Here is a 54,946-nt window from a genome sequence, read left to right on the forward strand (position 1 = left end):
TCAAGGGCTGGATGGCGCGTTCCGGATGACATGGCCGGAATGGCCGCCGGCCTTCCGTCGGCGTCAGTCGTGCTGCCGGGACAGGAAGTCGAGGATGTGGTTGTCGGCGCCGTGATCCCACAGATCGTTGTGATGGGCGTCGGGCAGGAAGACGCCGTGCTTGATGGTGTCGGCCGCCTTCAGCAGGGCGCGTCCCTGGGCGACCGGAATGGTCTCGTCCCTGTCGCCGTGAACGATCAGCAGCGGCGCCTTCAGGTCCCTGATCTTGGCGAGATTGTCGTAGCGATCCGCCATCAGCATATGGGCCAGGCCGGGAATGACGTAGGACGGCGCCAGGTCGGGCAGGCTGGTGAACGGGCATTCCAGCACCACCATCATCGGCTCGATCAGCCGGGTCATCTCCATGGCGACGCCCGATCCCAGCGATTCGCCGTAAAGGACGATGCGGGAGGCGGGAATGCCCCGGGCGGTCAGCCACGAGACAACCGCACGGCCGTCGGCGTACAGCCCCGTCTCGCTGGGACTGCCGGGACTGCCGCCATAGCCGCGGTACTCGGCCAGGAACACGCCGTAGCCGGCATCCAGCAGAACCCGGGCCTTGAAGGCGCGCGACGCGATGGTTCCCGAATTGCCGTGAAAGAACACCACGGTCGGCTTGCCGGGAATGCGCGGCGGGGCGTACCAGCCCGCCACCGGCCAGCCGTCGTCGGCGCGCAGCGGAACCGGCACCATTTCGGGCACGCCGGCCTCGGCCGGATCGCCCCGTTTGGGATCGGGGTGATAGATCATGCCCCGCTGGAACAGGGCCATCAAGACCAGCAGCAGCAGATAAAGCCCCCCCAGGGCCAGCAGGACCAGTCCCAGCACCTTCAGCATGCGCCTCCCCCCATAACGAACGGGGCCCGTGGATCACTCCACGGGCCCCGCGCGCACGATTGCACGGACTAGCCGCGATTCATGCGGTTATCCACCAGGTCGTCGACCACGCCGGGATCGGCCAGCGTCGAGGTGTCGCCGAGCGAGCCGTAATCGTTCTCGGCGATCTTGCGCAGGATGCGGCGCATGATCTTGCCGGAACGGGTCTTGGGCAGACCGGGCGACCACTGGATCAGGTCGGGGCTGGCGATGGGGCCGATTTCCTTGCGGACCCAGGCGACCAGTTCCTTGCGCAGGTCCTCGGTGGGCTCCTCGCCGCCGATCAGGGTGACATAGGCGTAGATGCCCTGGCCCTTGATCTCGTGCGGGTAGCCGACCACGGCGGCCTCGGCCACCTTGGGATGGGCGACCAGGGCCGATTCGACCTCGGCGGTGCCCATGCGGTGGCCGGACACGTTGATGACGTCGTCGACGCGGCCGGTGATCCAGTAATAGCCGTCCTCGTCGCGCCTGGCGCCGTCGCCGGTGAAGTAACGGCCGGGATAGGTGGTGAAGTAGGATTGCTTGAAGCGCTCGTGATCGCCCCACAGGGTGCGCATCTGGCCCGGCCACGAATCGGCGATGCACAGATTGCCGTCGGTGGCGCCCAGCAATTCCTTGCCCTCGGCGTCGACCATCAGCGGCACGATGCCGAAGAACGGACGGGTGGCCGAGCCGGGCTTCAGCGGGGTGGCGCCCGGCAGCGGGGTGATCAGGATGCCGCCGGTCTCGGTCTGCCACCAGGTGTCGACGATGGGGCAGCGGTTGTCGCCGACCACGCGGTGATACCAGGTCCAGGCCTCGGGGTTGATGGGCTCGCCCACCGATCCCAGCAGGCGCAAGGACTTGCGGCTGGTCTTCTTCACCGGGTCCTCGCCTTCGCGCATCAGCGAGCGGATGGCGGTGGGCGCGGTGTAGAAGATGTTGACCTTGTGCTTGTCGACCACCTCCCAGAACCGCGACACGGTCGGGTAGTTGGGAATGCCCTCGAACATCAGGGTGGTGGCGCCGTTGGCCAGCGGCCCATAGACGATGTAGGAATGCCCGGTGACCCAGCCCACGTCGGCGGTGCACCAGTAGATGTCGCCCTCGTGGTAGTCGAAGACGTACTGGTGCGTCATCGAGGCATAGACCAGATAGCCGCCGGTGGTGTGCAGCACGCCCTTGGGCTTGCCGGTGGAGCCGGAGGTGTAGAGCAGGAACAGCGGCGCCTCGGCGTCCATCTCGACCGGCTTGTGGTCCGGCGACGCCTTGGCCACCAGATCCTCGTACCAGCTGTCGCGGCCGGTCACCATGTGGATGTTGCCGCCGGTGCGCTTGACCACGATGACGTTCTTGACCGACCAGCAGGTCTCCAGCGCCTTGTCGACATTGGCCTTCAGCGGCACCTTGCGGCCGCCGCGCAGGCCCTCGTCGGCGGTGATCACCAGATTGGAATCGCAATCCTGGATGCGGCCGGCCAGCGCGTCGGGCGAGAAGCCGCCGAACACGATGGAATGCACCGCGCCGATGCGGGCGCAGGCCAGCATGGCCACCGCCGCCTCGGGAATCATGGGCAGGTAGATGGTGACGCGATCGCCGGCCTTGATCCCCATGTCGGTCATGGCGTTGGACAGGCGGCAGACGCGCTCGTGCAGGTCGCGATAGGTGATGTGGGCGGATTCGTTGGGATCGTCGCCTTCCCAGATGATGGCGGTCTGGTCGCCACGCTTGGCCAGATGGCGGTCGAGGCAATTGGCGGCGACGTTCAGGGTGCCGTCGTGGAACCACTTGATATGGACGTCACCGGTATAGGAGGTGTCCTTCACCTTGGTGAACGGCTTGATCCAATCGACACGCTTGCCATGCTCGGCCCAGAACCCTTCCGGGTCCTTGATCGAGCGCTCATACCATTCGTTATAGGTCTTCTCGTCGATAAGGGCGTTCTTGGCGATATCGGCGGGAATCGGATAGACATCGGACATTCGGGGGTGTCTCCCTTTTCTGATTGACCCGCGTCGGCGATCAACCGCGCGGGGTGTTTCCCCATATGCGTATGGCGGCGATTATGTTCGACTCCAGCGGGGGAAACAAGCCCGCTCGAAGGGGTGGGACCGTGGCCAAACCGCCCGGCGGCGGGCCTCCGTCATCGCCGCCACGATCCGAACGGCACCACCTTGTTGGCGGCGTCGTGGCCGATGTCGGCGCGGCCCAGATAGGCGATGCCGGAGCGGGCGCACCAGTGCCGGGCGATATCCTCCTCGGTCTGGCCGAAGGCGGGATCGTTGTCGGGAATGTCGCCGCACCGGCCCAGCCTGACCCCCGCCACCCGGCGGATGGCGGGATTGGCGGTGAGCTGGCAGAAATCACGGTCGATGCGATAGAGGTGCTCGGACACCTCCTCCAGCATCAGGACATGCCCCGACAGGTCGGGCTGCCACGGCGTTCCCAGCAGGTGGCACAGAATGGTCAGGTTGAACGCCGCCGCCGCCTGTCCCGCGGCCAGGCCGGGCTCCAGGCTCGCCGGGTCGCCCTCCACCAGGAAAGCCAGGGCGCGGGCCACCGCCGCCTCGCCGCCGGCGCGGGTGATGTCGGTGGCCATGGGGCCGTGGGCGATCGCGGGAAAGCCGGCGCCGTACAGCGCCCCCAGCAGCGAGCCGGCATCGCTGTAGCCCAGATAGGCCTTGCGCCGCGCCGCCTTGTCCAGGGCCGGCAGCAGGCGTTCGATCAGGCGGCAGGCGCCGTAGCCGCCGCGCCCGAACCACAGGGCGTCGAAGCGCCGGTCGTTGGCGACGTCGAGAAAGGCCCGGACGCGGATGTCGTCGGCGCCGGCGAAGTGTCCCGACGATTCGAAGCATTGAGGATGGAACCACAGTTCCAGCCGGCCGTCCGGATAAAGCCTGCGCGCCAGACCGGCCACCCGGTCGGCCACCGCCGGGTCCATGCGCGAGCCGGGGGCGACGACGCCGATTCTGAACCCTGTCATTGCGAATTCCTTGCCTCGCCACGGGGTGGATTGTAGCTTCCGGCCATGGACCGAGACAGCCTCTATTTCTTCTGCGGCATCGGCGGCAGCGGCATGCTGCCGCTGGCCCTGATCGTCCAGGCGCGCGGCCTTGCCGTGGCCGGTTCGGACCGCTCGCTCGACCAGGGCCGCACCGCCCCGAAATTCGACTTCCTGCGGGCGCGCGGCATCGCGCTTCATCCCCAGGACGGCAGCGGAATCGCCGGGCCGCATGTGGTGCTGGTGACCTCGGCGGCGGTGGAGGAAAGCGTTCCCGACGTCCAGGCGGCGCGGCGCGCCGGCGCCCGGCTGATGACGCGGGCCGAAGTGCTGGCCCAACTGTTCAACGCCGCCCCGCTGGCAATCGGCGTCGCCGGCACCAGCGGCAAGTCCACCACCACCGGCATGATCGGCTGGCTGCTGCACCAGGCCGGGCGCGACCCCACCGTGATGAACGGGGCGGTGATGCGGAATTTCATCACCGCCGACACCCCGTTCGCCAGCGCCCTGGTGGGTGGCGGCGACGCCTTCGTCGCCGAGGTGGACGAAAGCGACGGCTCCATCGCCCGCTACCGGCCCACGGTGGCGGTCCTCAACAATATCGCGCTCGACCACAAATCCATGGACGAGTTGCGGACCCTGTTCGGCGATTTCGTCGCCAAGGCCAGCATGGCGGTGCTGAACCTGGACAACGCCGAGACCCGCGCCCTGGCCGGCCGGGTGGCGTCCGGACAGCGGATCACCTACAGCCTGGACGATCCCTCGGCCGACCTGCTGGCCCAGGATATCGTCCCGGCCGCCGACGGCGTCGCGTTCGCCGTGGCCGAGGGCGGGAATCGGGCCGGCCTGCGCCTGGGGGTGCCCGGCCGCCACAATGTCGCCAATGCCCTGGCGGCGGTTGGAGCCGCCCGCGCCCTTGGGCTGACACTGGCCGAGGCCGTCCACGCCCTGGACGGCTTCGCCGGCATCCGCCGCCGCCTGGAGGTGGTGGGCAGCATCGGCGGCGTGACGGTGATCGACGATTTCGCCCACAATCCCGACAAGCTGGCCGCCAGCTTCGACACCCTGCACGCCTTTCCCGGCCGCCTGCTGGTGATGTTCCAGCCCCACGGATTCGGGCCACTGAAGCTGATGAAGGACGAGTTCATCGCCACCTTCGCCGCCCGGCTTGGCCCCGACGACCTGCTGCTGCTGCCCGATCCGGTCTATTTCGGCGGCACGGTGGATCGGGCCGTCACCAGCGCCGACATCGCCGAGGGCGTGCGGGCGCGGGGACGCGACGCCCTGGCCCTGGGCGACCGCGCCCGGTGCGGCGACGTCCTGGTGGAGCGGGCGCGTCCCGGCGACCGCGTCGTGGTGATGGGCGCGCGCGACGACACCTTGTCCACCTTCGCCGCCGAGATTCTGGCGCGAATCGGCAATGCGGCGGCGGTCAGGTGAACAGGCTGAGGATGCTCGGGGCCGGAGTCGCGGACGCGCCGAAGCCGCCGGAACTGCCGTAGCTGGTGGCGTTGGCGGCAGCCTGGTTGGCCAGGGCCTTTTCCAGCGACGCCGCCGCCGAGCCCGGCTCCGGCGTCGCGGCCAAGCTAGCCGCGATCTTCTCGTAGGCGGAAACGCCCGGACCGGACGGCGCCGGGGCGCCGGTGGCGCCGTCGGCGGTTTGCAGGCGGAAGACCGCCAGCTGGGTCTGTCCCACCGCCTGGGCGACCCTGCCGGTGGCCTTGCGCAGCGAATCGGCGTCGGTGACGTCGATGTCGTCCAGCCCCAGCGCCTTGCTGTCCAGCGACTGGGTGGCGATGTTGACCTTGAGGCCGGAAGCGGTGGCGACGCTGACGCTGCGCTGGCTGTCGGACAACAGGTTGGCCTCGCCCACCTTGGCGTCGGCGGCCAGTTTGTCGACCTTGGCCTTGACCTCCTTGATCCTGTCGTTAAGCGCCTGCGCCTCTTCCTTGCCGAGGGTGGCGCCGGGCCGGGTCGCCGCCTTGATCTGCTCCTGCAATCCCGACAGGGCGGCGAAGGCCTCGGTGGCGTTGCCGAGCGCCTTGCCCACGGCCTCGGCCCCCTGCTTGGCGGTCAGGGTCTTGGCGGCGGACGCCGTGCTTGGCGGCGTGCCGGGCGCGGCCGGACGCAGGCCGATATTCAGCGTGTCGCCGACGCGAATTGGAAGATTGGAGCCGGACAGGGGGGATACAGCGACCATGGCAAGCCCTTCTGACAAAGCCAATGATCCACTATGCACCGTTCCGGCGAGAGATTCAACGCCGGGTTAGGGGGCAAATCGGGGAGCCACACCGTCACGGAAGTATCATTTTCCTGTTTGGCTAATTGATGATATCATTCCGCCATGATCGAGACATTCGAAACCGTATCCAAGGCCGTCGCCGATCCCTCGCGGGTCCGCATCCTCAAGCTGCTGGAACCGGGCGAGTTGTGCGTCTGCCAGATCACCGCCGTCCTCGGCCTGGCGACCGCCACCATCTCCAAGCATCTGGCCGCCCTCAAGGTCGCCGGACTGCTTCAGCAGCGCCGGGACGGCAAATGGGTCTATTACCGGCTGGCCGACCGGGCGTTCAACCCCTATGCCCCGCGTTTCCTGGCCATGGTGGCCGCCTCGCTGGAGGATGATCCCACCATCGCCGAGGATCGCCGGTTGCTGTCCCTGGTCGATCAGGTTCCGGTTCAGGTGCTGTGCGATCAGGGGCGCGCCGCCCTGCCCGCCGGCTTGGTTTCCGACACCCCGGGCGCCTCTTGCTGCGAGGGACCGCGATGAACGAGAAGACCTACAACGTTCTGTTCCTGTGCACCGGCAATTCGGCGCGCAGCATCATGGCCGAGTGCATCCTGAACCGCGACCTCAGCGGCAAGTTCAAGGCGTTCAGCGCCGGCAGCCACCCCAAGGGGCATATCGATCCCACCGTACTGAGCCTGCTGAAAAAGACCAATTATCCCACCGAGTCCTTGCGCTCCAAATCCTGGGAAGAGTTCGCCATGCCCGGCGCGCCGGAGCTGGATTTCGTCTTCACCGTCTGCGACAACGCCGCCGGCGAGGTCTGTCCGGCATGGCCGGGCCAGCCCATGACCGCCCATTGGGGCGTCCCCGATCCGGTGGGCTTCAAGGGCAGCGATGTCGAGAGGGCCGCATTCGCCGCCGAGGTGATGCGCATGCTGAACAACCGGATCAGCATCTTTTCCGCCTTGCCGATCGCCTCCCTGAATCGTCTTTCGCTTCAGAAACACCTCGACGACATCGGCAAGCCCCGCGCCTGACTTCCCCCGCGCCTGACTTCCAAGGAACCGACGAAATGACCGACACTCCCATCAACGTCCTGGTTCTCTGCACCGGCAATTCGGCGCGCAGCGTGCTTGGCGAATGCCTGATCAACGCCCTGGGCGGCGGCCGCTGGAAGGCCTACAGCGCCGGTTCCAGGCCGGTCGGTCGCGTCAATCCGCTGTCCCTCGAAATCCTGGCCGAGAAAGGACATTCCACCGAGGGGTATCGCTCCAAGTCCTGGGACGAGTTCGCCCGGCCCGACGCCCCCAGAATGGATCTGGTGATCACCGTCTGCGACAACGCGGCGGGCGAGGTCTGCCCCATCTGGCCGGGTCATCCGGCCAAGGTTCATCTGGGCTTTCCCGACCCGGCCGACGCCAAGGGCAGCCACGAGGAGCAACTTGCAGAATTCCGCAAGGTCTACGCCATGATCGAGGCCAAGGTCCGCCGCCTGATCGAGCTTGGTCCCGACCGCGCCGCCGAGGTCTGAGATGAACCTGTTCGAACGCTATCTGACCTTGTGGGTGGCCCTGTGCATCGTCGCCGGCGTGGCGCTGGGCCATATCCTGCCCGGCCCGTTCCAGGCCATCGGGCGCATGGAACTGGCGCAGGTCAACCTGCCGGTCGCCGTCCTGATCTGGCTGATGATCGTTCCCATGCTGCTCAAGATCGATTTCGGGGCGCTGCATCAGGTCAGGGAGCATTGGAAGGGCATCGGCGTCACCCTGTTCATCAATTGGGGAGTGAAGCCGTTCTCGATGGCGCTGCTGGGCTGGGTGTTCATCAGCACCTTGTTCCGGCCCTATCTGCCCGCCGACCAGATCGAGTCCTATATCGCCGGGCTGATCCTGCTGGCCGCCGCGCCCTGCACCGCCATGGTGTTCGTGTGGTCGAACCTGTGCGATGGCGAGCCCCATTTCACCTTGTCGCAGGTGGCGCTCAACGACCTGATCATGGTTGTCGCCTTCGCCCCCATCGTGGCGCTGCTGCTGGGGTTGTCCTCCATCACCGTCCCGTGGGAGACCCTGCTGCTGTCGGTGGCGCTTTACATCGTGGTGCCGGTGATCGCCGCCCAGGCGTGGCGCAAGGCGCTGCTGGCCCGTGGGCCGGAGGCGCTGGCGTCCACCCTTTCCAGGCTCGGCCCGCTGTCGCTGGCGGCGCTGCTGACCACCCTGGTGCTGCTGTTCGGCTTCCAGGGAGAGCAGATCATCAACCAGCCGCTGGTGATCCTCATGCTGGCGGTTCCCATCACCATCCAGGTCTACTTCAATTCCGGCCTGGCCTACTGGCTCAACCGGCGGCTGGGCGTCACCCATTGCGTCGCCGGGCCGTCGGCCCTGATCGGCGCCTCCAACTTCTTTGAACTGGCGGTCGCGGCCGCCATCAGCTTGTTCGGATTCCAGTCGGGCGCCGCCCTGGCCACCGTGGTCGGCGTGCTGATCGAGGTGCCGGTGATGCTGTCGGTGGTCAGGATCGTCAACGCCAGCAAGGGCTGGTACGAGAGGAGATCATCATGAAGACGCTCGAAGTCTATGACCCCGCCATGTGCTGCGCCACCGGCGTCTGCGGCCCCGAGGTCGATCCGGCGCTGGTCGCCTTCGCCGCCGACCTGAAATGGGTGGCCGAGCAGGGCATCACCGTCCGGCGCTACAATCTGGGGCAGGAACCGCAGGCCTTCGCCGCCAATCCGGCGGTGGTCCGCGAGATGGAGGCCGGCATGGACCGCCTGCCCATCATCGCGGTGGACGGGCATATCGTCTCGACCGGAATCCATCTGTCGCGCGACCAGCTGGCGGCCAAACTGGGCCTTGCCGGCGGCGGCGCGGCGGCACCCGCCGCCGGGTCGTGCTGCCCGCCCAAGCAGGGATGCTGCTGATGCGCCATACCCGCACGCTGTTCTTCACCGGCAAGGGCGGCGTCGGCAAGACCTCGCTGTCCTGCGCCACCGGCCTCGCCCTGGCGAATTCCGGCCGGCGGGTCCTGATCGTCAGCACCGATCCGGCCTCCAACCTGGACGAGGTGCTGGGAACCGTGCTGGGCCAGACCCCCACCGCGATTACCGGCGCCCCCGGCCTGTTCGCCCTGAATATCGACCCGGAGGCGGCCGCCCACGCCTATCGGGAACACATGGTCGCTCCCTATCGCGGCGTCCTGCCGGCGGCGGCCATCGCCAGCATGGAGGAACAGTTCTCCGGCGCCTGCACCGTCGAGATCGCCGCCTTCGACGAATTCGCCAAGCTGCTGGGCGATCCCGGCGCCACCGCCGGCTTCGATCACGTCATCTTCGACACCGCGCCCACCGGCCATACCCTGCGGCTGCTGAGCCTGCCCTCGGCCTGGACCGACTTCATCGCCTCCAGCACCGGCGGCGCCTCCTGCCTGGGGCCGCTGGCCGGGCTGGAAAAGCAGAAGGCTCTCTACGCCGCCACGGTGGCGCGGTTGTCCGACCCCGCCGCCACCACCATCGTGCTGGTGGCCCGTCCCGAGGCGTCGGCACTGCGCGAGGCGGAACGCACCCGCGCCGAACTGGCCGAACTGGGGATCGGCAATCTGCGCCTGGCCCTGAACGGCATGTTCTCGGCGGGCGAGACCGCCGACGCCATCGCCCTGGCCATGGACGGCCGCGGCCGCGCCGCCCTGGCCGGAATGCCGGCGGAACTGGCGCGCCTGCCCAGGGACGAGACGCCGTTGCTGCCGGAAGGAACCGTCGGCCTGGATTCGCTCGGCGCCATGTTCGCCCCCGTCACGGCGCCGCTCCGGCCGGATGGCGGGGCCGTCGCCGCCGGACCGCCGCCCGCCGCCAACCTGCCCGCCACCCTGACGTCGCTGGTCGATGATCTGGAACGCGCCGGCCACGGCGTGATCATGACCATGGGCAAGGGCGGCGTCGGCAAGACCACCATGGCCGCCGCCATCGCCGTGGCCCTGGCGACACGCGGCCACAAGGTGACGCTGTCCACCACCGATCCGGCGGCCCATGTGGACGCGACCATGGCCGGTGACGGTCTGAATCCGACCATTGCCCGCATCGACCCCGGGCTGGAGGTCGGGCGCTATCGCGACGAGGTGCTGGCCAAGGCCGGTTCCGGGCTGGACGCCGCCGGCCAAGCCATGCTGGAAGAGGATCTGCGCTCGCCCTGCACCGAGGAGATCGCCGTCTTCCGCGCCTTCGCCCGCACCGTCGACGAGGGACGCGACGGGTTCGTGGTGCTGGACACCGCGCCGACCGGCCACACCATCTTGCTGCTGGACGCCGCCGAGGCCTATCACCGCGAGGTGCTGCGCACCCAGGCCGACATGCCCGACGCGGTGCGCCACCTGCTGCCGCGCCTGCGTGATCCCGCCTTCACCCGCATCATCATCGTCACCCTGGCCGAGCCGACGCCGGTTCACGAGGCGGAGCGCCTGGCCCAGGACCTCGGCCGCGCCGGCATCGTCCCCCATGCCTGGATCATCAATCAGAGCCTGCTGGCCAGCGGCACCACCCATCCGCTGCTGGCCGGCCGGGGCCGCCGCGAGATCCCCTTCATCCGCAAGGTGGCCGACGAACTGGCGGCACGCTCGGTTCTGGTGCCCTGGCAGGCGGAGGCTCCGGTGGGAGAGAAGGGGTTGCGGCAACTGACGCGGTGAGTGATCCTGTTCCGAGCGCCGGGATCAGGATTGGGATTGAACGATGCCGAACCAGCCGGAACCGATCGATGACCGGACCCCGATCCCCATTGCCGAGATCGACGCCGCCGGGCTCGCCCTGGCCGGAGCGGTGGTGCGCACCCCCCTGGTCGAGGCCGCCGCCCTTTCCGCCGACACCGGCATCCGCCTTTTTCTGAAACTGGAGAACCTCCAGGTCACCGGCTCGTTCAAGGCGCGCGGCGCCCTGATCCGGCTGCTGGCCCTGGACCGGGCGGCCAGGACGGCGGGAGTGGTCGCCATGTCGGCGGGAAACCACGCCCAGGGGGTGGCCTGGCACGCCCGGCGCCTGGGAATTCCCGCCACCATCGTCATGCCGGTCACGACTCCGTTCACCAAGGTGGAGAGGACCGAAAGCCTGGGAGCGAGCGTGGTGCTGGTCGGCGACGGCCTCGCCGAGGCCCAGGCCCAGGCCGAACGTCTGGTGGGCGAGCGGGGACTGACCCTGATTCATCCCTACGACGACCACCGCGTCATGGCCGGCCAGGGAACCGTCGCGGCCGAGATGCTGGCCGACGCCCCCGACCTGGACACCCTGGTGGTGCCGGTGGGCGGTGGCGGCCTGATCGCCGGAATCGCCTCCTTCGTCCGGGCCAGGCATCCCACCGTGACCCTGATCGGCGTCCAGGTCCAGGGCTTCTCCCCCCTGGCCCGCAAGCCGGCGGCGGACAATGGCGGGCGCGCCCAGACCCTGGCCGAGGGCATCGCGGTCAAGCATCCCGGCCGCCGCACCCGGGCCATCATCGAGGCATTGGTGGACGACGTGGTGACGGTGGAGGAAACGGCGGTCGAACAGGCGGTCGAGAGCCTGCTGGAACGGCAGAAGCAGGTGGCCGAGGGGGCGGGGGCGACGCCGCTGGCGGCGGTGACGAGCGATCCCGGCCGCTTCGCCGGACGCAAGGTCGGCCTGGTGATCTCGGGCGGCAACATCGACAACCGCCTGCTGTCGTCGCTGCTGATGCGCGGACTGGTGCGCGATGGCCGCCTGGCGCGGCTGCGCATCGAGATATCGGACGCTCCCGGCACCCTGGCCAAGGTCGGCGCCCTGATCGGCGCGGGCGGCGGCAACATCCTGGAAGTCCACCACCAGCGCCTGTTCCAGGACGTTCCGGTCAAATACGCCGAACTGGACGTGGCGGTGGAAACCGTCGACGCCGCCCATCTTCACGCCATGCTCGAAACCCTTCGCGGCGCCGGCTTCCCCACCCGTCTGCTGGGAACCAGCGCCGTCGGCGACTGAGCGGGCGGGAAAACTACCCGACCATCCGCCACCAGCGCCGGGCATCCCTGGCGCTCCAGTCCGGACCGTGGCCGCTGTAGAGCATGGCGTCCTCGCTCACCATGCCGAGCAGGCGGGTGATGGAGGTCCACAACTGCTGTTCGCTGCCGCCCGGCAGGTCGGTGCGGCCGACGCCGTTGCGAAACAAGGTGTCGCCGGTCAGGACGAAGGCGCCGAAATCGAAGCAGACGCCGCCGGGAGTGTGGCCGGGGGTATGGATCACCCGCAGCGGCGCGCCGCCCAGGGTCAAGGTGGGCTCTCCGTCGAAGGTCTCCAGGCTGGCCGGCCCCATCTGCGGCTGGCCGGTGAACTCGCGGTTCAACTCGCTGGAACTGGCGATCACCGACGCCTCGTCGGCATGGGCGCGGGTGGGAACACCCAGTGCCGTCTCCAGCTGGTGCGCCGCGCCGAGGTGATCAGGATGGCCGTGGGTCAGCAAGATGACCTCGGCCTTGCCGTCCAGGGCCTTGACGGCGTCGAGCAGGCTGTCGCCGTCGCCGCCGGGGTCGACCACCGCCAGGGCGCGGCTGGGCTTGTGCAGCACGAGGAAGCAGTTCTCGTACCAGGGCGGGCTGGTGACCACCACCGAAAGCGAGAAGTCGCCGAAATCGCCGAGGTGCTGATGTGTCATGACAGGAAATTCCTTGAGGGCCGTTCGCACCCTAATAGCGAAGGCCGCGCCGCTTTCCAAGTCATGCTTTCGCCTTTACCCCCTGGTAAGACTGCATGGCCGACACTCGGAACCGGCGCCCCCCCGCATCCCCGGCGCCCCAGGAGTCCTCCGTTCGATGACCAAGATCCCGAGACGCGGTCCGCTTCCCTCCGCCCGGCACGAAGCGGCCAAGCAGGCGCCGCCCCCCAGGGAGACGCCCCAAACCCTGTCGCCGTCCTATCGCCTGGCCTTCGAGGACGTGGATTTCCTGCTGCGCCAGGACCTGCGGCCGGTGCGCCTGCAACTGGAACTGCTGAAGCCGGAGCTGCTGCAACAGCAGCATGGCATCAAGTCGACGGTGGCGGTGTTCGGTTCGGCCCGCGTGCCGGCCCCCGAGCAAGCGGGCGCGCTGGTCGCCGCCGCGGAGGAGGAGGCCCGCCGCGTCCCCGACGACGCCAAGGCCGCCGCCCACCTGGGCGTCGCCCGCCGCATGGCCGCCAACACCCGTTACTACGAGGAGGCCCGCCGCTTCGCCCAGATCGTCACCACCGCCTGCGCCAACAGGGAACTGTGCGATTTCGTGGTCAAGACCGGCGGCGGCCCCGGCATCATGGAGGCGGCCAATCGCGGCGCCGCCGAGGCCGGCGGCAAGTCCATCGGCCTCAACATCGTGCTGTCGACCGAACAGGAACCCAACGCCTACATCACGCCGGAGCTGTGCTTCCGCTTCCACTATTTCGCCATCCGCAAGATGCACTTCCTCACCCGTTCCAAGGCGCTGGTGGTGTTTCCCGGCGGCTTCGGCACCCTGGACGAACTGTTCGAGGCGGCGACCCTGATCCAGACCGGCAAGATCGACCCCATCCCGATCCTGCTGTTCGGCCGCGATTACTGGGAGCGGGTATTCAACATCGACGTGCTGATCGACGAAGGCATGGCCAGCCCCGGCGACAAGGATCTGTTCACCTTCGTGGAAACCGCCGAGGAGGCGTGGGCCGCCATCGTCGATTTCTACCGACTGGACACGAACGGCGGCCCGGGCCGCCCCTCGCGCCCATGAACCGGTTCCGGAACGCCGGGGCCTAAGGTTGTGCATCCGTCCGATCCGTGGTACCCCCCTGATCCATGACAAATCAGCCCGCGCGGGCGTTCCGATCAGTCAGGAGAAGCACTATGAACGATACCCCGGCGCCGCAGGCCGACCTGCCGCAGCTGCAAATCAACGGCCAGTACATCAAGGACCTGTCCTTCGAGATTCCGGCCGCGCCGCAGGTTTTCATGGAGATGCAGAGCGAACAGCCCGACATCCCCATTCATGTGGACGTCAACGTCAACGGTGTCGGCCCGAATCTGTTCGAGGTGGTGCTGCATCTCCGGGTCGAGGCCAAGCTGCCGTCCAAGTCGCTGTTCATCCTGGAACTGGATTACGGCGGGCTGTTCACCGTCAATCTGCCGGAAGAGCAGGTCTATCCGGTGCTGATGATCGAATGTCCGCGCCTGCTGTTCCCGTTCGCCCGCAACGTCGTCGCCGACATGACCCGCGACGGCGGCTTCCCGCCGCTGATGCTGCAACCGCTGGACTTCGTCGCCCTCTACCGTTCGCGGCTGGAGGAGATGCAGGCCGGGGCGACGTCCCAGGCATAGCGCGCCCGCGCGGCGCTTCCGCCCGCCGGAGCGCCGCGCCCCCCCTAGGGAGTCCCCCATTCGCGCAGGGGAACCAGGCGCAGGCCGGCCGGCAGCACCGCCCGGCCGGTCTCCAGGTCGGAGACGGTCACCGGCACGCGCACCGGTCCGGCGGCCAGCGGCAATTCGATCACCCGCCCGCCCATCGCTTCATCGGTGTACGAAACCAGCCGGGTCGAGGTCATGGTGGCGCGCAGCGTCGCCGCCCTCATGGGATCGTCGGCCACCAGGACCAGCCGCCGCAGCACCCTGGCCGGCGCGGCATAGGTGATGACCGCCACCCCGCCCCGCTCGGCGTATTCCTCGTCGGCCAGGGCCAGGGCGGCCATGCGGCGGGAATCCGGCTCGAAGGCGAACTGGACCAGGGGCAGGTCGGCATCGAACAGCCGGAAGCCATCGGTCAGGGAATAGGCGGTGCGGCGGCCGGCGTGTTCGGTCCAGAACATGCCGTCGTCACCCAGGCTGGCGCCGGAAGCGATGGCCCGCACCGAATAGAGCGGCGCCTTGCGAAGCTCGGCCACCGACCCCATCGGCCAGGCGTCGAGGCTGGCGCGGCCGAGGCCATCCTCGCCCAGCACGACATGCTGACGCACCAGCAGCCGGCGCGGCCGGGGCTCGCCCACCACGGGCACGCTCGCGATGCTGTAGCCGGTATTGACCATCCGGATGGACAGACGGCCGCCGTCTTCGCGGAGCATGACGCTGGATTCGCCTTGCAGCATGGCGGCGGCGCCGTCCAGGGAGCGGACATACATCATGCCCAGCGCCGTCGCCGCCATGATCGGCAGGTTGAACGCCGTCACCAGGGCGGCAACGATGACTCCCGCGACGAATGGCCAAGTACTGCGCATGCCCTCTCCCCGAACCGGGCCGCACGGCCCAGGCCCCGCCACACCTTACGACGCCGGACTGTTCGCTGCAACCGGCCCGGATCGTTCCACCGGACGGACGTCGGTTGGAATCGGCATCTCGGGGCGTCTCAGGGCACTAGGCAGACTCGGCGGCTTGGGTCACAATCAGAGGCCCAGGCGATGACGAGGAGCACATCATGACCCCCCAGACCCAACCCCGCACCGCCGCCCTGCGCGAAGTGGTCGGCACCTTCGCCGACCGCGGCCACTTCGAGGCCGCCGTCAGCGCCCTGATGCAATCCGGCTTCGACCGCAGCCGCCTGTCGGTGCTGTCGTCCCATGACTCCCTGGACGTGGCCGGCGACAAGGCGGAGAAATGGCGCGACGCCCTGGTCGCCACGGTGGGCGAGATGAAATACGAAGGCCCGCTGGTCGCCGCCGGCCTGATCGCCCTGGCCGCCGGCCCGGTGGGCGCGGTCATCGCCGGACTGGTGGCCGCCGGCGTCGGCGGCGTCGCCCTCAAGGGGGTGCTGGACGAGGTCGCCGCCATTCCCGATTCCGACGACTTCGTCCGGGCCCTGGCCGCCGGCAGCGTCATCTTGTGGGTCAGCGTCGAGACCGCCTCGGAGGAGGAACGGATCAAGACGCTGCTGGAAAGCAACGGCGGCACCAACATCCACATTTTCGAACGCGCCAGGGGCAAGCGGCACTGACCCGCCACGATCCGAGGAAGACACGTCATGGCAGCCATATTCAATACTCCGGCCAACGGTTCCGAGGACAAGGGCGTCAGCGCACTTGAACGCGACACCTTGCTGATGCACGCCTCGGGCCGGCCCGGCAAGATCGAGATCGTGCCGACCAAGCCGCTGGCCACCCAGCGCGACCTGTCGCTGGCCTATTCGCCGGGCGTCGCCTTTCCCTGCCTGCACATCGCCCGCGATCCGTCGCTGGCCTACGACTACACCGCCAAGGGCAATCTGGTGGCGGTGATCTCCAACGGCACCGCCGTGCTGGGGCTGGGCGACCTGGGCGCCCTGGCCGGCAAGCCGGTGATGGAGGGCAAGGCGGTTCTGTTCAAGCGCTTCGCCGACGTGGATTCCATCGACCTGGAGGTGGACACCCGGGACGTCGAGGAATTCGTCGGCGCGGTCCGCTATCTGGGGCCGAGCTTCGGCGGCATCAACCTGGAGGACATCAAGGCGCCGGAATGCTTCATCATCGAGCAGCGCCTGCGCGAACTGATGCCGATTCCGGTATTCCACGACGACCAGCACGGCACCGCCATCATCGCGGCGGCCGGCCTGATCAATTCGTGCGACCTCACCGGCCGCGACATGGCCAAAACCAGGGTGGTGGTCAATGGCGCCGGCGCCGCCGGCATCGCCTGCCTGGAACTGATCAAGGCCATGGGCGTCCGTCACGAGAACGTGATCCTGTGCGACACCAAGGGCGTCATCTACCAGGGCCGCACCGAGGGCATGAACCAGTGGAAGTCGGCCCACGCGGTTCCCACCGACGCCCGCACCCTGGCCGAGGCCCTGGACGGCGCCGACGTGTTCCTCGGCCTGTCGGTCAAGGGGGCGGTGACGCCCGAGATGGTCGCCGCCATGGCCGCCCGGCCCATCATCTTCGCCATGGCCAATCCCGATCCCGAGATCACGCCGGAAGAGGTCAAGGCGGTCAGGCCCGATGCCATCGTCGCCACCGGCCGCTCGGACTATCCCAACCAGATCAACAACGTGCTGGGCTTCCCCTATATCTTCCGGGGCGCGCTCGACGTCAGGGCGTCCACCATCAACGAGGCCATGAAGATCGCCGCCGCCAGGGCCATCGCCTCGCTGGCCCGCGAGGACGTGCCCGACGAGGTCGACGCCGCCTATTCCGGACGCCGCCTGCGCTACGGCCCCGACTACATCATTCCGGTGCCGTTCGACCCCAGGCTGATCTCCACCATTCCGCCCGCCGTCGCCAAGGCGGCCATGGACAGCGGCGTGGCCAGGAAGCCCATCATCGACATGGCGGCCTACAAGCGTGAACTGTCCGCCCGCCTCGATCCGGCCTCGGCCAGCATGCAGGCCATCACCGAGGCGGTTCGCGCCCACCCCAAGCGGGTCGTGTTCGCCGAGGGCGAGGAGGAGAAGCAGATCCGGGCCGCCGTCGCCTTCAGCAACGCCGGACTCGGCCACCCCATCCTGATCGGCCGCGAGGAGCGCATCCGCGAAACCATGAAGGCGATCGGCCTGCCGGCGGCGGAATCGCTCGAGATCGTCAATTCCCGCCTGTCGCCGCGCACCCGCGACTACACCGACATGCTGTACCGGCGCATGCAGCGCAAGGGGGCGCTGTACCGCGACGCCCAGCGGCTGGTCAACCAGGAGCGCAACATCTTCGGCGCCCTGATGGTGGACGCCGGCGACGCCGACGCCATGGTCACCGGCCTGACCCGCAATTACTGGCAGGCCTTCGAGGAGATCAAGAAGGTCATCGACCCGATTCCGGGCGAGCTGATGTTCGGCATGACCGTTTTCATCGCCAAGGGCCGGGTGGTGTTCGTCGCCGACACCACGGTGGTCGAGACGCCGACGCCGGAGCAACTGGCCGACATCGCGGTGCAGACCGCCCACAAGGCCCGTCAGATGGGGCATGAGCCCCGCGTCGCCATGATCAGCTATTCCACCTTCGGCAATCCCAGCAACGAGCGCGCCGACCGGGTGCGCCAGGCGGTGGAGATTCTCGACAGCCGCCGGGTCGATTTCGCCTATGACGGCGAGATGGGCGCCGACGTGGCGCTGGACCCGGAACTGCTGGGACACTACCCGTTCTCGCGCCTGAAGGAACCGGCCAACGTGTTGGTGATGCCGGGGCTCTATTCCGCCACCATCAGCTCGAAGCTGCTGCAAAAGCTGGGTGGCGCCAGCGTCATCGGCCCGATCCTGGTGGGGCTGTCCCGGCCGGTGCAGATCACCTCCATGGACGCCAGCGCCAACGACATCGTCAACATGGCGGTCCTGGCCTGCCATGACGCGCTGAAGTGACATGACCGGACGCCTTGTCCCGCTGGCGCTGCTGCTGTCGGCCCCCGCCGGAATGGTGCTGGCGGGGCTGGTGGTCCTTGGCCGGCTGGGCGGCGGCATCGCCTTCGCCGGCTGGGCGGCGGTGGCCGTCGCCATGGGGCTGATGGCGCGAAGCCATCTCGCCAAGCTCGACGCCCTGGCGCGCTGGATACGATCGCTGTCGCTGAACGACGAATCCGGACCGCCGCCGGGCCGCGACGACGCCGCCCTGGCCGAGACGGTGGCCGCCTTCGGCAGCCTGAAGCGCGAATGGCGGCAGCGCTCGGCCGAACTGGCGGAATCGGCCCGGCGCAACGAAAGCCTGCTGGACAACCTGCCCGATCCGCTGCTGCTGCTGGACGGCTCGCGCCGGGTGGTGCGGGCCAATCAGGCCGCCACCCGGCTGTTCGGCCGCGACCTGTCCGGCCGGGACATGGTCGCCGTGCTGCGCGATCCCCACCTGCTGGACGCCACCGAGGCGGTGCTGTCCGGCCGCGAGGTCATGCGGGAGTGCGAATTCTCGCAGCTGGCGCCGCTGGAGCGGGTGTTCCAGGCCCGCATCGAGCGCCTGGACGGCCACCCCGCCGATGGCGGGACCGCCATCCTGACGCTGCACGACCTGACCAGCATCAAGCGCATGGAGCGCATGCGGGCGGATTTCGTCGCCAATGCCAGCCACGAATTGCGGACGCCGCTGGCCGCCCTGTCGGGCTTCATCGAGACGCTGCAAGGCCCCGCCCGCGACGACGCCGAGGCGCGCGAGAGCTTCCTCGCCATCATGGCCGAACAGGCCGGCCGCATGAGCCGGCTGGTGGCCGACCTGCTGTCGCTGTCGCGCATCGAGCTGAACGAGCACACGCCCCCCGGCGAACGGGTCGACCCCGGCCACCTGCTGAACAGCGCCGCCCAGGCGCTGGCGCCGCTGGCCGCGGCCAAGGCCATCCGCATCGATCTCGACATCGCGCCCGATCTGGCGGCGGTGCCGGGGCAACCCGACGAACTGGCGCAGTTGTTCCAGAACCTGCTGGACAACGCCGTCAAGTACGGCCGCGACGGAACCGCGGTCGAGGTCGCCGCCGCCATGGCCGACGGCCTGCCGGCCGCCGCCGGCGTCCCCCTGCGCGCCGGCGGCGCCGTCAGGATCTCGGTCAGGGACCACGGCGAGGGCATCGCCCGCGAGCACCTGCCGCGCCTGACCGAGCGCTTCTACCGGGTCGACACCGCGCGGTCGCGCAAGCTGGGCGGCACCGGTCTCGGCCTCGCCATCGTCAAGCACATCGTCAACCGCCATCGGGGCCTGCTGGTGATCGACAGCGTCGTCGGCGAGGGCAGCACCTTCACCGTGTATCTGCCGGCGGCCTGAGCCACGCCGCGATCTCCGCCGCCCTGGCCCCGGCATCGCCATAGGGCACCGGCGGGGCCAGCCCCCAGACCGGCCTGGGCCACGCGGCGTCGGCGGCGAAGCGGGCGATGACGTGGACATGCAGCTGCTCGACCACGTTGCCGAGGGCGGCGACGTTGATGCGGTCGGGCGAAAGCATGGCGCGCAGGCCGGACGAGGCCGCCGCGATCTCCTCGGCCAGCACCGCCCGGTCGGCGGCGTCCAGGTCGGCGATCTCGGAAACGCCGGCGCGGCGCGGCACCAGGATCAGCCAGGGATAGGCGGACTCGTTCATCAGGACCACCCGGCACAGCGGCCAGTCGGCCACCGGGACGGTATCGGCCAGCAGCCGGGGATGGAGCGCGAACATGCCTGATTACTCCTCATTGCGTCGGCGCGGGTATTCGCGCTATCAAAACCACGAACCCTCGTAAGGTATTGCCCCAGATGCGCAGGAACCAATCGAATCCGCTGAGCCGCCTGTTTTCCGGCGTGGCGGTCACGTTGCTCTGCACCCTTATCCTGCTGGCCATCGCCGAATACGCTTCCGGCCTGGCCCTGAAGGCCATCCGCGACAAGCGGCCGTCCTTCTCGATCGCCTATACCGCCGAGGACATCCGCAAGCTCTACGACACCGACGATCCCACCCGCTACGCCCAGATCCTGTCGGAAAGCTGGCGCCAGTCCGACACCTTGTACAGCCCGTTCGTCGAGTACCGGATGACGCCCTATGCCGGCAAGCATTTCAACATCGTCGAGGACGGCTATCGCGCCAACGGCGCCGGCCCCCAGGACCTGAGGGCGGAAGGCCGCAAGGTCTTCGTCTATGGCGGCTCGACCGCCATGGGCATCGGCGTCGCCGACGACGAGACCATTCCCGCCTATGTGGAACAGGCGCTGAGGGCCGCCGGCCGCGACGACATCCAGGTGTTCAATTTCGGCGTGGTCTCGTACTATTCGACCCAGGAGCGCATCGCGCTCGAACGCCACCTGACCGCCGGGGTCAAGCCCGACGTGGCGGTGTTCATCGACGGCGTCAACGACTTCTACTACTGCACCATCCCCGACGTCAGCGCCTGGAACGAGCGGCTGATCCAGCTGACCCGGGCGCGTTCGCGCATGCCGCTGGCGCTGGAGCTGTCGCACCGCTCCAACGTGGTGCAGCTGGCCCGCCACCTGGGCGGCGACAGGTCGGTGTCGGTGCGCGAATGGGGCAGCTTCTGCGAGACCGAGGCCGATGTGGACAAGGTGGTCCACCGCCTGGACGCCAACCGCCGCATGATCGACGCCATCGCCGACCGCATGGGCTTCAAGGCGCTGTTCGTGCAGCAGCCGGTGCCGACCTATTCCTACGACAACCGCAAGCGCCCCTTCCCGGTCAAGGAGGAGATGCTGGGCTATCACATCAATTCGGCGCGCGGCTATCCCAAGATGGCGCAGATGCGGGCCGAAGGGCAGCTGTGGGACCGGAACCTGCTGTGGCTGGCGGAACTGGAGCCGGCCGACGGCAACGCCTATATCGACACCATCCATTACTCGCCGCGCTTCAACAAGGCCATCGGCGGACGCATCGCCGCCGCCATCCTGGAAAGCGGGCTGTAGCAGCGCCGTGGGGGCGTGGTGAAACGGTAAACACAGACGACTTAAAATCGTCCGGCCTCGGCCCTGCGGGTTCAAGTCCCGCCGCCCCCACCAATACGCAATCGGCCAGACCGCGGACGTTTCAACGCCTGCGCAATCCCGCCGCACTCGCGCGCCGCTCGTCGGCCTGGTCCCGTTGCCGTGGGTCCATAGCTTCTCCCCATTGCGCCGAAGCCGGCCCGTGCTATAAACCAGCCATGGCGAACGAGCGGGAGACGGGGGACGTGACGTGAGCGCCACCCCTATCATCAGCATCCTCAACGGCCCCAACCTCAACATGTTGGGAACGCGGCAACCCGAATTGTACGGGCGCGAAAGCCTTGCCGACATCGAGGCCCTGTGCCGCGGCCATGCCGCCGCCCTGGGCCTCGGCGTCGAATTCCGCCAGAGCAACCACGAGGGCGACCTTGTGACCTGGATACAGGACTGCCGGGGACGGGCGGCGGGCATCGTCATCAACGCCGGCGCCTATACCCACACCTCGGTGGCCATCCTCGACGCCTTGCTGGCGGCCGAAGTGCCGGCGGTCGAGGTGCACCTGTCCAACATCCACCAGCGGGATTCGTTCCGCCATCACTCTTACGTGGCCAAGGCGGCCAGGGGCATGATCTGCGGCTTCGGCAGCCACGGCTACGTCCTCGCGCTCGATGCGCTGGCCCGCCTGATCAAGGGAAGTTCACAGACATAATGGGCAACACGACTCCCATCGACAGCGAGATGGTGCGCACCCTTGCCGCCTTGCTCGACGAAACCAACCTCACCGAGATCGAATACGGCGTCGGCGACGTCAGGATCAGGGTGGCGCGGACCGCCGCCCCGGTCTCCGTCCATCATGGCCCGGCCATGGGGCATGTCGCCTCGCCGATGTCGCAGCAGGGCCAGGTCGCGGCCGCCAGCGACGCCGACCATCCCGGCGCGGTGACCTCGCCCATGGTGGGCGTCGCCTATCTGTCGCCCGAGCCCGGCGCCGCCAAGTTCATCAATCCCGGCGACATGGTGGCCGAGGGCCAGACGGTGATGCTGATCGAGGCCATGAAGACCTTCAATCCCATCCGGGCGCCCCGTGGCGGCAAGGTCATCCGCATCCTGGTCACCGACAGCCAGCCGGTGGAATTCGGCGAACCCCTGATGATCATCGAATAACGATGATGTTCGAAAAGGTCCTCATCGCCAATCGGGGCGAGATCGCACTGCGCATCCACCGCGCCTGCCGCGAGATGGGCATCCGCACCGTCGCGGTGCATTCCACCGCCGACAACGACGCCATGCATGTGCGCCTCGCCGACGAGGCCGTGTGCATCGGCCCGCCCCCGGCCCGCGAGTCCTACCTGAACAAGGCGGCGATTCTGTCGGCGGCCACCATCACCGGGGCCGACGCCATCCATCCCGGCTACGGCTTCCTGTCCGAGAACGCCGATTTCGCCCAGATGGTCGAGGAACACGGCTTCGTCTTCATCGGCCCGACGGCGGACCATATCCGCATGATGGGCGACAAGATCACCGCCAAGCAGGCGGCCCGGGATGCCGGCATTCCGGTGGTGCCCGGTTCGGCCGGCTCCATCGATTCCGAGGAACAGGCGCTGAGCGTCGCCGAGACGATCGGCTATCCGGTCCTGATCAAGGCCACCGCCGGCGGCGGCGGCAAGGGCATGAAGGTCGCCCGCAATCCGGACGAACTGATCGAATCCTGGAAGATGGCCCGCAACGAGGCCAAGGCCGCCTTCGGCAACGCCGACGTCTACATGGAAAAGTATCTCGGCAAGCCGCGCCATATCGAGATGCAGATCCTGGCCGACAATTACGGCGCCGTGGTGCATCTGGGCGAGCGCGACTGCTCGTTGCAACGCAAGCACCAGAAGGTGCTGGAAGAGGCGCCGTCGCCGGCGCTCAACACCGACCAGCGCGAACGCATCGGCAAGATCGCCTGTGACGCCATCGCCAAGCTGGGCTATCGCAACGCCGGCACCATCGAATTCCTGTTCGAGAACGGCGAGTTCTACTTCATCGAGATGAACACCCGCCTCCAGGTGGAGCACCCCATCACCGAGGCCATCACCGGCATCGATCTGGTGCGCGAGCAGATCCGCATCGCCGCCGGCGCGCCCCTGGGCTACACCCAGGCCGATGTCCGCTTTTCCGGCCACGCCCTGGAATGCCGGGTCAACGCCGAGGACCCGCAGACCTTCACCCCGTGCCCCGGCCGCATCGAGGGCTATCACGCCCCCGGCGGGCTGGGGGTGCGGGTCGATTCCGGACTTTATGCCGGCTATCGCATCCCGCCGCATTACGACAGCATGATCGCCAAGCTGATCGTCCACGGCAATTCCCGCAACGAGGCGCTGATGCGCCTGCGCCGGGCGCTGGGCGAATACGTGATCGAGGGGATCAAGACCACCTTGCCGCTGCACAACCGGCTGGTCCAGGATTCCGACTTCGTCAACGGCGATTACGACATCCACTGGCTGGAAAAGTGGGTGGAGCGGAATGCTCCATGAGATCGGTGGCGACCGCCATCGATCCCGTGGACCACTCCAGCCCGGCCGCGTCCGTGGCGGTTCATGCCGATTTCCACGCCGACGCGACGGGGCTTCCGGCCGGAACCGGGGCCTATGTGCTGTTGATCCGGCTTTCGGACCGCCTGCCCCTGACGCTGGCGGGACGTTCCGGGGTCATCACCCTGCCTCCGGGAAACTATCTGTATTGCGGCAGCGCCCATGGCCCCGGCGGCATCAAGGCCCGCGTGGGCCGGCACATGCGGCCGGACAAGGCCATCCGCTGGCATGTCGACCGGCTGACCACCGGGGGAACGGTGGCCGGAGCCTGGGTGTTTCCCGACGGGGATGAATGCGGGCTGGTGACCCTGCTGGCCGGCATGCCGGTGCCGGTGCCAGGATTCGGGTCCAGCGACTGCGGGACCTGCCCCAGCCACCTGCTGTCCTGGCCCGACGGCATGCCATTGCCGTTCAGCGACCCGCTCGTCCCGGCATCGACGCACCGGTAGTGAAAACTCGTGGAACGGAGCACCCGCCCATTGCCCGCGCCGTCCGACATCAGCGAAATCCAATGGTCGTGGGGACCGGGCCAGTCGGTGCTGGCCCTGCTGGCCGGCGGGCGGATCGTCGAACTGGCGATCGAACGTCCCGACCGCCTGCTGGGAACCGTCTGCCTGGGGCGGGTCTCGGCCGTTGACCGCTCGCTCGACGCCGCCTTCATCCAGTTGGGGCTGGGCGAGACGCCCGGTTTCCTGCCCGGCGCCAAGGCGAGGGGGCTGAACGACGGCCAGTCCCTGGTGGTCCGAGTCATCGCCGAGGCCAGGGCGGGCAAGGGGCCGAAATTGTCGACCGATCCCGGTGGGTGCCCGGCATCCATTCTCGAAGCCGCCGCGTCGGCCAGGATTCCGTCGCCGCTGTGGCGGCCGCATGTGCTGGAAACGCTGCTGGCCGCCCATCCCGGCGCCCGGCGGGTGGTTGTAAACGACGCCGCCGCCCTGGCCGAGGCCCGCCGTTTCTTTCCCGATGCCGCCCAGGCGCCGCTGTCCGACCTGGACGAAGCCGTCGAGGCCGCGCTGAATCCGGTGGTGGCGCTGCCCTCGGGGGGGCGGCTGGTGATCGAATCGACGGCGGCGCTGACCGCCATCGACGTGGATTCCGGGGCCGGCCGGCCGGCCGACGCCAACCGCGAGGCAGTGGCCGAAATCGCCCGACAGAGCCGGTTGCGGGGACTGGGCGGCCAGATCGTGGTGGATTTCGTCTCCGGCCCCAAGGGAACCCCCTACCGGATGGCGGCGGCGCTGAAAAAGGCGGTTGCCGCCGATCCGACTCCCACCCATGTCTTCGGGGTGTCGCCGCTGGGGCTGGTGGAAATGTCGCGGGAACGCCGGGGAATTCCCCTGGCCGACGTGCTGTGCCGGCGCTCACTGGTGGCTTCGGCCGACAGCCTGGCGCTGACGGCCCTGCGCCGGGTCCTGGCCGAGGCCGGATTGCGCCCGGCGGCGCGGCTGGGACTGGTGCTGGCGCCCGAGGTGTTCGCCGCCCTGGCCCGCCAGGGCGAGGCGCTGGCCGAGACCGAGCGGCGGCTGGGCCGCCCGCTGGCGCTGCGCCAGGATGCCGCCCGCGACCGTGACGACATCGTGATCGAGGATGCGCGAACATGACCACGGCCCCCGCCGCCGCCAAGCCCTGCCCCATCTGCGGCAAGCCCGCCGCCGAACCCCGTTACCGGCCGTTCTGCTCGGGCCGCTGCGCCGACGTGGACCTGAACCGCTGGCTGAGCGGGGTCTACAAGGTGGAAACCGACGAGGCCGCCGACGGCGAGGCGACCGACGGCGCCTGATCACCCACCCTTGCGCCGCTGTTCCAGCGCGGCGCGGACCTGCCCCAGTTCACGGCCCATCTTGCGGATGTCGTGCAGCAAGGTCTCCAGCACCAATATCACCAGGTCGGGGGTCTTGCCGATCTGAGCCTTCAGCGCCGCCATGGGAATGACCAGGCAGGTGGTGGCCTCGACCGCCATGGCCGAGGCCATGCGCGGTTCGTTGTCGATCAGCGCCATTTCGCCGAACACGCCGTTGGTCTTGATGGTTCCCAGCACCACCCGGGCGCCGTCGACGGTCTTGAAGATGGCGACGGTGCCGCTTTCCACCACATAGGCGACGTCGCCGCGGTCGCCTTCGGAAAAGATGACCTGGCCGGCGGCGAAGGTCTTGTGGCTGGTGCGTTCGGCGGTGGTCGGCCGGGGCGGCGGCGGAGGGGGCGCGGCGGCGGAGGGGGGAAGCTCGACCCCGATGGGAACCACCAGCGGCGGCGGCCTGGGCAGGGGCGGCGCCACCCGGCGTTCGGCGATTCCCGGCGGCGGCCTGGACAGCCCCCGACGGTCGGGGCCGATGAAGTCGGCGGTCCGGATGAACGGCTTGGGGTTGACCAGGACGTTGCGCACCCGCCGGAACAGGGACTCGGCGGAAACCGGCTTGACCAGAAACTCGTTGACCCCGGCGCCCCTGGCCTCGACCACCACCTCCTTGGCGGCGTCCCCCGATACCATCAAGATGGCCACGTCGACACAGGCCACCATGTCGCCGCTGCGGACATAGCGGACGAAATCGATCCCGTTCATGGGCGACATGTCCTGATCGACGATGACCAGGTGGACCGGGGTATGACCGAGAATCTCCAGGCCGGCCGGGCCGTCGGCCGCTTCCAGGACGGTCTTGACGCCAAACGATTGCAGCCCTGTCCGGATGAACGAGCGGGCATAGCGGCTGTCGTCGATGATGAGCGCGGTGATCGGACTCAGGTCGACGTCGATTCGCATGCCGGTCAGCCTATTCCTGGAATTCGATCTTTCCGCCGGGCAGCAGGTAGAGCACCAGGGCGCGCCCCCCCTTGACGGTGGGACGGTGGGCCGAGCCGGGGCCGTAGACGCACCAGCCACGGCTCTTGCCGTCGAATTTGGCGGTCTCGTCCACCGGCATCACCAGGCAGACCTCGCCATCGGGATGACGGTGCAGCGGTCCGACCACCTCGGTCAGGTCGACCACGTCGACGCTGAGATCGCGGGTGTCGGGGGTGGCCTCGATCACCCGGCCGAAGCGGCGGCCGGCGCCGCCCTGCGAACACATCCAGCCGGCGGCGATGGCGTCATGGCAGGCCCGCTCGATGGTCCTTATCTCGGGGCTGGCTCCGGGGAAGCGCTGGTTGAGGGCGTCGGCCAGGGCGCGGTCGACCGGCTTGCCGGCGGTGAAGTCGATGACCGGGGCCATCAGGACGGCGAAGTCTTGCTGATTCATTCAGAACCCTCCAGCCTGGGCGCGCAGGCGCAGCAGGTGATCCGCCAAGGTGCAGGCCATCATGGCCTCGGCCACCGGCACCGCCCGAATGGCGACACAGGGATCATGGCGGCCCTTGGTGGAGACGTCCACCTCGTTGCCGTGAACGTCGATGCTTTTCTTCGGCGTCAGGATCGAACTGGTGGGCTTGACCGCCAGACGCACCACCACGTCCTGGCCGGTGGAGATGCCGCCCAGGATGCCGCCGGCATGATTGGACAGGAAGCGGACCCGGCCATCGCCGCCGATGCGCATCTCGTCGGCATTGTCCTCGCCGGACAGGGTGGCGGCCTCGAAACCGGCGCCGATCTCGACGCCCTTGACGGCGTTGATGCTCATCATCGCCTTGGCCAGATCGGCGTCGAGCTTGTCGTAGACCGGCGAGCCCAGGCCGACCGGAACGCCGCTTGCCACCACCTCGACCACGCCGCCGATGGACGATCCCGACTTGCGGATGGTGTCCAGGTAATCTTCCCAGTCCCGGGCCGCCTTGGCGTCGGGGCACCAGAACGGGTTGGCCGTGGTTTCCGCCCAATTCCAGGCGGCGCGGTCGATGGCGTGGCGACCCATGGCGACCATGGCGCCGCGAATGGAGATTCCGCCCGGCGCCAGGGCGTCCAGCACCTTGCGCGCCACCGCGCCGGCGGCCACCCGCATGGCGGTTTCCCGCGCCGAGGAGCGCCCGCCGCCGCGATAGTCGCGGATGCCGTATTTCTGCTGATAGACCCAGTCGGCGTGGCCGGGACGATAGGTGTCCCGGATCTCGCCGTAATCCTTGGAACGCTGGTCGGTGTTCTCGATCAGAAGGCCGATGGGAGTGCCGGTGGTCATCCCCTCGAACACGCCCGACAGTATCCTGACCGCGTCGGCTTCCTGCCGCTGGGTGGTGAAGCGGTTCTGGCCGGGCTTGCGCCGGTCCAGCCAGACCTGGATGTCGGCCTCGGCCAGCGGGATGCGCGACGGCACGCCGTCGACCACGCATCCGATCGCCGGCCCGTGGCTCTCGCCGAAGGTGGTGAAGCGGAACAGGTGGCCGAAGGCGTTGCCGGTCATGGTGGCCTTACACCACCGCGATGTCGGGGGCGTCCACCGCCTTCATGCCGACGACGTGATAGCCGCAATCGACGTGATGGGTCTCGCCCGACACACCGGACGACAGGTTGGACAGCAGATAGAGACCGGCGCCGCCGATGTCTTCCAGGGTGACGTTGCGTTTCAGCGGGCTGTTGTACTGGTTCCACTTCAAGATGTAGCGGAAATCGCCGATGCCCGACGCCGCCAGGGTCTTGATCGGGCCGGCCGACAGCGAGTTGACGCGGATGTTCTGGCCGCCCAGGTCGACGGCGAGATAGCGCACGCTGGCCTCCAGTGCCGCCTTGGCGACACCCATGACGTTGTAGTGCGGCATCACCCGCTCGGCGCCGTAATAGGTGAGCGTCAGCAGCGAGCCGCCGTCGGGCATCAGGGCCGAGGCGCGCCGCGCCACCGAGGTGAACGAGAACACCGAGATGTGCATCGAGGTCAGGAAGTTCTGGAGGCTGGTGTCGGCGTAGCGGCCGCGCAGTTCCTCCTTGTCGGAATAGCCGATGGCGTGGACGACGAAGTCCAGCTTGCCCCATTCCTTCTCGATGGCGGCGAACACCGCGTCGATGGAGGCTTCGTCCGCCACGTCACAGGGCAGCACCAGCTTGGAGCCGACACTTTCCGCCAGCGGCCGCACCCGCTTTTCCAGCGCCTCGCCCTGATAGGTGAAGGCGATCTCGGCCCCCTGGGCACAGGCGGCCTGGGCGATGCCCCAGGCGATGGAGCGATCGTTGGCGACGCCCATGACAAGGCCTCTCTTGCCGGCCATCAAGGGTGCGGGAGCGGTCATGAAAGTCCTCATTCGACGGAAGTGATCGGAATCGACGCCGCACGGAACGGCACCGGCTCCTACATACACGAAACAAGGGGAAGGGCAAAGCTGGATGCTGCCGCCGATCAGGCGGGGCGGCAGGGGCGAAAGTTAGACATTGACGTATTTGGTAAAAAGTTTTATCCATTTCGTGTTTTTGGGCAAAGGCGTTGTGCCGCGCCCTCAGCTGGTGGCCCTAATACCTGACGCAAGCCCAGGACAGGGGATCGCCCGCCACCAACCGCGTTCACGTAATGGGAGGATCAGTCTCATGTCTTGGAAGTCCATGCGCCGCGGCGCCCTTCGCACCCTGGCCGCCTCGGCCGCCACCCTGGCCCTGGCCACCGCCCTCGCCAATCCCGCCGACGCCAAGAGCGACCGGGTCCGCTGGTCGGTTCCCATCGCCTTCGGAACGAACCTGACCGCGCTTGGCGACACCCTGCCGTGGGTGGCCAACAGCCTGACCCAGATGTCCGACGGCAAGATCAAGTTCGAGATCTTCGAACCCGGCAAGCTGGTTTCCGGCATCGAGATCTTCGATGCGGTGTCGTCGGGCAAGGTGGACGCCGGCTATTCCTGGATGGGCTACGAGCAGGGCAAGGTCCCGGCCTCGGTGCTGTTCGGCGCGGTGCCATTCGGCATGGAGCCGTGGGAATTCATGGCGTGGATGTACAACGGCGGCGGCGACGCCCTGCTGAAGGAAGTCTACGCGCCGCACAACGTGGTGCCGGTGTTCTGCGGCATCATCAGCCCGGAAACCGCCGGCTGGTTCCGTTTCGAGATCAAGTCGCTGGACCAGATCAAGGGGCTGAAGATGCGGGCCGCCGGCCTGGGCGGCAAGGTGCTTCAGAAGGTGGGCGCCTCGGTCACCGTGCTGCCGGGCGGCGAACTGTTCCAAGCGCTGGAAAAGGGCGTGCTGGACGCCACCGAGTTCTCGCTGCCGTCAGTGGATCAGCAGCTTGGCTTCTACAAGGTCGCCAAGTTCAATTACTTCCCCGGCTGGCACCAGCCCTACACCGCCCAGTACCTCTACGTGAAGAAGGCTGCGTGGGATGATCTGGCCCCCAACGCCCGCGCCCAGATCGAGACCGCCTGCACCGCCGGCGTCACCATCTCGCTGGCCAAGGCCGAGGCCCTTCAGGGCGGGGTGATCAAGCAGTTCGAGAAGGAAGGCGTCAAGGCGGTCAAGCTGAACGACGACATCCTGCACGCGCTGAAGAAGGCTTCCGACGAGGTCATGGCCGAGGAATCCGGCAAGAGCGCCGAGTTCAAGAAGGTGCTGGAGTCGCAAAAGGCGTTCTCCGCCGTCTACGCCACCTGGAAGGACCTGGGCTACCTGCCCCGCGACTGGAAGTAATCCTCCCCGGCCTCCGCGCCCGAAGGCTCCCACGGCCTTCGGGCGCGGCATCTTGGAGACACACGTCATGAGTTCCGCATCCAAGGGACATGCCGAATCCTTGCCCGAGACCGCCATTTCGCGGGCCATCGGCCGCCTCATCACCGTCATCGGGGAAAGTTCTTCCTGGCTTTGGCTGGTCCTGGTCCTGGTGATCATCGGCCAGGTCCTGCTGCGCTACGTATTCGGCCAGGGATCGATCCTGCTGGAAGAGTTGCAGTGGCACATCTACGGAATCGGCTTCCTGCTGGGAGTCGGCTACTGCCTGCAAGCGGACCGCCATGTGCGCATCGACGTGGTCGCCGAGAAATTCAGCCCCCGCACCCGCGCCGGCATCGAGATCGCCGGCATCGCGATCTTCCTGCTGCCCTTCGCCATCGGCGTGATGATCGAGGGCGGCAAGCTGGCCTATACCGCCTGGCACCTGAACGAGATCTCGGCTGCTCCGGGCGGCCTGTCCCATCGCTGGGTGATCAAGTCGTTCATTCCCCTGGGGTTCGGCCTGATCGCGCTGGCCGCCTTCGCCCGCCTGACCCGCTGCGCCGCCCTGCTGTTCGGCTTCCCCAAGCCGATATCCCGCGATTGAGGGGAGCCGTCATGGAACCGTTTCAGATTCTCGTCACCCTTTATCTGGTGACCTTCATCGCCCTGCTGTTCACCGGCTTTCCCATCGCCTGGATCCTGGGCGGCCTGTCCATCGCCTTCACCGGCATCGGCATCGTGCTGGCCCATTCCTTCGACGTCGACACCTTCCTGCTGAACGACTGGTCCGACTTCGCCATCATCTCGGACCGCATCTGGGCCCAGGTCGGCAACTGGGTGCTGGTGGCCCTGCCCATGTTCATCTTCATGGGCCAGATGCTGGACCGCTCCGGCATCGCCGAGATCATGATGAACAATTTCGTCCGCGCCTTCGGCCGCGTGCGGGGCGGGCTGGCGCTGACCGTGGTGCTGATCGGCGTGCTGCTGGCAGCCTCGACCGGCATCGTCGGCGCCTCGGTGGTGCTGCTGGCCATGATGTCGATCCCGATCATGGAGCAGCACCGTTATTCCAAGGAGCTGGCCACCGGCGTGGTCGCCGCCTCCGGCACGCTGGGCATCCTGATCCCGCCCTCGATCATGCTGGTGCTGATGGCCGACCAGCTGTCGCTGTCGGTGGGCGACCTGTTCATGGGCGCCATGATCCCCGGCGTCGGACTGGGCCTGTTCTACGCCGCCTACGTGGTGGTGCTGGCCAATCTGAAGCCCAAGATGGCCCCCATTCCCACCGACATCCCGCCGATGGACATCAAGGCGGTGCTGGCGGTGATCTGGGCGATCGTGCCGGCCGCCGGCCTGATCCTGGCGGTGCTGGGCACCATCTTCTTCGGCGTCGCCACGCCGACCGAGGCATCGGGGGTCGGAGCCTTCGGCGCCCTGCTGCTGGCCGCCGCCAACCGCAAACTGAACCTGAAGGTGCTGCGGGAAGCCTGCATCGAGACCATGCACACCACCTGCTTCATCTTCGGCATCTTCATCGGCGCCACCGCCTTCTCGCTGGTGATGCGCTCTCTGGGCGGCGACGAGTTCATCGGTGAATTGCTGAAGTCGCTGCCGTTCGGCCCTTCCGGCGTGGTTGTGTTCATCCTGCTGGTCGCCTTCCTGCTGGGCTTCTTCCTCGACTGGCTGGAAATCACCCTGATCATGCTGCCGCTGGTGGCGCCGGTGGTGAAGTCGCTGGGCTTCGATCTGACCTGGTTCGTGGTCATCTTCGCGGTGACGCTGCAAACCTCGTTCCTGACGCCGCCGGTGGGCTTCTCGCTGTTCTACCTGAAGGGCGTCTGTCCCCCATCCATCACCATCGGCCACATCTATCGCGGCGTCATCCCCTTCGTCCTGCTGCAACTGTCCATGATCGTCGCCTGCTTCTACTGGCAGGATCTGATCCTGTGGCTGCCCAAGCAGGTCTATGGCGGCGGCTGAGATCCATCCGGAGTACGAATCATGCCCTATCTCGACATCATGGTGCATCTCGACCGCGGCCGGCATTCCGAGACCCGCCTCGACCTGGCCGCCGGCCTGGCCGCCGGCCTGGGGGCGGGGCTGATCGGATTGCGGGTCGAAAGCCACCCCCACGTTCCCGAGACCTTCCGCGCCGCCATCCGGCCGGAGGCGCTGAAGATGCAGGCCGACGCCATCGCCGCCGATTCCCGGCGGATCGAGGATGGCTTCCGCGCCGCCGCCGCCGCCCGCGGTCTGAAGGTGGAATGGTGGCTGGAGCAGACCGAGACCGAACTGGCCATCGAGCGGGTGTGCCGCCGCGCCCGTCACGCCTCGCTCGCCGTGCTCGGCCAGCAGGCCAGGGACGGCGAGGAGGAACTGCCGGGCGGCGACCTGCTGCACGCCGTGCTGCTGGGCAGCGGCCGGCCGGTGCTGGTGGTGCCGGATGCCGCGACGGCCCCGGTGCCGGGGCGGCGGGTGGCGGCGGCCTGGAACGGCACCCGTGAATCCGCCCGCGCCCTGGCCGACGCCATGCCCTTGCTGGCGGCGGCCGAGGCGGTGCTGGTGGTCCAGGTCGGCGGCGGCGATTCCGAAAGCCTGTCGGAGATCAAGCGCCATCTGGTCCGCAACGGCGTCAACGCCGAGGCCAGGGCGGCGACGCCCGCCGGCCACGACGTGGGCGGGGCCATCCTGGCCGCCGCCGCCGAATTCTCGGCTGATCTGCTGGTCATGGGCGGCTACGGCCATTCCCGCATGCGGGAAGTGGTGCTGGGCGGCGCCACCGCCCATGTGCTACGTCATGCGAACATCTGCCTGCTGATGTCGCATTGACGCCAAGCCCCGGGAGTCGTCGCCATGCCTGCCATCCTGATCATCGGAGCCAGCCGCGGGCTGGGCCTGGAATTCGTCCGCCAGTACGCCGCCGACGGCTGGCGGGTGCTGGCGACGGTGCGCGACCCGCTCAAGGGCCGCGCCGTTTCCGACGCGGGGGCCGAGGTCTATGTCTGCGATGTCGGCGATTGCGCCTCCATCGCCCGGCTGGCGGCGGCGCTTGTCGATATCCGCCTGGACGTGGTCTTGCACAACGCCGGCATCTACGGTGAAAATCAGGGTCTGGGGCAGGTGGAGGCCGAGGCCTTCATGACGGTGATGCGCATCGACGCCCTGGCGCCACTTCTGACCGCCCAGGCCCTGGCCGGCCGGCTGGGCGAAGGGGGGATCTTCGCCGCCGTGTCGTCCAACATGGGCTCCATGGCCGACAATTCGTCGGGCGGCTCCTACGCCTACCGGGCCGCCAAGGCGGCGCTGAACATGGTCGTCCGCAACCTGTCCATCGACCTGGCGCCAAAGGGCGCGCGGGCGGTGGCGCTGTCGCCGGGCTGGGTGCGGACCGACATGGGCGGCCCCGACGCGCCGCTGGAGGCGCCCGAGGCGGTGGCCGGACTGCGCAAGGTTCTGGCCGGGCTGTCGGAACGCGACAACGGCCGCATGATCCATTACGATGGACGCATCCTGGAGTGGTAGGGAGGCGCCAGATGAGCGACGACGTTGAATTCTACTTCGACTTCTCGTCCCCATACGGCTATTTCGCCTGCCTGCGGGTGGACAAGGCGCTGTCCCGGTTCGGCCGGAAGGTGGCGTGGAAACCGATCATGATCGGATCGGCCTTCAAGGCGTCGGGCAACCTGCCGCTGGTGGACCAGCCGCTGAAGGGCATCTATTCCCGCCATGACTGGGACCGCATGGGCCGCCTGCTGAAGGTCCCCTACCGCATGCCCGACCGGTTTCCGGTGGCGTCGCTGCCGCCGTCCCGGGCCTTCTGGTGGCTGGACGGGCGGGACCCGGCCCTGGCCCGGCGGTTCGCCCTGGCGGTCTATCACGCCTATTTCGCCGAGAACCGCGATATTTCCGAAACCGCCATTACCCTGGACATCGCCGGATCGCTGGGCGTCGACACCGCGGCGCTGCAGGCGGCGCTGCAAGACCCCGCCTGCAAGCGACGCCTGAAGGACGAGACCGAGGCCGCCATCGACAAGGGGGTGTTCGGCTCGCCGTTCTTCATCGTCGACGGCGAGGGGTTCTGGGGCGCCGATCGGCTGGACATGGTGGCCGAATGGCTGGAACGGGGCGGCTGGTAGGAACCGGCCGCACGGGCGCGGCCCCCCGCCCCGTCCGGGGCGTCAGTGAGCGAAGATGTCCTCTTCCTCCCAGCCGGCCAGGTCGAGCTCGGCCCGGTCGGGCAGGAAGGCGAAGCAGGCCTCGGCCAGGGCGCGGCGGCCCTCGCGGTCCAGCAGGGTCTCGAACCGTTCCTTCAGCTGATGCAGATAGAGAACGTCCGAGGCGGCATAGGCCAGCTGATCCTGGCTGAGGGAGGCGGCCCCCCAATCCGAGCTTTGCTGCACCTTGGACAGATCGATCCCCAGGAATTCCTTGCACAGGGTCTTGAGGCTGTGGCTGTCGGTATTGGTCCGGGTCAGCTTGGAGGCGACCTTGGTGCAGAACACCGGGGCGCAGCGCACGCCGAGATGGCGGCGGATCATCGCCAGATCGAAGCGGGCGAAGTGGAACAGCTTCACCACCTTGGGATCGGCGAACAGCCGGACCAGATTGGGCGCGTTCCAGCTGGGCCCGGGGAAGTGGACCACATGGGCGTCGCCGTTGCCGTCCGACAACTGGATCACGCACAGGCGGTCGCGATGAAGCTTGAGCCCCATGGTCTCGGAATCGATGGCGACCACCGGGCCGAGGGCCACATCCGCGGGAAGGTCGTTGACATGGTAGAATACGGTCACGGTCCGCTCCGTTGCTATCCCAGGGGGGAGAGTGGCTCCGCGTCCGTCATCTCCATCGCTCCCACCCCGTCGTCATCGAAAGGGTGGGAGGGAGATGGTGCCCAGGAGAAGACTCGAACTTCCACGACATCACTGCCACACGGACCTGAACCGTGCGCGTCTACCAATTCCGCCACCTGGGCAGGTAGCCTCTCGAACAGCCAAGCCGTCCGAGGCGCGAAGAAATATGCGACCCGGCCCGCCGTGTCAACGGTGATTTCACATCGATTTTCGATTTCCTTGCGCGCGGCCTTTACAGGTTTCCGTCTTATGGGCTAGCTTCCCACCCGAATGTGGGGGAATGGCGACAGCCGTCCTCATGACGACAGGAGGGGTGCGGATGACTCGGCGTCTGGTCACGGTGTTCGGAGCTTCGGGATTCATCGGCCGGACGCTGGTGCGCCGGCTGGCCGCCCAGGGCTGGGTGGTGCGGGCCGCCGTCCGCGACCCCATCGCCGCCGAGTTCCTGAAGCCCATGGGCGATGTCGGCCAGGTGACGCCGCTGCGCGCCGACATCAACGACGCCAAGGCGGTGGCCATGGCGGTGGCCGGGGCCGACGCGGTGGTCAATCTGGTCGGCATTCTCTATGAAAGCGGCCGCGCCACCTTCGAGGCGACCCACGTCAAGGGCGCCGCCAACGTCGCCGCCGCCGCCAAGGCCGCCGGAGTGCCCCGTCTGGTCCAGATGTCGGCGCTGGGCGCCGACCGCAATTCCGAATCCGCCTATGCCCGCAGCAAGGCCGGCGGCGAGGAGGCGGTGCTGGCCGCCTTCCCCGGCGCCACCATCATCCGCCCCTCGGTGGTGTTCGGCCCCGACGACGATTTCTTCAACCGCTTCGGCAAGATGGCGATGATCTCGCCGGTGCTGCCGGTGTTCACCGCCGATGGCTTCAAGCCGGTCTGCCGCGACGGCGTCTGCGCCATCGACCTGTTCGGCTCGGGCGGCCCCATTTTCCAGCCGGTCCATGTGGGCGACGTCGCCGCCGCCATCCTGGCGGTGCTCGACGATTCCCGCCTTGCCGGCAAGATCTACGAGCTTGGCGGCCCGCGCCGCTATTCCATGAAGGAGATCATGGAACTGGTCAACCGGACCACCGGCCACCGCCGCATGCTGGTGCCGGTTCCGTTCGGCCTCGGCATGCTGAAGGCCACCTTCCTCCAGATGCTGCCCAAGCCGATGCTGACCAGGGATCAGGTCAAGCTGATGAAGGTCGACAACGTGGTGCGCGGGGGCAAGCCGGGACTGGCCGAACTGGGCATCGCCCCGGTGGCGGCTGAGGTCATCCTGCCGCTCTACATGAAGCGCTACGGCCGGCCGGGCGCGCCCGAGGCGGCGGCGTAGGCTACGCCCGAACCCACAGCGCCCAGACCAGGGCGCCCAGGCCGAACAGGATGCGCAGCACGGCCAGGGGCGCGAAGCTCCGGCGCTCGACCCATGCCATCATGCCGGCCACCGCCAGTAGCGAGACCGCCCCCGCCGCCGCCGCCGCGATCGCCAGGTCGGCGGACAGGATCACTTCGGTTCGCCGGGACAAGGTCCAGAAGGTGAAGCCGGCATGGCCCAGGATCAGGGGCATGGCCAGCAGCAGCGAAAACCGGGCCGCCGCCTGACGTTCCCACCCCAGCAGGCGGGCCATGGTGATGACGGCGCCGGTCCGCGACACCCCCGGAATCAGCGCCGCGATCTGAAGCAGCCCAAGACCGGTCGAACTGGCGAAGCCCATGTGCTCGATCCGGCGCACCGTCACCCCCAGCTTGTCGCAGGCCAGCAGCAGGACGCCGCCGCCGAGAATGAGGGCGGAGACGGTGACCGGCCCGATCAGGCCGGCGGCCCGGTCGATCAGGTACCATCCCGCCACCGCTGCCGGGACGGTGCCGGCCAGGACATGGAGGAACAGACGCGAACCGCTATCCGGCTTGCCCTTCAGCAGCCGCCAGATGCCGGCGGCCATGCCCCCGACGTCGCGCCAGAAATAGACAGCCAGAGCCAGCAGAATGCCGACATGGGCGGCGACGGACAGGGCGGCGCGGCCTTCGGGGGTGCCGGCGAGCATGGGCAGGGCGGCCAGATGCCCGGAGGCCCCCAGCGGCAGCGCCTCTCCCAACCCCTGAATCAGGGCGATCAGCAATACGTCGAATAACGTCAAACCGGTATCCCCCCGATGCGACCCGTTCTTATACCACCGCCTGGGGGCAACCTGAAAGGGGAACGGGAAACGACCGGAATGGGACTAAAATATCTGCCTCTGCGGATAAGTCCGGAATATCATGCCGCCACCTGCAGATACCCCTGCACAATAGGTCAGCGTTGCTGACGCATATAGCTGATTTCAATTGAACGGACGCATCGCCTGACGTAACATCCGGCCATCCGCCTCCGGAGGACTCCGCCATGCCCCGCAAGATGCTGCAATTCACCCACCTTCCCCAGCGCCAGCCGGACAAGCGCGGCGCGGCGGAACGGCGCGGCGATTTCGGCGAGATCAGCAAGGCCTTCACCGAATCCTCGGCCGGCGAGCAATCATCGCGTTGCGAGCAATGCGGCATCCCGTTCTGCTCCATCCACTGTCCGCTGGGCAATAACATTCCCGACTGGCTGATGCTGGTGGCCGCCGGGCGGATGGAGGAGGCCTACGCGGTATCGTCGGCCACCAACACCTTCCCCGAGATCTGCGGCCGCATCTGTCCCCAGGACCGGCTGTGCGAGGGGTCCTGCGTGCTGGAGCAGTCCAGGCATGGCAACGTCACCATCGGCGCGGTGGAAAAGCACATCACCGAGACCGCCTTCGCCGAGGGCTGGGTGCGGCCGGCGCTGCCCGCCATCGAACGGGGCGATTCCATCGGCATCGTCGGCGGCGGCCCCGCCGGACTGGCGGCGGCCGAGGCGTTGCGCCGCAAGGGCCACGGCGTCACCGTCTACGACCGCCACGACCGCATGGGCGGATTGCTGATCTACGGCATCCCCGGCTTCAAGCTGGAGAAAAGCGTGGTGGAGCGGCGCATCCGCCTGCTGGCCGAATCCGGCGTGCGCTTCGTCACCGGCACCGCCATCGGCCGCGACGTCCCGTTCGATGAATTGCGCGCCCGTCACGACGCGGTGCTGATCGCCACCGGGGTCTACAAGGCCAAGCCGCTGGGAATTCCCGGCGACGACCTGCCCCATGTCCATGCCGCGCTGGATTACCTGATCGCCCAGAACCGCCGCGACCTGGGCGATTCCGTCCCCCTGCTCGACGCCAGGGGCAAGGATGTCGTGGTGATCGGCGGCGGCGACACCGCCATGGATTGCGTGCGCACCGCCATCCGCCAGGGCGCCAAATCGGTGAAGTGCCTGTATCGCCGCGACCGCGCCAACATGCCCGGCAGCAAGCGCGAGGTCAGTCATGCCGAGGAGGAAGGCGTCGAATTCGTCTGGATGGCGACGCCCGAGTCGATCACCACCGAGGGGGTTCGCGCCAACCGCATGCATCTCGGCATGCCGGACGCCTCCGGCCGCCAGAGCCCGGTGGTGATCGAGGGCTCGGCCTTCACCCTGCCCGCCGGCATGGTCATCGCCGCCCTGGGCTTCGACCCCGAGGAGATGGCGATCCCCGGCCTTGCCCTCAGCGCCTGGGGCACCATCGAGACCGACGACGGCCTGATGACCAGCCTGGACGGCGTGTTCGCCGCCGGCGACATCAAGCGCGGCGCCTCGCTGGTGGTTTGGGCCATCAAGGACGGTCGCGACGCGGCCGAATCCATCCACCGCTATGTCAGCGCAAAGACCGCCCAGGCGGCGGAGTAGGAAAACGCCATGTCCGATTTCATCGCCGAATACCTCGCCAACCAGGCCATTCTCGAAGCGGCCGGCATCGACACCGCCCCCCGCGACGCCTGTGGCGTCGGCATGGTCGCCGCCCTGGACGGAAAGGCGCGGCGCGACGTGGTGGTGGCCGGCATCGAGGCATTGAAGGTGCTGTTCCATCGCGGCGCGGTCGACGCCGACGGCAAGACCGGCGACGGTGCCGGCATCCATGTCGAGATTCCGCAGGATTTCTTCAAGGCCCATATCCGCCACCAGGGCCACGAGCCGGTGGCCGGCCATCTGGCGGTGGGCATGGTGTTCCTGCCCAAGACCGATCTGGGGGCGCAGGAGCGCTGCCGCTGCATCGTCGAGACCGAGATTCTCAATTTCGGCTACACCATCTATGGCTGGCGCCAGGTGCCGGTGGACGTCGCCGTCATCGGCGAGAAGGCCAACGCCACCCGCCCCGAGATCGAGCAGATCATGGTGGCTAACACCCTGGGCACGCCGGAGGACCGGTTCGAGGCCGACCTGTTCATCATCCGCCGCCGCATCGAGAAGCGGGTGCTGGCCGAGCACGTCACCGACTTCTACATCTGCTCGCTGTCGTGCCGCTCGATCATCTACAAGGGCATGTTCCTGGCCGAACAGCTGACCACCTTCTATCCCGACCTGCTGGACGAGCGCTTCGTGTCGCGCTTCGCCATCTATCACCAGCGCTATTCCACCAACACCTTTCCGACCTGGCGGCTGGCGCAGCCGTTCCGCATGCTGGCCCACAACGGCGAGATCAACACCCTGACCGGCAACATCAACTGGATGAAGGCGCACGAGCCCCGCATGGAGCACGAGGTCTTCGGCCAGGCCATGGACGATCTGAAGCCCGTGGTCCAGCCGGGCGGATCGGATTCGGCGGCGCTGGACAACGTGTTCGAGGTGATGTGCCGCGCCGGCCGGCCGGCGCCGCTGGTCAAGCAGATGCTGATTCCGGAATCCCTGGGTTCCAACGCCATGATGCCCGAGGCGCACCGCACCTTCTTCGGCTACTGCAATTCGGTGATCGAGCCGTGGGACGGCCCGGCCGCCATCTGCGCCACCGACGGCGCCTGGGCGGTGGCGGGCGTCGACCGCAACGGCCTCAGGCCCATGCGCTTCACCATCACCCGGGGCGGGCTGCTGATCCTGGGGTCCGAGACCGGCATGGTCAAGGTGGCCGATTGCGACGTGGTCGAGAAGGGCCGGGTGGGACCGGGCCAGAGCATCGCCGTCGAGTTGGGCTCCGGCCGCCTGTACCGCGACCGCGAGATCAAGGACGTGCTGTCGGCGCGCAAGGATTACGGCGCCTGGGTCAAGCGCATCACCGAGCTGGATTCCCTGGTCAGGACCGGCGCGCCCGAGCCGGCCGAGCTGTCGTCGGAGGAATTGCGCCGCCGTCAGGCCGCCTACGGCCTCACCATGGAGGACATGGAACTGATCCTCCAGCCCATGGTCGAGGAGGCCAAGGAGGCGGTGGGCTCCATGGGCGACGACACACCCTTGGCGGTGCTGTCCGAGGGCTATCGCGGCCTGCACCACTTCTTCAAGCAGAACTTCAGCCAGGTCACCAACCCGCCGATCGATTCCTTGCGCGAATCCCGGGTGATGAGCCTGCGCACCCGGCTCGGCAATCTCGGCAACATCCTGGACGAGGATGAAAGCCAGTGCGACCTGCTGCAACTGGAAAGCCCGGTTCTGTCCAACGCCGAGTTCGCCGCCATGCGCAAGCACATGGGCGAACTGGCCGGAACCGTCGACTGCACCTTCGATCCCCGGGGCGGCGACAACGCGCTGAAGGAGGCCCTGAGCCGGGTGCGCAACGAGGCCGAGGACAAGGTCAGGGGCGGCTGCACCCACCTGATCCTCACCGACGAGGCGGTGGGGCCGGACCGCGCCCCCATTCCGATGATCCTGGCCGCCGGCGGCGTCCATTCCCATCTGGTGCGGGAATCGCTGCGCACCTGGACCTCGCTCAACGTCCGGTCGGGCGAGTGCCTGGATGTGCATTACTTCGCGGTGCTGATCGGCGTCGGCGCCACCACCGTCAACGCCTATCTGGCGCAGGAAGCCATCGCCGAGCGCCAGCGGCGCGGCCTGTTCGGCGCCATGGCGCTGGAGGAATGCGTGCGGCGCTACAAGTACGCCCTGGACCAGGGACTGCTGAAGATCATGGCCAAGATGGGCATCTCGGTGGTCAGTTCCTATCGCGGCGGCTACAACTTCGAGGCGGTGGGCCTGTCGCGCACCCTGGTGGCCGAGTTCTTCCCCGGCATGACCTCCCGCATTTCCGGCATCGGCCTCACCGGCATCCAGAAGAAGACCATCGAGCAGCACGGCACCGGCTTCGCCGGCGCGGCCCCGGTGCTGCCCATCGGCGGTTTCTACCGCTTTCGCCGGGGCGCCGAGGCCCATTCCTTCGACGGCACCCTGATCCACCTGTTGCAGATGGCGGTGGCCGACGATTCCTACGCCCTCTACAAGAAATATTCCGAGGGCATGCGGCGCCTTCCCCCCATCACCATCCGCGACCTGCTCGACCTGCGGCCGGCGCCCCAGTCCATCAGCCTGGACGAGGTGGAAAGCATCACCGAGATCAGGAAGCGCTTCCTGACCCCCGGCATGAGCCTGGGGGCGCTGAGCCCCGAGGCGCACGGAACCCTGAACATCGCCATGAACCGCATCGGCGCGAAAAGCGTGTCGGGCGAGGGCGGCGAGGTCCGCGACCGCTACCGCCCGCGTCCCAACGGCGACAACGCCAATTCGGCGGTCAAGCAGATCGCGTCCGGCCGCTTCGGCGTCACCGCCGAATACCTGAACATGTGCCGCGAGATCGAGATCAAGGTGGCCCAGGGCGCCAAGCCCGGCGAGGGCGGCCAGTTGCCCGGCTTCAAGGTCACCGCCGAGATCGCGGCGCTGCGCCACGCCACGCCGGGCGTCATGCTGATCAGCCCGCCGCCCCACCACGACATCTATTCCATCGAGGACCTGGCCCAGCTGATCTACGACCTGAAGCAGATCAACCCCGAGGCCCGCGTCACCGTCAAGCTGGTGAGCCGCTCCGGCATCGGCACCATCGCCGCCGGCGTCGCCAAGGCCAAGGCCGACACCATCCTGATCTCCGGCCATGTGGGGGGCACCGGCGCCAGCCCGCAGACATCGATCAAGTTCGCCGGCCTGCCGTGGGAACTGGGCCTGTCGGAAGCGCATCAGGTGCTGACGCTGAACCGCCTGCGCCACCGGGTGAAGCTGCGCGCCGATGGCGGCCTCAAGACCGGCCGCGACATCGTCATCGCCGCCATGCTGGGGGCCGAGGAATTCGGCATCGGCACCACCTCGCTGATCGCCATGGGCTGCATCATGGTGCGCCAGTGCCATTCCAACACCTGCCCGGTGGGGGTCTGCACCCAGGACCCGGCGCTGCGCCAGAAGTTCGGCGGCAGCCCGGAAAAGGTGGTGAACCTGTTCAGCTTCATCGCCGAGGAGGTCCGCGAGATCCTGGCCGGCCTGGGCGTGCGCTCGCTGGCCGAGGTGATCGGCCGCACCGACCTGCTATGCCAGGTCAGCCGCGGCGCCTCGCATCTCGACGACCTCGACCTCAATCCGCTGCTGGCCCAGGCCGACACCGGCGGCTTCCCGCGCTATTGCGCCGAGGAAACCGGCAACGCCGTGCCCGAGACCCTGGACGCCCGCATGATCGTCGACGCCCGCCCGGCGCTCGACGACGGCGAGAAGATGCAACTGGACTACAACGTCCGCAACGTGGAACGCGCCATCGGCACCAAGCTGTCCCATAAGATCTTCAAGAAGCACGGCATGGCCGGCCTCGCCCCCGGCCAGGTCACCGTGCGGCTGCGCGGCTCGGCCGGGCAAAGCCTGGGCGCCTTCGCCGTCCAGGGGCTGACCCTGGAAGTGTTCGGCGATTCCAACGATTACGTGGGCAAGGGCCTGTCCGGCGGCACCATCATCGTGCGGCCGCCGGTGGCCGCACGGCTGAAAAGCCAGGACAACACCATCATCGGCAACACCGTTCTCTACGGCGCCACGGCGGGCAGGCTGTTCGCCGCCGGCCAGGCGGGCGAGCGCTTCGCCGTCCGGAATTCCGGCGCGGTGGCGGTGATCGAGGGCTGCGGCTCCAACGGCTGCGAATACATGACCGGCGGCACCGCCGTGATCCTGGGGGCGGTGGGGGCCAACTTCGCCGCCGGCATGACCGGCGGCATGGCCTTCGTCTACGATTCCGACGCCAGCTTTCCCAGGCGGGTCAATCCCGACACGGTGGTCTGGCTGCGCCCCGAGGCCGCCCATTGGCAGGATGTGCTGAAGGCGCTGGTCAAGGAACACGCCGAGGTCACCCAATCGGCGTGGGCCGAGGCCATCCTGGCCGATTGGGATCGCGAGCTTCTCAAGTTCTGGCAGGTGGTGCCCAAGGAAATGCTGAACCGGCTGGAACACCCGGTCAGCCGCGAGGCCATCGCGGCGGCGCAATAGCCTTCGTCCGTCAGTACAGGTGCTGGCCGCCGGTGACGAACACCTCGCTGCCGGTGACGTAGGCGAAATCGTCGCCGCACAGGCGGAACACCGTGCCGGCGACGTCCTCCGGCGTGCCCATGCGTTCCAGCGGGATGCGCGGCACCAGCGCCTCGTATTCCGGCGAGATCATGGCGGTGCGGATCTCGCCTGGGGCCACCGCGTTGACCCGCACCCCCAGTTGCGCCATCTCGGCCGCCATCTCGCGAGTCAGGCCGGACAGCGCCGCCTTGGAGGTGGAATAGGCCGACCCGGCGAAGGGGTGGACGTAATGGCCGGCGATGGAGGTGATGTTGACGATGGCCCCCTTGCCGCGATGAAGCGCGCTGGCGAAGCCCCGGGCCAGGCGCAACGGCGCGAAGAAATTCAGCTCGAACACGTCCTTCCAGCCGTCGATGGGACCGTTCAGCACGCCGAGGCGCTCGCGATAGGGGGTCTTGGGGCTGACGCCGGCATTGTTGATCAGCGCGTGCAGCGGCGCCTCGCCCAGGATGGCGTTGGCCTCGGCCACGAAGGATTGGGCGCTGTCCGGGTCGGCCAGGTCGGCGACGATGTGGCTGGCCCAGTTGCGGTCCATCATGCATTCCTTGGGCACATCGGCGCGGGCGCAGGTGATGACCCGCCAGCCCTCGGCCAGGAAACGCCGCGCGATGGCGTGGCCGATGCCCCGGCTGGCGCCGGTGACGACGACGGCGCGGGTGTCGCCGCTCACCGCCGCGTCCCCGGAGGATCGATGGCGGAAGGCAGGCGCAAGACGGATTCGGCGGGCGAGGCGGCCAGCGGCGCCAGCCGCGACAGCACCGGTTCCAGCACCGCCAGGCCGCGCAGCAGGGACGCCATCTGGCGGCGCTCGGCCACCGAGCCGCCGGCCATCAGTTCGGCCAGCATTTCCCACGGCTTGCGGGGGCGGGGAAACGGCACCAGCCGCAGGGGATCGTCGGGCTTCAGCCCCGCCACCTCGCGCACCATCGCCTTGGCCTCGTGCAGACCGCCCAGCCCGTCCACCAACCCCAATCCCTTGGCGTCGGCCCCGGTCCAGATGCGTCCGCGCGCCACCTGGTCCATGCGGTCGGGGGGGATGCCGCGTCCTTGCGCCGCCTTGCCGGTGAAATCGGCGTAGATATGATCCAGCAGGGCGTCGATGCGCGCTTGCGCCTCGGGCGAGAACGGCCGGTTGGCGCTCCAGATGGCGGCATTCTCGCCGCGATGCATCTCGTCCCACGATACGCCCAGCTTCTTCCAGAACTCATCCAGCACCATCTTGCCGGTGAACACGCCGATCGACCCGGTGACGGTCCCCGGCTGGGCGACGATGCGGTCGGCGGCCATGGCGACGAAATAGCCGCCCGAGGCCGCCATGTTACCCATGGAGACCACCACCGGCTTGCCGGCCTCGCGGGCGCGCCTGACCTCGTTCCAGACCGTGTCCGAGGCGGTGTAGGAACCGCCGGGGCTGTCGACGCGGAACAAGATCGCCTTGATGGCGTCGTCGTCGACCGCGTCGCGGATCGCCTCGGCGACGGTCCGCGAGCCGAAATCCGGCTCGGAACCGAGCCCGCGATGGGATTCGCCGCGATGGATGGCGCCGCGGCCGCTGATCAGGGCGATCCTGGAGCCGCGCTCGGGACCGAGATGGTCGGCGTAATCGGCCACGTCCATCTCCTCGGCGGCGCTGTCGCCATCGCCGGCGATGGCGGCCCAGGCGGCATCGCGATAGCCGATCTGGTCGACCAGTCCGGCGGCCTTGGCCTCGGAGGCCAGGAACGGCCCCTTGCCCAGCAGCCCCTTGACCGCGTCGGGCGGCAGCCTGCGGCCCGAGGCGATGCCGGCGGCCATCTGTTCGGCCAGCGAATCCATCAGCCGCCCCAGATTCTCGCGGTGCGCCGGGGTAAAGCCGGTCTCGGTGAACATGTCGATGGCCGATTTGTACTCGTGGCGGCCGGAGAACTGGGCCTTGATGCCCAGCAGGTCGAGGGTGCCCCGGATGAACGGCGCCTCCACCATCAGGCCGGTCAGCCCGACGTCGCCGGAGGGTTGCAGCCAGATGCGGCCGAAGGCGGAGGCGAGGTAGTAGTCCAGGGTGCCGCTGCCACCCTCGCCCATGGTCTCGGCGAACAGCAGGCTCGGCTTGCCGGTGGCGCCAAAGCGCAGCACCGCGTCGCGCAATTCCTGAATGTCGCCCAGGCCGAGCCGGACATGGCCCAGGGTGGCGAACAGCCCGACCACGCGGGGATCGACGGCGGCGCGATCGATGGCGGCGACAACCTCGCCCAGGACATAGGTCCTTTCGTTGGACAGGGCGGCCAGGGGATCGGCGTCGGAGGTGTCGCGGAAACGGGCGTCGAAATCCAGCGACAGCACCGCCGTCCTGGGCAAATCATGCTCGGTGCGGGGCGAGATGTGATAGGCGACCCACACCCCGGCACCGGTGGCGGCCAGCGCAAGCAGGCCGACGACGGCGAGCAGGACAATCAGGATTCGACCGAGACGGCGCATGTCCTCACCCGTTCAGAGACGTTCCCCTCCGATGTAGACCTCCCCGGGGCAAAAGAAAAGGGCGACCATCCCAAGATGATCGCCCAGGCCGTCGAGCCGGACCGGAGAGGGGGGGGGGTCAGGCCTGGCTGATGGTGGGAAGGCCGGCGTCGCGCCAGGCGTTGAGACCACCCTTCAGGTGGATGGCCCAGCCCTGGCCGGATGCGATCAGCTTGCGGGCCACGGCGGCCGAGCGCACGCCGCCCAGGCAGGAGATGATCACCTTCCTGCCGGGAAAGCTGGGCCAGGTCTCGACCTCGAAATCGCTCATGGGCGAGAGGATCGATCCCTCGATGTGGGCCTCGGCGAATTCCTCGTCCTCGCGGACATCGACCAGAACGGCCTCGCCGGAATCCAGCATCGCCTTGACGGTCTCGGGCTCCAGCTCGATCAGGCCGATTTCGGAAGCGCTCATGGCAATGATCCTTGTGCGAGGGCATTTAGCGTCGTTGATATGGTGATACCGCATTGCGGCACCTAATTCAACACAAAAATACGCACAATGCCGAAATAGGTTAAAATAATAACACATGTATTTTGTTAAATGCGGGGGCCGGCCGCATTGACGCCGCCGCCGCCGCCGCCTAATCTCGCGCCGCCATGCTTCGATACGCCATTCCCATCGCCGCGCTGCTGGTCGCGACCGCCCTTCCCGCCACCGCCCAGGACCACGGGCGGCCGGCGGCGCTGGTGGGAATGCAGCCGTTGCCCGAGACCGAAACCCCGGATATCGACGCCCTGCTGCGGGCGCACTGGCGGGCGTATTACAACAGCGGCGCCCGCCATGGGTTCTTCCGCGATCAGGTCCGCGCCGGCCGCATCGACCTGAACGAAGACGGGCAGATGGAATTGCTGCTGTTGATCGATTCCCCCGACTGGCAGGGCGACAGGGGCCGACCCTTGCTGGTGGCGCACTGGACCGCCAGGGGCTGGGCCGCCATCGGCTGGGGCTTCGCCGATTCCGACGGGGTGTTCGTCACCACCGAACGGGCGAAAGGCTGGGCCACCATCGAAACCCCGACCCAGTGGCTGCATTGGACCGGCTCGGCATACCGGGCCGAGGACAAGCCCGGGCAATAACCCGCCGCCCCACCCGACCCGTCCGAAGGCCATATCCGTCATCGATGAAAATCGATTTACCGAAATTTTATACTCTGGTATGTATGCATTTATACTAACAGCATAACGCCACCACAGAAGGCTACTACCATTCAGGCATAGCATCCAGACCCAGCCCCATCAGGGGGGAGAGCGTGCCAACATGACCTGTCTTGTCGCCCATACCGCGACCGAAACCATCATCAAGCTGTCCCGCTCCCCGGACCAGGATGCGTTCGAAGCGGCCCGGATCGGCCTGGAAGGCGCCCTTGACCGCGACATCGCCAGGATCATCGTCGATCTGACCGGCCTGCGGCAGGCGGACCCGGCGCTGGAAGACCTGCTGGAGGAGCTGCGCCGCCAGGCCGGCCAGGCCGGCATCGCCTTCGAACTGCGCAACCTGTCCGAAGACCTGGAACGGCGGCTGAGGATGGTCTGCCCGCCGTAAGGGGGGTGGAATCCATCCGGAAATCCCCTACATTCGCCGGGTCGCGTTTCAAGCAAGGGGATCATTCGATCATGGAATGGCTTTCTGACCCGCAGATCTGGCTGAGTCTCGCCACTCTTTCCCTGCTCGAAATCATCCTCGGCGTCGACAATCTCCTTTATCTCGCCATTATCTCCAATCGCCTGCCCGAGCATCTTCGCCCGGTGGGAAGGCGGCTGGGGCTGATCTTCGCCCTGGTCACCCGTGTCATCCTGCTGGCCTCCATCAGCTGGATCGCCGGACTGGTCGAACCGGTCTTCTCCATCTGGAACCATCCGGTCAGCTGGCGCGACATCATCATGATCGGCGGCGGCCTCTTCCTGGTGGCAAAGGCCACCCACGAGATTCACGGCAGCCTGGAAGGCGACGGCGACCAGGACGGCCCCGCCGCCGACCCCGCCGCCGCGGCGGCGGCGGCCAAGGCCGGCATGACCGCCGTCATCATCCAGATCGCCCTGCTCGACATCGTCTTCTCGCTGGATTCGGTGATCACCGCCGTCGGCATGGCGGACAATCTGTGGGTGATGATCGCCGCCGTCGTCCTGGCCTCCATCGTCATGGTGATCGCCGCCAATCCGCTGTCCGCCCTGATCGAGCGGCACCCGACCATCAAGATGCTGGCCCTGTCCTTCCTGCTGCTGGTGGGCATGACCCTGGTGGCGGAGGGAACGGGCTTCCATGTGCCGAAGGGATATCTCTACTTCGCCATGGGGTTCTCGCTCGGCATCGAGATCCTCAACCTGCTGGCGCGGCGCGGCCGCCGCGCCCCGGTCAAGCTGCGCACGCCGGTGCCGTGATCCTTCACCCCCCGCTGGGGCTCGCCGCTCTATCCCTGCGTCCGGGGCAGGAAGAACGAGAAGGTGGCGCCATGGCCGGGATGGCTGTCCACCCAGATGCGTCCGCCGAGATGGGTGACGATGTTGCGGCAGATGGTCAGACCCAGGCCGGTTCCCGCCGGCTTGCCGGTCATGGTGTCGCCCACCTGCTGAAACTTCTCGAACACCTTCTGCTGGGCCTCGGGAGGAATGCCGGGGCCGTTGTCGCTGACGGCGATGGTGATGCCGGCGGCGGAATCGCCCAGGGTCAGCCTGACCCGGCCGCTGTCGGGCTCGCAGAACTTGACGGCGTTGGACAGCAGGTTGATCACCACCTGCGAGAAACGGTCGCGATCGGTCAGCAGCCAGACCGGGGCGGACGGCACGATCACCTCCAGGGTGACGCCCTTGTCCTTGAACAGCTGGCCGACCGAACTGGCGGCGTCGTCGACCGTCTGGACCAGCTCGGTCTCGGCCATGTCCCAATTGACGGTTCCGTCCTCCAGCTTGGCCAGGTCGAGCACTTGGTTGATCAGTCGGGTCAGGCGCTCGCTTTCCTTGATGATGATGCCCAGGAACTCCTGCCGCTGGGCCACGTCGACCTCGGGATTGTCGAACAGGATTTCCGAGAACGAGCGGATCGAGGTCAGCGGCGTCCGCAATTCGTGGGTGACGGTGGCGATGAACTCGTCCTTGAGGCGCGACAGTTCGGTCAGCTTCTCGTAGGCCGCCCGCAATTCGGCGGTGGTGGTCTCCAGTTCGCGCGATTTCTGTTCCAGCTTGTGGCTGTAGGCGATGACCTGGGAGTTCTCGTCCAGGATCTCCATCACCTCGTGCAGGCTGACGATGTCGCCCTTGGCGACCGAGGCCACCACCACGCGGGCGGTGGCGGTGCCGATGGCGCCGGCCAGCAGGCGCTCGGTGAACTCGACCAGTTCGGGATTGGCCTCGTCGCGCGACGGATTGAACCGGCGCGAGCGAGAGAACTCGGCGAAGGCCGCCTCGGCATGCTCGGCCCCGACGAACCGCGCCGCCAGCGCCTGAAGGTCCGAGATGGTGGCGTTGCCGCGCCAGAACTGCGAGGTCCCCCCGGGAACCGCCGTGGAATCCACGAACAGCGATGCCTGGATGCGCTCGATGGCGCTTTGGCGGGTGACCAGCGACACCAGCACGTAGAAGCCCACATTGGCCATCATGCTCCACAGCAGGGCGTGGGGAACCGCCTCCATGCCGGCAAGGCCGAACAGGGCGCCGGGCTTCAGCAGCTCGATGCCGAACAGCCCCCGCTCGGTGAATTCCATGGGCAGAACCCCGGACCGGGCCAGCGACGGCAGGAACAAGGTATAGGCCCAGACCAGGAAGCCGCTGCCCAGTCCGGCCAGGGCGCCGGCCTTGCTGCCGCCGCGCCAGAACAGCCCCCCCAGCAGCGCCGGGGCGAACTGGGCGACGGCGGCGAACGACATCAGGCCGATGCCGACCAGGGTGAAGTTCTCGCCGGTCAGGCGGGCGTAGAGATAGCCGAGGAACAGGAAACCGGCGATGGCGAGGCGGCGGATGGCCAGCACGATGCCGCTGAGGCTTTCCTGCTTGGGCTGCGCCGCCATGTAGGTCCGCACCAGCACCGGCATGGCGATGTAATTGGAGAACATGGTGGCCAGGGCGATGGTCTCGACGATCACCATGCCGGTGGCCGCCGACAGGCCACCCAGGAAGGCGATCATGGCGAAGGTGGCGGATTCCCGGGCCAGCGGCAGCGCCAGGACATAGGTGTCGGGATCGACCCCCAGCCCGGCGAATTCCAGCCGCCCGGCCAGGGCGATCGGCAGGACGAACAGGTTGATCAGGATCAGGTAGAGCGGAAACAGCCAGGTGGCCTGGCGCACATGGCCTTCGTCGACGTTCTCGACCACGGCGACCTGGAACTGGCGCGGCAGGCAGATGATGGCCATCATGGACAGCAGCGTCAGCGACAGCCAGCTGCCCCAGTCCCCCGCCCCGGAAACGGTGAACAGGCCGGCGATCTCGGGCCGGGCGGCGGCGGCGTCGAACAGCTCGGCCAGGCCGTCCCGGAAGCTGTAGGTGACCAGCGCGCCAACCGCCATGAACGACACCAGCTTGACCAGCGATTCGAAGGCGATGGCGTTGACCATGCCGCGATGATGCTCGGAGGCGTCGATGCGCCTGGCGCCGAACAAGATGGTGAAGGCGGTCAGGATCAAGGTGACGTGAAAGGCGGTGTCGAACGGCACCGGCGCCTTGGCGACGGCCGGATGGACCAGCGGATCGCCCACCAGAAGATGGAAGGTGTCCGAAACCGCCTTCAGCTGCAACGAGATGTAGGGGACGATGCCGATGATGGCGATCACCGTCACCAGCGCGCCCACCGTGTGGCTCTTGCCGTAGCGCGACGAGATGAAGTCGGCGATGGAGGTGATGCGCTCGGCGCGGCCGATGCGGACCATCTTGCCCACCACCATCGGCCACAGCGCCGCCATCAGGGTGGGGCCGATATAGATGGGCAGGAACATGATGCCGCGCTGCGACGCCAGGCCGACGCTGCCGAAGAAGGTCCAGGAGGTGCAATAGACCGCCAGGGACAGCGAATAGACCCAGGGGCTGGTGGCGGCCCCGCCCACCGCCGAGGCGCGCTGGTCGCCACGATAGGCGATGGCGAACAGCACCATCAGGTAGAGGAACGAGATCAGGGTGGGCAGGCCGTAGGACATGCTAGGGTGTGTCTCCCCGGCCGGGGGAACGCTCGCCCCGTTCCACCACCAGCGCCAGCAGCAGGGTCAGGACGATCCAGGCGCCGAAGATGTAGAGATACAGGACCGGAATGCCGCCCAACCGCCCGCCGCCGGCGAACAGCAGCAGCAACGGCGGCGTGAACAGGGCGACGCCCAGCAGAAACAGGGCGACGAGCTTGTCGCGGATGGCCTTGCCGGAGCGGAAGGCGCGGCGATGCGGCATGGCGTCCCTACCCTTCCACCGGAGCCCCGGTCCGGCTCGGTTGCGACCTGACCGCCTCGATCAACTGGTCGAAACGGACGATTCCCAGTTCGCGCAGGTGCTCGATCTGGCGCAGCAGAATCTCGGCGGCCAGCAGCGCCTTGCCGATCTCGGTCCGATGATCGCCGACCCGGAGGCCCAGGCGGCGGGCGACGGCCTCCAGGCCGTGATCGTCCGCGTCGGGGTCCAGCAGCCGCGACAGTTCCATGGTGTCGAGCACCGGCGGGATGGTTCCGGCGGCCTCGCGCTCCTCCAGTAATCCCAGGCAGGGGCCGATGTCATGCGCCACCAGCACCGCGTCGCCGGCGAAGGTCCAGAATTGCGGCAGCACCACCGGCAGGGGCGGCCGGCCGTCGCTGCCGGCGACGGTGGCGCTGATGCGGCGCTCGAAACTGCCGGCGGTCAGCAGGCGGCCGTCCTCGATGCGGACAGCGCCCAGGGCGGTGATGCGGCGGCGATCGCCGGACTGGACCGCCCCCGGCGGCAGGACGGCGCACACCGCCACGAATGGCATGCGGTCGAGGGCGCGGCCGGCGAAGGCCCCGACCGTGGAGCGCCGCAGCAATTCCTCCCGCCGGTCGGCCTCGGTCAGGGAGGGCGGGCTGCCCAGTCCGGTCCATTCCTCCTCGGTAAACTGCGGACGCCGCGACGGCGGCAGCGGCAGGCGCAGGGCGGCGAACCCGCCGCGCTTGGCGAGACTCCAGGGCTGGCTGCCGTGACGTTCCAGCACATCGCGCACCGTCTGCGGCCCAAGCTGGGTGCTGACCCCGCCCTCCAGCCACGCGCCCAGACGTCCGTCGGGAATCGGATCGCCCTTCCAGTTGATGTCCACATAGACCTGCCGGTCGCCCAGCAGGCATTCCATGTCGAAGTCCGAACGGCCGGTATGGATGTGCAGGGCGGCGAACAGGGCCAGAAAGGCCTCCATCAGGCTCTGGCTGTCGCCGTGCAGCCAGAGCGGCACCCCCACCATGGTGAGGTTGATGTCCAGACGCTGCCTCAGCGACGCCGAAACGCAGGCGAACAGCTCGGTGAAATGCAGGTCGGCCATGGGCCACGCCGTCCGGGACGGCCGGACCCGGCCATCGGCCAGGGAATCGACCCGGTGCCGCAGACGCGCGCATTCCTCGCCGATCACCTTGATGAAGCGGGCGCGGTCGGTCCGTTCCATGTCCGGATACTCGCCCAGCATCTGCGCCGCCGCGTCCAGCGCCCCCAACGGCCCCCGCAGGTCGCGGGTCAGGGCGACGGCCACCGCGTCGTGGGGGGCGGAATCGGCCCAGTCCTCGCTGACGTCGCGGAATACCGCCACATAGCCGGTGACGCCGTGGCGCGGAACCTGGACCAGCGACATCTGGCCATGCGCCACCCGATGCCCCTGGCGGATCAGGCAGGAAAACAGCGCGGTTCCGACATCGCCGCCCAGCCGCCCGCCCAGCGCGTCCAGCCGCGCCCTCAGGCAGTCGAGGGCGTGGTCGAGAGCGGCGCGCGGAACCTGGATGGACAGGCAATGTCCCTCGGCGAGGTTTCCCAGCAGCCGGACGGCGGCGGCGTTGTGGAACAGGATGCGGTGCCGGGTATCGCAGACCACGACGCTTTCCGCCAGGTGGCGCAAGGCGACATCCAGCCAGTTGCGCTGTTCCTCCGCCTGCTCCGCCGCCTGACGGCTGACCTGCCGGAGGCCGCGCCGCTGCTGGCAGGCGGCGTCGGCGAGATGGCGGATGGCGTCGGGCAACCCGTCAAGGGCGAGCTTGGGCTGTGAATGCAGGGGGTGGTCGAGGGCGGGAGTCCGCAGCCACGTTTCCAGCGCCTCGGCCAGCCGGCCTCCGGGCTCCAGGATCAGGCGGTCGACCCGCCACCAGGCGAAGGCGAGCAGGGCGGCGGCGACCAGGGACGGCACCGCCTGCGACGTCCCCGCCGGCTGACCCAGCCACCAGACCGCCGCGAACGGCGCCGCCGCCGCCGCCAGGGCCAGTCCGAAGAAGGTCAGGGCGATCCAGGTTCTGTCCCGCAAATGCCCCTCCCTTCCGCTTCAGGGCCGATTGGGTTCCAACCCTACGGTTCCAGGTAATGCTTGATCAGCTCGGCGACCTCGCGGGTCGAAAACGGCTTGGTGACGTAGTCGTCCACGCCCAGGGCATACCCCTTCTCGCGATCGATCTCGCGCCCGCGCGCGGTCAGCATGACGATGCGCACCCCCCTCCAGTCGGGATTGGCGCGGATGGTCTGGCAGACGTCGTAGCCATCGCGCTTGGGCATCATGACGTCCAGCAGGATCAGGTCGGGAAGACGCTCGGCCACCGCGGCCAGGGCCGCTTCGCCATCGCGGGCGATGCGGGCCTCGTAACCGGCCTGCTTGACCAGGAATTCCAGGGAAATGACGATGTTGGGCTCGTCATCGACGATCAGAACGGAACGGGTCACGTCACACCCCCATCGCACGGCGTTCTTTACTTTCCGTCCCTGATCATGGGGGTTAATTCGCCGCTCGCCAAGGGACTCTTTGCCCGAGTCTATTGACTCGCGCTGCCGGCCATGCGAACGACACCATCTGGAACGCTGCGGATACGAACCGGCATCGACAGGAGGGACTGAGAATGGCGCGCCGCTTTGCTTGCCTGATTGCCGCCTCGGCAATGGCCATGACGATGCTGACGGGCTGCGCCACGCTGCCGGAGGACCCGGAGGAGCGCGCCGAGGCCGAGGCCCTCAACGATCCGCTGGAGCCGACCAACCGCGCCTTGTTCCAGTTCAACATGTACCTGGACGAAAACCTGATGGAGCCGGTGGCCGAAGGCTACCGCGATACCTTTCCCGACTGGTTCCGCGAGGCCATCCACAATTTCCTGGTCAATCTCCAGGAACCCTACGTCGCCGGCAACGACCTGCTTCAGGGCAATCCCCGCGCCGCCGCCGACGCCCTGGGGCGTTTCATGATCAATTCCACCTTCGGCATGCTCGGCTTTCGGGACGCGGTGGCGGAAAGTGGCGGTCCCAAGCCCCACAAGACCGACATCGGCACCACCTTCGGCGTATGGGGCCTTGACGAGGGGCCGTACCTGATGCTGCCGTTCTTCGGACCGTCCAGCCTGCGCGACGGCGCCGGCCGCGTCGCCGACGCCTTCGCCAGCCCCACCGGCTCGGTCATGGCCTCGCAGGGGCTGGGCGTCTTCAACACCGTCCAGACCGGGGTGGACATCCTGGACACCCGCACCCAGTACCTGGACCCCATCAAGGAGCTGCGCCGGACATCGCTGGATGAATACGCCGCCATCCGCAGCCTGTACCGCCAGACCCGCGAGGCCGCCATCGCCGCGTCGCGTCGCGGCCA

At 68.0% G+C, this 54,946-nt stretch carries 54 protein-coding genes and 2 tRNA genes (2 of these 56 only partly in view); 35 read left to right on the forward strand and 21 right to left on the reverse strand.

Annotated features, from left to right (window positions below; genetic code table 11):
- Positions 1-29 carry the 3' end of an EAL domain-containing protein gene (locus tag MTBSS4_RS18125; RefSeq protein ID WP_173984777.1) on the forward strand. 2,431 nt of this gene lie to the left of the window's left edge, so the window shows 29 of its 2,460 coding nt (coding positions 2,432-2,460); its start codon lies off the left edge, out of view; the stop codon is at positions 27-29.
- A gap of 34 nt (positions 30-63) precedes the next feature.
- On the opposite strand, the gene MTBSS4_RS18130 is transcribed toward MTBSS4_RS18125, so the two are convergent.
- The 3 genes from MTBSS4_RS18130 to MTBSS4_RS18140 form a co-directional block, all read right to left on the reverse strand.
- Positions 64-876 (reverse strand): alpha/beta hydrolase, encoded by an 813-nt coding sequence (locus MTBSS4_RS18130; RefSeq protein WP_173984778.1) that lies wholly within the window; start codon positions 874-876, stop codon positions 64-66.
- A gap of 68 nt (positions 877-944) precedes the next feature.
- Positions 945-2,879, reverse strand: a complete 1,935-nt coding sequence (gene acs / locus MTBSS4_RS18135; RefSeq protein ID WP_173984779.1) for an acetate--CoA ligase — start codon at positions 2,877-2,879, stop codon at positions 945-947.
- Positions 2,880-3,040: 161 nt separating this feature from the next.
- Positions 3,041-3,880, reverse strand: a complete 840-nt coding sequence (locus MTBSS4_RS18140) for an LD-carboxypeptidase (protein ID WP_173984780.1) — start codon at positions 3,878-3,880, stop codon at positions 3,041-3,043.
- Positions 3,881-3,925: 45 nt separating this feature from the next.
- Here MTBSS4_RS18140 and MTBSS4_RS18145 point away from each other — a divergent pair, with 45 nt between their 5' ends.
- A complete protein-coding gene (locus tag MTBSS4_RS18145; protein ID WP_173984781.1) occupies positions 3,926-5,338 on the forward strand; it encodes a Mur ligase family protein in 1,413 nt (470 codons plus the stop codon).
- On the opposite strand, the gene MTBSS4_RS18150 is transcribed toward MTBSS4_RS18145, so the two are convergent.
- A complete protein-coding gene (locus tag MTBSS4_RS18150; protein WP_173984782.1) occupies positions 5,331-6,098 on the reverse strand; it encodes a hypothetical protein in 768 nt (255 codons plus the stop codon). The two genes, MTBSS4_RS18145 and MTBSS4_RS18150, sit on opposite strands and share 8 nt — an antisense overlap.
- A gap of 144 nt (positions 6,099-6,242) precedes the next feature.
- Here MTBSS4_RS18150 and MTBSS4_RS18155 point away from each other — a divergent pair, with 144 nt between their 5' ends.
- Genes MTBSS4_RS18155 through MTBSS4_RS18185 form a run of 7 tightly spaced genes read left to right on the forward strand, consistent with a single transcriptional unit; the run spans position 6,243 to position 12,096 of the window.
- Positions 6,243-6,668 (forward strand): helix-turn-helix transcriptional regulator, encoded by a 426-nt coding sequence (locus MTBSS4_RS18155; RefSeq protein ID WP_173984783.1) that lies wholly within the window; start codon positions 6,243-6,245, stop codon positions 6,666-6,668.
- Positions 6,665-7,165, forward strand: coding sequence for an arsenate reductase ArsC (locus MTBSS4_RS18160; RefSeq protein ID WP_173984784.1), 501 nt, complete (start codon positions 6,665-6,667; stop codon positions 7,163-7,165). The genes MTBSS4_RS18155 and MTBSS4_RS18160 overlap by 4 nt, the downstream gene beginning before the upstream one ends.
- A gap of 35 nt (positions 7,166-7,200) precedes the next feature.
- Positions 7,201-7,659, forward strand: a complete 459-nt coding sequence (locus MTBSS4_RS18165) for an arsenate reductase ArsC (RefSeq protein WP_173984785.1) — start codon at positions 7,201-7,203, stop codon at positions 7,657-7,659.
- A 1-nt stretch (position 7,660) separates the two neighbouring features.
- Positions 7,661-8,686 carry an ACR3 family arsenite efflux transporter gene (gene arsB / locus MTBSS4_RS18170; RefSeq protein WP_173984786.1) on the forward strand — a complete coding sequence of 342 codons (1,026 nt, stop codon included), beginning with the start codon at positions 7,661-7,663 and terminating at the stop codon, positions 8,684-8,686.
- Positions 8,683-9,045, forward strand: coding sequence for an arsenite efflux transporter metallochaperone ArsD (gene arsD / locus MTBSS4_RS18175; RefSeq protein ID WP_173984787.1), 363 nt, complete (start codon positions 8,683-8,685; stop codon positions 9,043-9,045). Before arsB ends, arsD begins: the two co-directional genes overlap by 4 nt.
- On the forward strand, positions 9,045-10,799 hold the full coding sequence (gene arsA, locus MTBSS4_RS18180; protein WP_173984788.1) for an arsenical pump-driving ATPase: 1,755 nt from the start codon (positions 9,045-9,047) through the stop codon (positions 10,797-10,799). The genes arsD and arsA overlap by 1 nt, the downstream gene beginning before the upstream one ends.
- Before the next feature lie 43 nt (positions 10,800-10,842).
- A complete protein-coding gene (locus MTBSS4_RS18185; protein ID WP_173984789.1) occupies positions 10,843-12,096 on the forward strand; it encodes a threonine ammonia-lyase in 1,254 nt (417 codons plus the stop codon).
- A gap of 13 nt (positions 12,097-12,109) precedes the next feature.
- Here MTBSS4_RS18185 and MTBSS4_RS18190 read toward each other — a convergent pair whose 3' ends face one another.
- Positions 12,110-12,766 (reverse strand): MBL fold metallo-hydrolase, encoded by a 657-nt coding sequence (locus tag MTBSS4_RS18190; RefSeq protein WP_173984790.1) that lies wholly within the window; start codon positions 12,764-12,766, stop codon positions 12,110-12,112.
- Positions 12,767-12,923: 157 nt separating this feature from the next.
- Here MTBSS4_RS18190 and MTBSS4_RS18195 point away from each other — a divergent pair, with 157 nt between their 5' ends.
- Together MTBSS4_RS18195 and secB are read left to right on the forward strand one after the other, a co-directional pair.
- Positions 12,924-13,847: an LOG family protein gene (locus tag MTBSS4_RS18195; protein WP_173984791.1), complete on the forward strand. Its 924-nt coding sequence runs from the start codon at positions 12,924-12,926 to the stop codon at positions 13,845-13,847.
- A gap of 113 nt (positions 13,848-13,960) precedes the next feature.
- Complete coding sequence (secB, locus tag MTBSS4_RS18200) at positions 13,961-14,431, forward strand: protein-export chaperone SecB (RefSeq protein WP_173984792.1); 471 nt, start codon at positions 13,961-13,963, stop codon at positions 14,429-14,431.
- Between the two features lie 44 nt (positions 14,432-14,475).
- Here the strand turns inward: secB and MTBSS4_RS18205 are convergent, their stop codons facing one another.
- Positions 14,476-15,321, reverse strand: a complete 846-nt coding sequence (locus tag MTBSS4_RS18205; protein ID WP_173984793.1) for a hypothetical protein — start codon at positions 15,319-15,321, stop codon at positions 14,476-14,478.
- Between the two features lie 197 nt (positions 15,322-15,518).
- Here MTBSS4_RS18205 and MTBSS4_RS18210 point away from each other — a divergent pair, with 197 nt between their 5' ends.
- The 3 genes from MTBSS4_RS18210 to MTBSS4_RS18220 are packed head-to-tail and all read left to right on the forward strand — an operon-like array spanning position 15,519 to position 19,740.
- Positions 15,519-16,034 carry a hypothetical protein gene (locus MTBSS4_RS18210; protein ID WP_173984794.1) on the forward strand — a complete coding sequence of 172 codons (516 nt, stop codon included), beginning with the start codon at positions 15,519-15,521 and terminating at the stop codon, positions 16,032-16,034.
- 27 nt (positions 16,035-16,061) lie between these two features.
- A complete protein-coding gene (locus MTBSS4_RS18215) occupies positions 16,062-18,359 on the forward strand; it encodes an NADP-dependent malic enzyme (RefSeq protein ID WP_173984795.1) in 2,298 nt (765 codons plus the stop codon).
- A 1-nt stretch (position 18,360) separates the two neighbouring features.
- Positions 18,361-19,740 (forward strand): ATP-binding protein, encoded by a 1,380-nt coding sequence (locus MTBSS4_RS18220; protein ID WP_173984796.1) that lies wholly within the window; start codon positions 18,361-18,363, stop codon positions 19,738-19,740.
- On the opposite strand, the gene MTBSS4_RS18225 is transcribed toward MTBSS4_RS18220, so the two are convergent.
- Complete coding sequence (locus tag MTBSS4_RS18225) at positions 19,715-20,128, reverse strand: HIT domain-containing protein (RefSeq protein ID WP_173984797.1); 414 nt, start codon at positions 20,126-20,128, stop codon at positions 19,715-19,717. The genes MTBSS4_RS18220 and MTBSS4_RS18225 overlap by 26 nt on opposite strands.
- A gap of 77 nt (positions 20,129-20,205) precedes the next feature.
- Here MTBSS4_RS18225 and MTBSS4_RS18230 point away from each other — a divergent pair, with 77 nt between their 5' ends.
- The 8 genes from MTBSS4_RS18230 (at position 20,206) to MTBSS4_RS18265 (ending at position 25,731) form a co-directional block, all read left to right on the forward strand.
- Positions 20,206-21,360 carry an SGNH/GDSL hydrolase family protein gene (locus tag MTBSS4_RS18230; protein WP_173984798.1) on the forward strand — a complete coding sequence of 385 codons (1,155 nt, stop codon included), beginning with the start codon at positions 20,206-20,208 and terminating at the stop codon, positions 21,358-21,360.
- 9 nt (positions 21,361-21,369) lie between these two features.
- Positions 21,370-21,453: transfer RNA gene (locus MTBSS4_RS18235), tRNA-Leu, on the forward strand.
- 175 nt (positions 21,454-21,628) lie between these two features.
- The gene (gene aroQ, locus MTBSS4_RS18240) at positions 21,629-22,087 is read left to right on the forward strand and encodes a type II 3-dehydroquinate dehydratase (RefSeq protein ID WP_173984799.1); all 459 of its coding nucleotides are present in this window, start codon (positions 21,629-21,631) and stop codon (positions 22,085-22,087) included.
- Positions 22,087-22,542, forward strand: coding sequence for an acetyl-CoA carboxylase biotin carboxyl carrier protein subunit (locus MTBSS4_RS18245; RefSeq protein WP_173984800.1), 456 nt, complete (start codon positions 22,087-22,089; stop codon positions 22,540-22,542). The genes aroQ and MTBSS4_RS18245 overlap by 1 nt, the downstream gene beginning before the upstream one ends.
- A 5-nt stretch (positions 22,543-22,547) precedes the next feature.
- Positions 22,548-23,894, forward strand: coding sequence for an acetyl-CoA carboxylase biotin carboxylase subunit (gene accC / locus MTBSS4_RS18250; RefSeq protein WP_173984883.1), 1,347 nt, complete (start codon positions 22,548-22,550; stop codon positions 23,892-23,894).
- A complete protein-coding gene (locus MTBSS4_RS18255) occupies positions 23,891-24,400 on the forward strand; it encodes a DUF123 domain-containing protein (RefSeq protein ID WP_173984801.1) in 510 nt (169 codons plus the stop codon). The genes accC and MTBSS4_RS18255 overlap by 4 nt, the downstream gene beginning before the upstream one ends.
- 30 nt (positions 24,401-24,430) lie before the next feature.
- On the forward strand, positions 24,431-25,552 hold the full coding sequence (locus MTBSS4_RS18260; protein ID WP_254432650.1) for a ribonuclease E/G: 1,122 nt from the start codon (positions 24,431-24,433) through the stop codon (positions 25,550-25,552).
- Positions 25,549-25,731, forward strand: a complete 183-nt coding sequence (locus MTBSS4_RS18265; RefSeq protein WP_173984802.1) for a DNA gyrase inhibitor YacG — start codon at positions 25,549-25,551, stop codon at positions 25,729-25,731. The genes MTBSS4_RS18260 and MTBSS4_RS18265 overlap by 4 nt, the downstream gene beginning before the upstream one ends.
- On the opposite strand, the gene MTBSS4_RS18270 is transcribed toward MTBSS4_RS18265, so the two are convergent.
- Genes MTBSS4_RS18270 through fabI form a run of 4 tightly spaced genes read right to left on the reverse strand, consistent with a single transcriptional unit; the run spans position 25,732 to position 29,096 of the window.
- Complete coding sequence (locus MTBSS4_RS18270; protein WP_173984803.1) at positions 25,732-26,709, reverse strand: cyclic nucleotide-binding domain-containing protein; 978 nt, start codon at positions 26,707-26,709, stop codon at positions 25,732-25,734. It abuts the gene before it with no gap.
- Positions 26,710-26,719: 10 nt separating this feature from the next.
- Positions 26,720-27,184 (reverse strand): DUF4863 family protein, encoded by a 465-nt coding sequence (locus MTBSS4_RS18275; protein ID WP_173984804.1) that lies wholly within the window; start codon positions 27,182-27,184, stop codon positions 26,720-26,722.
- Positions 27,185-28,276 carry a chorismate synthase gene (gene aroC / locus MTBSS4_RS18280; RefSeq protein ID WP_173984805.1) on the reverse strand — a complete coding sequence of 364 codons (1,092 nt, stop codon included), beginning with the start codon at positions 28,274-28,276 and terminating at the stop codon, positions 27,185-27,187.
- 7 nt (positions 28,277-28,283) lie between these two features.
- A complete protein-coding gene (gene fabI / locus MTBSS4_RS18285) occupies positions 28,284-29,096 on the reverse strand; it encodes an enoyl-ACP reductase FabI (protein ID WP_173984806.1) in 813 nt (270 codons plus the stop codon).
- Between the two features lie 292 nt (positions 29,097-29,388).
- On the opposite strand from fabI, the gene MTBSS4_RS18290 reads away from it, so the two are divergent.
- The 6 genes from MTBSS4_RS18290 (at position 29,389) to MTBSS4_RS18315 (ending at position 34,631) form a co-directional block, all read left to right on the forward strand.
- Positions 29,389-30,474, forward strand: a complete 1,086-nt coding sequence (locus MTBSS4_RS18290; protein ID WP_254432651.1) for a TRAP transporter substrate-binding protein — start codon at positions 29,389-29,391, stop codon at positions 30,472-30,474.
- A gap of 67 nt (positions 30,475-30,541) precedes the next feature.
- Positions 30,542-31,099: a TRAP transporter small permease subunit gene (locus tag MTBSS4_RS18295; RefSeq protein ID WP_173984807.1), complete on the forward strand. Its 558-nt coding sequence runs from the start codon at positions 30,542-30,544 to the stop codon at positions 31,097-31,099.
- Between the two features lie 11 nt (positions 31,100-31,110).
- Positions 31,111-32,475, forward strand: a complete 1,365-nt coding sequence (locus tag MTBSS4_RS18300) for a TRAP transporter large permease subunit (RefSeq protein ID WP_173984808.1) — start codon at positions 31,111-31,113, stop codon at positions 32,473-32,475.
- A gap of 21 nt (positions 32,476-32,496) precedes the next feature.
- The gene (locus tag MTBSS4_RS18305; protein WP_173984809.1) at positions 32,497-33,324 is read left to right on the forward strand and encodes a universal stress protein; all 828 of its coding nucleotides are present in this window, start codon (positions 32,497-32,499) and stop codon (positions 33,322-33,324) included.
- Positions 33,325-33,348: 24 nt separating this feature from the next.
- A complete protein-coding gene (locus MTBSS4_RS18310; RefSeq protein ID WP_173984810.1) occupies positions 33,349-34,017 on the forward strand; it encodes an SDR family oxidoreductase in 669 nt (222 codons plus the stop codon).
- 11 nt (positions 34,018-34,028) lie between these two features.
- The gene (locus tag MTBSS4_RS18315) at positions 34,029-34,631 is read left to right on the forward strand and encodes a 2-hydroxychromene-2-carboxylate isomerase (protein ID WP_173984811.1); all 603 of its coding nucleotides are present in this window, start codon (positions 34,029-34,031) and stop codon (positions 34,629-34,631) included.
- A gap of 42 nt (positions 34,632-34,673) precedes the next feature.
- Here MTBSS4_RS18315 and MTBSS4_RS18320 read toward each other — a convergent pair whose 3' ends face one another.
- Positions 34,674-35,285: a ribonuclease D gene (locus MTBSS4_RS18320; protein WP_173984812.1), complete on the reverse strand. Its 612-nt coding sequence runs from the start codon at positions 35,283-35,285 to the stop codon at positions 34,674-34,676.
- Positions 35,286-35,380: 95 nt separating this feature from the next.
- Positions 35,381-35,467: transfer RNA gene (locus MTBSS4_RS18325), tRNA-Leu, on the reverse strand.
- 197 nt (positions 35,468-35,664) lie between these two features.
- Here MTBSS4_RS18325 and MTBSS4_RS18330 point away from each other — a divergent pair.
- Positions 35,665-36,666, forward strand: a complete 1,002-nt coding sequence (locus MTBSS4_RS18330) for a complex I NDUFA9 subunit family protein (RefSeq protein WP_173984813.1) — start codon at positions 35,665-35,667, stop codon at positions 36,664-36,666.
- Position 36,667: 1 nt separating this feature from the next.
- Here the strand turns inward: MTBSS4_RS18330 and MTBSS4_RS18335 are convergent, their stop codons facing one another.
- A complete protein-coding gene (locus MTBSS4_RS18335; RefSeq protein WP_173984814.1) occupies positions 36,668-37,471 on the reverse strand; it encodes an undecaprenyl-diphosphate phosphatase in 804 nt (267 codons plus the stop codon).
- 245 nt (positions 37,472-37,716) lie between these two features.
- Between MTBSS4_RS18335 and MTBSS4_RS18340 the strand changes: the two genes are divergently transcribed.
- Complete coding sequence (locus MTBSS4_RS18340; RefSeq protein ID WP_173984815.1) at positions 37,717-39,108, forward strand: NAD(P)-dependent oxidoreductase; 1,392 nt, start codon at positions 37,717-37,719, stop codon at positions 39,106-39,108.
- Between the two features lie 9 nt (positions 39,109-39,117).
- On the forward strand, positions 39,118-43,632 hold the full coding sequence (gene gltB, locus MTBSS4_RS18345; protein WP_173984816.1) for a glutamate synthase large subunit: 4,515 nt from the start codon (positions 39,118-39,120) through the stop codon (positions 43,630-43,632).
- 10 nt (positions 43,633-43,642) lie between these two features.
- Here the strand turns inward: gltB and MTBSS4_RS18350 are convergent, their stop codons facing one another.
- The 3 genes from MTBSS4_RS18350 to MTBSS4_RS18360 all read right to left on the reverse strand — a co-directional run bounded on the left by MTBSS4_RS18350 (position 43,643) and on the right by MTBSS4_RS18360 (position 46,621).
- On the reverse strand, positions 43,643-44,383 hold the full coding sequence (locus MTBSS4_RS18350) for an SDR family NAD(P)-dependent oxidoreductase (protein WP_173984817.1): 741 nt from the start codon (positions 44,381-44,383) through the stop codon (positions 43,643-43,645).
- Positions 44,380-46,167: a signal peptide peptidase SppA gene (gene sppA / locus MTBSS4_RS18355; protein WP_173984818.1), complete on the reverse strand. Its 1,788-nt coding sequence runs from the start codon at positions 46,165-46,167 to the stop codon at positions 44,380-44,382. Before sppA ends, MTBSS4_RS18350 begins: the two co-directional genes overlap by 4 nt.
- A 118-nt stretch (positions 46,168-46,285) precedes the next feature.
- Positions 46,286-46,621, reverse strand: coding sequence for a rhodanese-like domain-containing protein (locus MTBSS4_RS18360; protein ID WP_173984819.1), 336 nt, complete (start codon positions 46,619-46,621; stop codon positions 46,286-46,288).
- A gap of 185 nt (positions 46,622-46,806) precedes the next feature.
- On the opposite strand from MTBSS4_RS18360, the gene MTBSS4_RS18365 reads away from it, so the two are divergent.
- From MTBSS4_RS18365 to MTBSS4_RS18375, 3 genes are all read left to right on the forward strand, one after another.
- Positions 46,807-47,286 carry a hypothetical protein gene (locus tag MTBSS4_RS18365; RefSeq protein ID WP_173984820.1) on the forward strand — a complete coding sequence of 160 codons (480 nt, stop codon included), beginning with the start codon at positions 46,807-46,809 and terminating at the stop codon, positions 47,284-47,286.
- A 181-nt stretch (positions 47,287-47,467) separates the two neighbouring features.
- A complete protein-coding gene (locus MTBSS4_RS18370; RefSeq protein ID WP_173984821.1) occupies positions 47,468-47,752 on the forward strand; it encodes an STAS domain-containing protein in 285 nt (94 codons plus the stop codon).
- Positions 47,753-47,823: 71 nt separating this feature from the next.
- A complete protein-coding gene (locus MTBSS4_RS18375; protein ID WP_173984822.1) occupies positions 47,824-48,588 on the forward strand; it encodes a TerC family protein in 765 nt (254 codons plus the stop codon).
- A 29-nt stretch (positions 48,589-48,617) separates the two neighbouring features.
- Here the strand turns inward: MTBSS4_RS18375 and MTBSS4_RS18380 are convergent, their stop codons facing one another.
- The 4 genes from MTBSS4_RS18380 to MTBSS4_RS18395 are packed head-to-tail and all read right to left on the reverse strand — an operon-like array spanning position 48,618 to position 54,039.
- Positions 48,618-51,332, reverse strand: coding sequence for a sensor histidine kinase (locus MTBSS4_RS18380; RefSeq protein ID WP_173984823.1), 2,715 nt, complete (start codon positions 51,330-51,332; stop codon positions 48,618-48,620).
- 1 nt (position 51,333) lies between these two features.
- Positions 51,334-51,576, reverse strand: a complete 243-nt coding sequence (locus MTBSS4_RS18385; RefSeq protein WP_173984824.1) for a hypothetical protein — start codon at positions 51,574-51,576, stop codon at positions 51,334-51,336.
- 7 nt (positions 51,577-51,583) lie between these two features.
- Positions 51,584-53,629 carry a PAS domain-containing protein gene (locus tag MTBSS4_RS18390; protein WP_173984825.1) on the reverse strand — a complete coding sequence of 682 codons (2,046 nt, stop codon included), beginning with the start codon at positions 53,627-53,629 and terminating at the stop codon, positions 51,584-51,586.
- Positions 53,630-53,670: 41 nt separating this feature from the next.
- Positions 53,671-54,039: a response regulator transcription factor gene (locus MTBSS4_RS18395; RefSeq protein ID WP_173984826.1), complete on the reverse strand. Its 369-nt coding sequence runs from the start codon at positions 54,037-54,039 to the stop codon at positions 53,671-53,673.
- Positions 54,040-54,212: 173 nt separating this feature from the next.
- Here MTBSS4_RS18395 and MTBSS4_RS18400 point away from each other — a divergent pair, with 173 nt between their 5' ends.
- Positions 54,213-54,946, forward strand: the 5' portion of a protein-coding gene (locus MTBSS4_RS18400) for a VacJ family lipoprotein (protein WP_173984827.1). It continues 148 nt past the right edge of the window; only the first 734 of its 882 coding nucleotides appear in the window; it begins with the start codon at positions 54,213-54,215; the stop codon falls past the right edge of the window.

The sequence above is a fragment of the Magnetospirillum sp. SS-4 genome (assembly GCF_902729425.1).
Classification (GTDB): Bacteria; Pseudomonadota; Alphaproteobacteria; order Rhodospirillales; family Magnetospirillaceae; genus Phaeospirillum.

Coding starts and splice junctions, on each gene's coding strand:
- MTBSS4_RS18130 (WP_173984778.1), bottom strand. CDS start 876: ATGCTGAAGGTGCTGGGACTGGTCCTGCTGGCCCTGGGGGGGCTTTAT.
- acs (WP_173984779.1), bottom strand. CDS start 2,879: ATGTCCGATGTCTATCCGATTCCCGCCGATATCGCCAAGAACGCCCTT.
- MTBSS4_RS18140 (WP_173984780.1), bottom strand. CDS start 3,880: ATGACAGGGTTCAGAATCGGCGTCGTCGCCCCCGGCTCGCGCATGGAC.
- MTBSS4_RS18145 (WP_173984781.1), top strand. CDS start 3,926: ATGGACCGAGACAGCCTCTATTTCTTCTGCGGCATCGGCGGCAGCGGC.
- MTBSS4_RS18150 (WP_173984782.1), bottom strand. CDS start 6,098: ATGGTCGCTGTATCCCCCCTGTCCGGCTCCAATCTTCCAATTCGCGTC.
- MTBSS4_RS18155 (WP_173984783.1), top strand. CDS start 6,243: ATGATCGAGACATTCGAAACCGTATCCAAGGCCGTCGCCGATCCCTCG.
- MTBSS4_RS18160 (WP_173984784.1), top strand. CDS start 6,665: ATGAACGAGAAGACCTACAACGTTCTGTTCCTGTGCACCGGCAATTCG.
- MTBSS4_RS18165 (WP_173984785.1), top strand. CDS start 7,201: ATGACCGACACTCCCATCAACGTCCTGGTTCTCTGCACCGGCAATTCG.
- arsB (WP_173984786.1), top strand. CDS start 7,661: ATGAACCTGTTCGAACGCTATCTGACCTTGTGGGTGGCCCTGTGCATC.
- arsD (WP_173984787.1), top strand. CDS start 8,683: ATGAAGACGCTCGAAGTCTATGACCCCGCCATGTGCTGCGCCACCGGC.
- arsA (WP_173984788.1), top strand. CDS start 9,045: ATGCGCCATACCCGCACGCTGTTCTTCACCGGCAAGGGCGGCGTCGGC.
- MTBSS4_RS18185 (WP_173984789.1), top strand. CDS start 10,843: ATGCCGAACCAGCCGGAACCGATCGATGACCGGACCCCGATCCCCATT.
- MTBSS4_RS18190 (WP_173984790.1), bottom strand. CDS start 12,766: ATGACACATCAGCACCTCGGCGATTTCGGCGACTTCTCGCTTTCGGTG.
- MTBSS4_RS18195 (WP_173984791.1), top strand. CDS start 12,924: ATGACCAAGATCCCGAGACGCGGTCCGCTTCCCTCCGCCCGGCACGAA.
- secB (WP_173984792.1), top strand. CDS start 13,961: ATGAACGATACCCCGGCGCCGCAGGCCGACCTGCCGCAGCTGCAAATC.
- MTBSS4_RS18205 (WP_173984793.1), bottom strand. CDS start 15,321: ATGCGCAGTACTTGGCCATTCGTCGCGGGAGTCATCGTTGCCGCCCTG.
- MTBSS4_RS18210 (WP_173984794.1), top strand. CDS start 15,519: ATGACCCCCCAGACCCAACCCCGCACCGCCGCCCTGCGCGAAGTGGTC.
- MTBSS4_RS18215 (WP_173984795.1), top strand. CDS start 16,062: ATGGCAGCCATATTCAATACTCCGGCCAACGGTTCCGAGGACAAGGGC.
- MTBSS4_RS18220 (WP_173984796.1), top strand. CDS start 18,361: ATGACCGGACGCCTTGTCCCGCTGGCGCTGCTGCTGTCGGCCCCCGCC.
- MTBSS4_RS18225 (WP_173984797.1), bottom strand. CDS start 20,128: ATGTTCGCGCTCCATCCCCGGCTGCTGGCCGATACCGTCCCGGTGGCC.
- MTBSS4_RS18230 (WP_173984798.1), top strand. CDS start 20,206: ATGCGCAGGAACCAATCGAATCCGCTGAGCCGCCTGTTTTCCGGCGTG.
- MTBSS4_RS18245 (WP_173984800.1), top strand. CDS start 22,087: ATGGGCAACACGACTCCCATCGACAGCGAGATGGTGCGCACCCTTGCC.
- accC (WP_173984883.1), top strand. CDS start 22,548: ATGTTCGAAAAGGTCCTCATCGCCAATCGGGGCGAGATCGCACTGCGC.
- MTBSS4_RS18255 (WP_173984801.1), top strand. CDS start 23,891: ATGAGATCGGTGGCGACCGCCATCGATCCCGTGGACCACTCCAGCCCG.
- MTBSS4_RS18265 (WP_173984802.1), top strand. CDS start 25,549: ATGACCACGGCCCCCGCCGCCGCCAAGCCCTGCCCCATCTGCGGCAAG.
- MTBSS4_RS18270 (WP_173984803.1), bottom strand. CDS start 26,709: ATGCGAATCGACGTCGACCTGAGTCCGATCACCGCGCTCATCATCGAC.
- MTBSS4_RS18275 (WP_173984804.1), bottom strand. CDS start 27,184: ATGAATCAGCAAGACTTCGCCGTCCTGATGGCCCCGGTCATCGACTTC.
- aroC (WP_173984805.1), bottom strand. CDS start 28,276: ATGACCGGCAACGCCTTCGGCCACCTGTTCCGCTTCACCACCTTCGGC.
- fabI (WP_173984806.1), bottom strand. CDS start 29,096: ATGACCGCTCCCGCACCCTTGATGGCCGGCAAGAGAGGCCTTGTCATG.
- MTBSS4_RS18290 (WP_254432651.1), top strand. CDS start 29,389: ATGTCTTGGAAGTCCATGCGCCGCGGCGCCCTTCGCACCCTGGCCGCC.
- MTBSS4_RS18295 (WP_173984807.1), top strand. CDS start 30,542: ATGAGTTCCGCATCCAAGGGACATGCCGAATCCTTGCCCGAGACCGCC.
- MTBSS4_RS18300 (WP_173984808.1), top strand. CDS start 31,111: ATGGAACCGTTTCAGATTCTCGTCACCCTTTATCTGGTGACCTTCATC.
- MTBSS4_RS18305 (WP_173984809.1), top strand. CDS start 32,497: ATGCCCTATCTCGACATCATGGTGCATCTCGACCGCGGCCGGCATTCC.
- MTBSS4_RS18310 (WP_173984810.1), top strand. CDS start 33,349: ATGCCTGCCATCCTGATCATCGGAGCCAGCCGCGGGCTGGGCCTGGAA.
- MTBSS4_RS18315 (WP_173984811.1), top strand. CDS start 34,029: ATGAGCGACGACGTTGAATTCTACTTCGACTTCTCGTCCCCATACGGC.
- MTBSS4_RS18330 (WP_173984813.1), top strand. CDS start 35,665: ATGACTCGGCGTCTGGTCACGGTGTTCGGAGCTTCGGGATTCATCGGC.
- MTBSS4_RS18340 (WP_173984815.1), top strand. CDS start 37,717: ATGCCCCGCAAGATGCTGCAATTCACCCACCTTCCCCAGCGCCAGCCG.
- gltB (WP_173984816.1), top strand. CDS start 39,118: ATGTCCGATTTCATCGCCGAATACCTCGCCAACCAGGCCATTCTCGAA.
- sppA (WP_173984818.1), bottom strand. CDS start 46,167: ATGCGCCGTCTCGGTCGAATCCTGATTGTCCTGCTCGCCGTCGTCGGC.
- MTBSS4_RS18360 (WP_173984819.1), bottom strand. CDS start 46,621: ATGAGCGCTTCCGAAATCGGCCTGATCGAGCTGGAGCCCGAGACCGTC.
- MTBSS4_RS18365 (WP_173984820.1), top strand. CDS start 46,807: ATGCTTCGATACGCCATTCCCATCGCCGCGCTGCTGGTCGCGACCGCC.
- MTBSS4_RS18370 (WP_173984821.1), top strand. CDS start 47,468: ATGACCTGTCTTGTCGCCCATACCGCGACCGAAACCATCATCAAGCTG.
- MTBSS4_RS18375 (WP_173984822.1), top strand. CDS start 47,824: ATGGAATGGCTTTCTGACCCGCAGATCTGGCTGAGTCTCGCCACTCTT.
- MTBSS4_RS18380 (WP_173984823.1), bottom strand. CDS start 51,332: ATGTCCTACGGCCTGCCCACCCTGATCTCGTTCCTCTACCTGATGGTG.
- MTBSS4_RS18385 (WP_173984824.1), bottom strand. CDS start 51,576: ATGCCGCATCGCCGCGCCTTCCGCTCCGGCAAGGCCATCCGCGACAAG.